47 protein-coding genes, 1 tRNA gene and 1 pseudogene (1 of these 49 cut by a window edge) are annotated in these 56,479 nt (G+C 61.9%); 22 read left to right on the top strand and 27 right to left on the bottom strand.

Translation table 11 applies throughout. The annotated features are described in order from the left end of the window. Positions 1 to 716, top strand: partial view of a GntR family transcriptional regulator gene (locus AAZU54_RS17030; protein WP_186556282.1) — the 3' portion only. The gene continues 43 nt to the left of window position 1, outside the view; the window shows 716 of its 759 coding nt (coding positions 44-759); its start codon lies off the left edge, out of view; the stop codon is at positions 714 to 716. Positions 717 to 864: 148 nt separating this feature from the next. After that, positions 865 to 1,563 (top strand): aquaporin Z, encoded by a 699-nt coding sequence (gene aqpZ / locus AAZU54_RS17025; protein ID WP_434727432.1) that lies wholly within the window; start codon positions 865 to 867, stop codon positions 1,561 to 1,563. Here aqpZ and guaD read toward each other — a convergent pair. The 5 genes from guaD to dacB form a co-directional block, all read right to left on the bottom strand. After that, positions 1,560 to 2,864, bottom strand: coding sequence for a guanine deaminase (gene guaD / locus AAZU54_RS17020; RefSeq protein ID WP_405128807.1), 1,305 nt, complete (start codon positions 2,862 to 2,864; stop codon positions 1,560 to 1,562). The genes aqpZ and guaD overlap by 4 nt on opposite strands. A 10-nt stretch (positions 2,865 to 2,874) precedes the next feature. Further along, positions 2,875 to 3,720 (bottom strand): xanthine dehydrogenase accessory protein XdhC, encoded by an 846-nt coding sequence (gene xdhC / locus AAZU54_RS17015; protein WP_405128806.1) that lies wholly within the window; start codon positions 3,718 to 3,720, stop codon positions 2,875 to 2,877. Positions 3,721 to 3,784: 64 nt separating this feature from the next. Next, positions 3,785 to 6,184 carry a xanthine dehydrogenase molybdopterin binding subunit gene (xdhB, locus tag AAZU54_RS17010; RefSeq protein WP_186556286.1) on the bottom strand — a complete coding sequence of 800 codons (2,400 nt, stop codon included), beginning with the start codon at positions 6,182 to 6,184 and terminating at the stop codon, positions 3,785 to 3,787. Further along, on the bottom strand, positions 6,177 to 7,631 hold the full coding sequence (xdhA, locus tag AAZU54_RS17005; RefSeq protein WP_186556287.1) for a xanthine dehydrogenase small subunit: 1,455 nt from the start codon (positions 7,629 to 7,631) through the stop codon (positions 6,177 to 6,179). The genes xdhB and xdhA overlap by 8 nt, the downstream gene beginning before the upstream one ends. Positions 7,632 to 8,006: 375 nt before the next feature. Next, positions 8,007 to 9,470 (bottom strand): D-alanyl-D-alanine carboxypeptidase/D-alanyl-D-alanine endopeptidase, encoded by a 1,464-nt coding sequence (dacB, locus tag AAZU54_RS17000; RefSeq protein ID WP_186556288.1) that lies wholly within the window; start codon positions 9,468 to 9,470, stop codon positions 8,007 to 8,009. A gap of 185 nt (positions 9,471 to 9,655) precedes the next feature. On the opposite strand from dacB, the gene AAZU54_RS16995 reads away from it, so the two are divergent. After that, positions 9,656 to 10,000 carry a YggL family protein gene (locus AAZU54_RS16995; protein WP_186556289.1) on the top strand — a complete coding sequence of 115 codons (345 nt, stop codon included), beginning with the start codon at positions 9,656 to 9,658 and terminating at the stop codon, positions 9,998 to 10,000. A gap of 52 nt (positions 10,001 to 10,052) precedes the next feature. Here AAZU54_RS16995 and AAZU54_RS16990 read toward each other — a convergent pair whose 3' ends face one another. The 6 genes from AAZU54_RS16990 to AAZU54_RS16965 all read right to left on the bottom strand — a co-directional run bounded on the left by AAZU54_RS16990 (position 10,053) and on the right by AAZU54_RS16965 (position 16,991). After that, positions 10,053 to 13,658, bottom strand: a complete 3,606-nt coding sequence (locus AAZU54_RS16990; RefSeq protein WP_434727431.1) for a transporter substrate-binding domain-containing protein — start codon at positions 13,656 to 13,658, stop codon at positions 10,053 to 10,055. Positions 13,659 to 13,666: 8 nt separating this feature from the next. Continuing rightward, positions 13,667 to 14,287 carry a response regulator transcription factor gene (locus AAZU54_RS16985; RefSeq protein ID WP_186556291.1) on the bottom strand — a complete coding sequence of 207 codons (621 nt, stop codon included), beginning with the start codon at positions 14,285 to 14,287 and terminating at the stop codon, positions 13,667 to 13,669. Between the two features lie 271 nt (positions 14,288 to 14,558). Then, positions 14,559 to 15,890 (bottom strand): deoxyguanosinetriphosphate triphosphohydrolase, encoded by a 1,332-nt coding sequence (locus AAZU54_RS16980; protein ID WP_186556292.1) that lies wholly within the window; start codon positions 15,888 to 15,890, stop codon positions 14,559 to 14,561. Between the two features lie 76 nt (positions 15,891 to 15,966). Further along, positions 15,967 to 16,296 (bottom strand): hypothetical protein, encoded by a 330-nt coding sequence (locus AAZU54_RS16975; protein WP_312152813.1) that lies wholly within the window; start codon positions 16,294 to 16,296, stop codon positions 15,967 to 15,969. After that, entirely contained in the window at positions 16,293 to 16,667 is a 375-nt protein-coding gene (locus AAZU54_RS16970; RefSeq protein WP_312152812.1) for a phage holin family protein, read from the bottom strand. The genes AAZU54_RS16975 and AAZU54_RS16970 overlap by 4 nt, the downstream gene beginning before the upstream one ends. A 9-nt stretch (positions 16,668 to 16,676) precedes the next feature. After that, a complete protein-coding gene (locus tag AAZU54_RS16965; protein WP_312152811.1) occupies positions 16,677 to 16,991 on the bottom strand; it encodes a DUF883 family protein in 315 nt (104 codons plus the stop codon). A 303-nt stretch (positions 16,992 to 17,294) separates the two neighbouring features. Here AAZU54_RS16965 and AAZU54_RS16960 point away from each other — a divergent pair, with 303 nt between their 5' ends. The 4 genes from AAZU54_RS16960 (at position 17,295) to AAZU54_RS16945 (ending at position 20,123) form a co-directional block, all read left to right on the top strand. Continuing rightward, positions 17,295 to 18,503, top strand: a complete 1,209-nt coding sequence (locus AAZU54_RS16960) for an ammonium transporter (RefSeq protein WP_186556296.1) — start codon at positions 17,295 to 17,297, stop codon at positions 18,501 to 18,503. A 72-nt stretch (positions 18,504 to 18,575) separates the two neighbouring features. Next, the gene (locus AAZU54_RS16955; protein ID WP_186556297.1) at positions 18,576 to 18,812 is read left to right on the top strand and encodes a glutaredoxin family protein; all 237 of its coding nucleotides are present in this window, start codon (positions 18,576 to 18,578) and stop codon (positions 18,810 to 18,812) included. A gap of 70 nt (positions 18,813 to 18,882) precedes the next feature. Beyond that, positions 18,883 to 19,188 carry a transcriptional regulator gene (locus AAZU54_RS16950; RefSeq protein ID WP_186556355.1) on the top strand — a complete coding sequence of 102 codons (306 nt, stop codon included), beginning with the start codon at positions 18,883 to 18,885 and terminating at the stop codon, positions 19,186 to 19,188. A gap of 50 nt (positions 19,189 to 19,238) precedes the next feature. Next, complete coding sequence (locus AAZU54_RS16945; protein ID WP_434727430.1) at positions 19,239 to 20,123, top strand: pseudouridine synthase; 885 nt, start codon at positions 19,239 to 19,241, stop codon at positions 20,121 to 20,123. Positions 20,124 to 20,247: 124 nt separating this feature from the next. Here the strand turns inward: AAZU54_RS16945 and AAZU54_RS16940 are convergent, their stop codons facing one another. Together AAZU54_RS16940 and acnA are read right to left on the bottom strand one after the other, a co-directional pair. Next, complete coding sequence (locus AAZU54_RS16940) at positions 20,248 to 21,813, bottom strand: methyl-accepting chemotaxis protein (RefSeq protein WP_186556299.1); 1,566 nt, start codon at positions 21,811 to 21,813, stop codon at positions 20,248 to 20,250. Positions 21,814 to 22,083: 270 nt separating this feature from the next. Continuing rightward, positions 22,084 to 24,825, bottom strand: coding sequence for an aconitate hydratase AcnA (acnA, locus tag AAZU54_RS16935; protein WP_186556300.1), 2,742 nt, complete (start codon positions 24,823 to 24,825; stop codon positions 22,084 to 22,086). A 243-nt stretch (positions 24,826 to 25,068) separates the two neighbouring features. On the opposite strand from acnA, the gene rlmM reads away from it, so the two are divergent. Beyond that, positions 25,069 to 26,145 (top strand): 23S rRNA (cytidine(2498)-2'-O)-methyltransferase RlmM, encoded by a 1,077-nt coding sequence (rlmM, locus tag AAZU54_RS16930; RefSeq protein ID WP_392463754.1) that lies wholly within the window; start codon positions 25,069 to 25,071, stop codon positions 26,143 to 26,145. Positions 26,146 to 26,157: 12 nt separating this feature from the next. Here the strand turns inward: rlmM and dsbG are convergent, their stop codons facing one another. The 3 genes from dsbG to dsbD are packed head-to-tail and all read right to left on the bottom strand — an operon-like array spanning position 26,158 to position 29,466. Continuing rightward, positions 26,158 to 26,916, bottom strand: coding sequence for a thiol:disulfide interchange protein DsbG (gene dsbG, locus AAZU54_RS16925; RefSeq protein ID WP_186556302.1), 759 nt, complete (start codon positions 26,914 to 26,916; stop codon positions 26,158 to 26,160). Position 26,917: 1 nt separating this feature from the next. Then, a complete protein-coding gene (locus AAZU54_RS16920; RefSeq protein WP_186556303.1) occupies positions 26,918 to 27,754 on the bottom strand; it encodes a TlpA family protein disulfide reductase in 837 nt (278 codons plus the stop codon). Beyond that, positions 27,754 to 29,466 carry a protein-disulfide reductase DsbD gene (gene dsbD, locus AAZU54_RS16915; RefSeq protein WP_434727438.1) on the bottom strand — a complete coding sequence of 571 codons (1,713 nt, stop codon included), beginning with the start codon at positions 29,464 to 29,466 and terminating at the stop codon, positions 27,754 to 27,756. The genes AAZU54_RS16920 and dsbD overlap by 1 nt, the downstream gene beginning before the upstream one ends. 218 nt (positions 29,467 to 29,684) lie before the next feature. On the opposite strand from dsbD, the gene AAZU54_RS16910 reads away from it, so the two are divergent. Further along, a complete protein-coding gene (locus tag AAZU54_RS16910; protein ID WP_186556305.1) occupies positions 29,685 to 30,368 on the top strand; it encodes a response regulator in 684 nt (227 codons plus the stop codon). Beyond that, positions 30,365 to 31,687, top strand: coding sequence for an ATP-binding protein (locus tag AAZU54_RS16905; RefSeq protein WP_186556306.1), 1,323 nt, complete (start codon positions 30,365 to 30,367; stop codon positions 31,685 to 31,687). Before AAZU54_RS16910 ends, AAZU54_RS16905 begins: the two co-directional genes overlap by 4 nt. A gap of 82 nt (positions 31,688 to 31,769) precedes the next feature. On the opposite strand, the gene AAZU54_RS16900 is transcribed toward AAZU54_RS16905, so the two are convergent. Continuing rightward, entirely contained in the window at positions 31,770 to 32,702 is a 933-nt protein-coding gene (locus AAZU54_RS16900; RefSeq protein ID WP_434727429.1) for a siderophore-interacting protein, read from the bottom strand. Between the two features lie 149 nt (positions 32,703 to 32,851). On the opposite strand from AAZU54_RS16900, the gene tusA reads away from it, so the two are divergent. Then, positions 32,852 to 33,094, top strand: coding sequence for a sulfurtransferase TusA (tusA, locus tag AAZU54_RS16895; protein ID WP_186556308.1), 243 nt, complete (start codon positions 32,852 to 32,854; stop codon positions 33,092 to 33,094). 60 nt (positions 33,095 to 33,154) lie between these two features. After that, positions 33,155 to 34,297 carry a 4-phosphoerythronate dehydrogenase PdxB gene (gene pdxB / locus AAZU54_RS16890; protein WP_186556309.1) on the top strand — a complete coding sequence of 381 codons (1,143 nt, stop codon included), beginning with the start codon at positions 33,155 to 33,157 and terminating at the stop codon, positions 34,295 to 34,297. 78 nt (positions 34,298 to 34,375) lie between these two features. Here pdxB and AAZU54_RS16885 read toward each other — a convergent pair whose 3' ends face one another. Further along, the gene (locus tag AAZU54_RS16885) at positions 34,376 to 34,549 is read right to left on the bottom strand and encodes a PA1571 family protein (protein ID WP_186556310.1); all 174 of its coding nucleotides are present in this window, start codon (positions 34,547 to 34,549) and stop codon (positions 34,376 to 34,378) included. A gap of 267 nt (positions 34,550 to 34,816) precedes the next feature. Here AAZU54_RS16885 and AAZU54_RS16880 point away from each other — a divergent pair, with 267 nt between their 5' ends. From AAZU54_RS16880 to mqo, 4 genes and pseudogenes are all read left to right on the top strand, one after another. Beyond that, positions 34,817 to 36,580: an ABC transporter transmembrane domain-containing protein gene (locus AAZU54_RS16880; RefSeq protein WP_186556311.1), complete on the top strand. Its 1,764-nt coding sequence runs from the start codon at positions 34,817 to 34,819 to the stop codon at positions 36,578 to 36,580. Positions 36,581 to 36,695: 115 nt separating this feature from the next. Beyond that, positions 36,696 to 37,526 (top strand): annotated as a pseudogene (locus AAZU54_RS16875) (HAMP domain-containing protein); the annotation flags it as partial. A gap of 117 nt (positions 37,527 to 37,643) precedes the next feature. Continuing rightward, complete coding sequence (locus AAZU54_RS16870; RefSeq protein WP_392463771.1) at positions 37,644 to 38,411, top strand: methyl-accepting chemotaxis protein; 768 nt, start codon at positions 37,644 to 37,646, stop codon at positions 38,409 to 38,411. Between the two features lie 291 nt (positions 38,412 to 38,702). Next, positions 38,703 to 40,298, top strand: coding sequence for a malate dehydrogenase (quinone) (gene mqo / locus AAZU54_RS16865; RefSeq protein WP_264235409.1), 1,596 nt, complete (start codon positions 38,703 to 38,705; stop codon positions 40,296 to 40,298). A gap of 224 nt (positions 40,299 to 40,522) precedes the next feature. On the opposite strand, the gene AAZU54_RS16860 is transcribed toward mqo, so the two are convergent. Beyond that, positions 40,523 to 40,599 (bottom strand) — tRNA-Pro (locus tag AAZU54_RS16860). Between the two features lie 81 nt (positions 40,600 to 40,680). Continuing rightward, positions 40,681 to 40,902 (bottom strand): YgdI/YgdR family lipoprotein, encoded by a 222-nt coding sequence (locus AAZU54_RS16855; RefSeq protein WP_023632528.1) that lies wholly within the window; start codon positions 40,900 to 40,902, stop codon positions 40,681 to 40,683. 182 nt (positions 40,903 to 41,084) lie between these two features. Between AAZU54_RS16855 and moaB the strand changes: the two genes are divergently transcribed. After that, on the top strand, positions 41,085 to 41,624 hold the full coding sequence (moaB, locus tag AAZU54_RS16850) for a molybdenum cofactor biosynthesis protein B (RefSeq protein ID WP_186556314.1): 540 nt from the start codon (positions 41,085 to 41,087) through the stop codon (positions 41,622 to 41,624). Continuing rightward, complete coding sequence (locus AAZU54_RS16845) at positions 41,608 to 42,834, top strand: molybdopterin molybdotransferase MoeA (protein ID WP_392463744.1); 1,227 nt, start codon at positions 41,608 to 41,610, stop codon at positions 42,832 to 42,834. Before moaB ends, AAZU54_RS16845 begins: the two co-directional genes overlap by 17 nt. Here the strand turns inward: AAZU54_RS16845 and AAZU54_RS16840 are convergent. Continuing rightward, positions 42,823 to 44,070, bottom strand: a complete 1,248-nt coding sequence (locus AAZU54_RS16840) for a glycosyltransferase family 4 protein (protein WP_434727428.1) — start codon at positions 44,068 to 44,070, stop codon at positions 42,823 to 42,825. The genes AAZU54_RS16845 and AAZU54_RS16840 overlap by 12 nt on opposite strands. A gap of 56 nt (positions 44,071 to 44,126) precedes the next feature. Continuing rightward, complete coding sequence (locus tag AAZU54_RS16835; RefSeq protein ID WP_186556316.1) at positions 44,127 to 45,581, bottom strand: mannose-1-phosphate guanylyltransferase/mannose-6-phosphate isomerase; 1,455 nt, start codon at positions 45,579 to 45,581, stop codon at positions 44,127 to 44,129. Positions 45,582 to 45,881: 300 nt separating this feature from the next. Between AAZU54_RS16835 and yegS the strand changes: the two genes are divergently transcribed. Continuing rightward, entirely contained in the window at positions 45,882 to 46,769 is an 888-nt protein-coding gene (gene yegS / locus AAZU54_RS16830) for a lipid kinase YegS (protein WP_434727427.1), read from the top strand. Here yegS and AAZU54_RS16825 read toward each other — a convergent pair. From AAZU54_RS16825 to AAZU54_RS16815, 3 genes are all read right to left on the bottom strand, one after another. Next, the gene (locus AAZU54_RS16825; protein ID WP_186556318.1) at positions 46,753 to 47,412 is read right to left on the bottom strand and encodes a response regulator; all 660 of its coding nucleotides are present in this window, start codon (positions 47,410 to 47,412) and stop codon (positions 46,753 to 46,755) included. The genes yegS and AAZU54_RS16825 overlap by 17 nt on opposite strands. Next, entirely contained in the window at positions 47,402 to 48,298 is an 897-nt protein-coding gene (locus AAZU54_RS16820; protein ID WP_186556319.1) for a sensor histidine kinase, read from the bottom strand. Before AAZU54_RS16820 ends, AAZU54_RS16825 begins: the two co-directional genes overlap by 11 nt. 390 nt (positions 48,299 to 48,688) lie before the next feature. Further along, the gene (locus AAZU54_RS16815; protein WP_186556320.1) at positions 48,689 to 49,180 is read right to left on the bottom strand and encodes a histidine kinase; all 492 of its coding nucleotides are present in this window, start codon (positions 49,178 to 49,180) and stop codon (positions 48,689 to 48,691) included. A gap of 353 nt (positions 49,181 to 49,533) precedes the next feature. On the opposite strand from AAZU54_RS16815, the gene AAZU54_RS16810 reads away from it, so the two are divergent. Together AAZU54_RS16810 and AAZU54_RS16805 are read left to right on the top strand one after the other, a co-directional pair. Next, positions 49,534 to 50,469 carry a chemotaxis protein CheV gene (locus AAZU54_RS16810; protein ID WP_186556321.1) on the top strand — a complete coding sequence of 312 codons (936 nt, stop codon included), beginning with the start codon at positions 49,534 to 49,536 and terminating at the stop codon, positions 50,467 to 50,469. Between the two features lie 64 nt (positions 50,470 to 50,533). Beyond that, positions 50,534 to 51,337: an MOSC domain-containing protein gene (locus tag AAZU54_RS16805; protein ID WP_434727426.1), complete on the top strand. Its 804-nt coding sequence runs from the start codon at positions 50,534 to 50,536 to the stop codon at positions 51,335 to 51,337. Positions 51,338 to 52,313: 976 nt separating this feature from the next. On the opposite strand, the gene AAZU54_RS16800 is transcribed toward AAZU54_RS16805, so the two are convergent. Beyond that, positions 52,314 to 54,242 carry a transglycosylase SLT domain-containing protein gene (locus tag AAZU54_RS16800; protein WP_434727425.1) on the bottom strand — a complete coding sequence of 643 codons (1,929 nt, stop codon included), beginning with the start codon at positions 54,240 to 54,242 and terminating at the stop codon, positions 52,314 to 52,316. After that, positions 54,203 to 54,460, bottom strand: a complete 258-nt coding sequence (locus AAZU54_RS16795; protein ID WP_186556324.1) for a hypothetical protein — start codon at positions 54,458 to 54,460, stop codon at positions 54,203 to 54,205. Before AAZU54_RS16795 ends, AAZU54_RS16800 begins: the two co-directional genes overlap by 40 nt. Between AAZU54_RS16795 and AAZU54_RS16790 the strand changes: the two genes are divergently transcribed. After that, positions 54,459 to 56,387 (top strand): ATP-binding cassette domain-containing protein, encoded by a 1,929-nt coding sequence (locus AAZU54_RS16790; RefSeq protein WP_312155135.1) that lies wholly within the window; start codon positions 54,459 to 54,461, stop codon positions 56,385 to 56,387. The genes AAZU54_RS16795 and AAZU54_RS16790 overlap by 2 nt on opposite strands. Positions 56,388 to 56,479 lie beyond the last annotated feature (92 nt).

Raw genomic sequence — 56,479 nt, 5'->3', positions numbered from 1 at the left:
GCAAGGCCGGCCGCAGTGGTACCCAGGATGACATCGTCTACGCGCATATTTTCGAGGCGATCCTCGAGCAGCGGCTGGCGCCGGGCACCAAGTTGAGCGAGGAAGCGCTGGGCGAGATCTTCGGTGTCAGCCGCACCATCATCCGTCGCGCTCTGTCGCGTCTGGCCCATGAAAGCGTGGTGCTGCTGCGGCCCAATCGTGGTGCGGTTGTCGCCAGCCCAACGGTTGAAGAAGCCCGCCAGGTGTTCTTCTCCCGGCGTATGGTCGAGCGTGCGATCACTGAGCTGGCGGTGCAGCATGCAACGCTCGAGCAACTCAACGAACTGCGCCAGATGGTTCGCGAAGAGCGCGACAGCTTCTCGCGTGGCGACCGTGGCGCGGGTATTCGCCTGTCCGGTGAATTCCACCTCAAGCTGGCTGAGGCTGCCGGTAATGCACCGCTGGTGAGTTTCCAGCGCAGCCTGGTATCGCAGACCTCGCTGATCATCGCCCAGTACGAAAGCGGCAACCGCTCGCATTGCTCGTACGATGAGCACATGCAACTGATCGACGCCATCGAAGCGCGCGATGCGCAGCAGGCGGTGAGCCTGATGATGCATCACATGGACCACATCGACAGCAAGCTGAACCTGGACGAGGAGAGCGCCTCGGACGACCTGCATGCAGTGTTCTCGCACTTGCTGCAGAAAAAGCCCAAGGCTTCTGCCAAAGGTTGATCGTTTGCCTGGATGATAATGGGGCCGTACAGCGGCCCCAGTCGTTACTGGCCATTAGCCAAAGCTCTGCTAGATTTCACTCCTGCAAACCTTCATCAAGCAGTTGGGCTTGCGCAACCGTTGCGTCCAACTACTTGAGGAAAGGTCCATGACTACGTCCCTGGGTGTGCGCATGGGTGCCGAGCTGGTCGGCACATTCTGGTTGGTCCTGGGGGGATGCGGCAGCGCGGTGCTGGCGGCCAGCTCTCCCATCGGCATCGGCGTTCTGGGTGTCGCGTTCGCGTTCGGTCTCACCGTCCTGACCATGGCCTTCGCCATCGGCCATATCTCTGGTTGTCATCTCAACCCTGCGGTTTCGCTAGGGCTGGTGGTCGGTGGCCGGTTTCCTGCCAAAGAGCTGTTGCCCTACGTCGTCGCCCAGGTGGTCGGGGCAATCCTGGCCGCTGCGATGATTTACTTCATTGCCAGTGGCAAGGCCGGCTTCGAGTTGTCGTCGGGGCTTGCCTCGAACGGCTATGCCGAGCACTCCCCCGGCGGCTATTCGCTACTGGCGGGGTTCACCAGTGAAGTGGTGATGACGGCGATGTTCCTGGTGATCATCATGGGCGCCACCGATGCTCGTGCGCCGGCGGGCTTTGCGCCAATTGCCATTGGCCTGGCCCTGACCCTTATCCACTTGATCTCCATCCCGGTCACCAACACTTCGGTGAACCCGGCGCGTAGCACCGGGCCGGCGTTGTTCGTGGGAGGCTGGGCGTTGCAGCAGTTGTGGCTGTTCTGGGTGGCGCCGCTGATCGGGGCTGTGATCGGCGGCGCGCTGTATCGAGGGCTGGCGCGCGAACCTTAGCGCTGGTGCACGCAGCGCCCGGCCGCGAAGGTTTCACGCACGGTACGGTCGTCGCCCAGGGTGGTGAGGACGAACAGAGTCTCCTCGATGCTGTTGGACTGCTGAATGCGGTAGTCCAGCAGCGGCGTGGCTTTGTAGTCGAGCACCACGAAGTCGGCGTCGTTGCCAGGCTCCAAGCTGCCGATGCGGTCGTCCAGGCGCAGCGCGCGGGCGCCGCCGAGAGTGGCCAGGTACAGCGACTTGTACGGGTGCAGGCGAGCGCCCTGCAACTGCATGACTTTGTACGCCTCGTTGAGGGTATTGAGCAGCGAGAAGCTGGTGCCGGCTCCCACGTCGGTGCCCAGGCCGACGTTGACCTTGAACTTCTCCGCTTGCGGCAGGTTGAACAGGCCGCTGCCCAGGAACAGGTTGGAGGTCGGGCAGAAGGCGATCGCCGAACCGGTCTCGGCCAGGCGCTGGCATTCTTCATCGCACAGGTGCACGCCGTGGGCGAACACCGAGCGCTCGCCGAGCAGCTCGAAGTGGTCGTAGACGTCCAGGTAGCCTGTGCGTTCAGGGAACAGCGCCTTGACCCAGTCGATTTCCTTGAGGTTCTCCGACAGGTGGGTGTGCATATACACGCCCGGATGCTCCTTGAGCAGTTGTCCGGCCAGGGCCAGTTGCTCTGGGGTGCTGGTCGGGGCGAAGCGAGGAGTAACTGCGTAGTGCAGGCGGCCCTTGCCGTGCCAGCGCTCGATCAGTGCCTTGCTTTCGCTGTAGGAAGATTCGGCGGTGTCGGTGAGGTAGTCCGGTGCGTTGCGGTCCATCATCACCTTGCCGGCGATCAGGCGCAGGTCCAGGCGTTGGGCTTCTTCGAACAGGGCGTTGACCGACTCGGGGTGCACGCTGCCGAACACCAGGGCGGTGGTGGTGCCATTGCGCAGCAGTTCCTGGAGGAAGATTTTCGCGACGTTGTCGGCATGGGCCTTGTCGGCGAACTGCTTTTCGCACGGGAAGGTGTAGGTGTTCAACCAGTCCAGCAGTTGCTCGCCATAGGAGCCGATCATGCCGGTCTGCGGGAAGTGGATATGGGTATCGATGAAGCCTGGGGTGATCAGGGCATCCTGGTAGTGCACCACTTCGATGTCGGCATCCAGCGTCGGCAGCAGCTCGCTGGCATGCCCCAAGGCACTGATGCGGCCGTTGTCGACTACCAGCAGGCCGTCTTCGTAATAGGCATGGGAGGCCTCCAGGCCGACCTCGGCTGGGTCAGCGATGCTGTGCAGGATGGCCGATCGGTAGGCTTTACGGGTTGCAGTCATATCACGCTCGTCAAATGGCTTGGCTGCGCCGAGAGGGCGGCAGCAGTTGGGCAATGGGGCCGGCGTTCACGCCAGCGTCGTGCTGGCCAAAGCAGGCGTTGTAGGTGGCAATGATTTCCGCGGCGATGGACACGGCGATCTCGATCGGCAGCTTGCCCTTGACCTCGGCCAGGCCCATCGGGCAACGCATCCGTGCCAGCAGGGCATCGTCGTAACCGCGTTCACGCAGGCGGTGCTCGAACTTGACGCGCTTGGTCTTCGAGCCGATCAGGCCGAACCAGGTGAAATCGTTGCGCTTGAGGATGGCCGCAGTCAGCTCCAGGTCGAGCTGGTGGTTGTGGGTCATGACGATGCAGTAACTGCCTGCTGGCAGTTCGGCGACTTCGTCGACCGGCTCCTCGCTGATGATCTTGCTCACCCCGGCTGGGATCAGATCGGGGAATTCCTGCTCGCGCGAATCGATCCAGCGCACTCGGCAGGGCAGGGCGGCGAGCAAGGGTACCAGAGCGCGACCGACATGGCCCGCGCCGAACACGGCGATCTGTGCCTGTACTGCGGCCATTGGTTCGAACAGCAGCACAGTGGCGCCGCCGCAGCATTGGCCGAGGCTGGCCCCGAGGCTGAAGCGCTCCAGGTGTGGGGTGCTGCGTTGTTCCTCGAGCATCTGCCGGGCGATGTGCAGGGCTTTGTATTCCAGGTGGCCGCCGCCGATGGTGTCGAACATCTGGCTGGCGCTGACGACCATTTTCGAGCCGGCGTTGCGCGGGGTCGAGCCGCGCTCCTCGATGATGGTCACCAGGACGCAGGCTTCGCCGCGGGCTTGCAGGTCGGCGAGGGCGTTGATCCATTGGTGCATGATGCAGATCCTCTCTCGATCACTGTTGGAGCGGACATGCCCGCTCCAACAGAGAGCCGCGGCGTTAATGCGTTACGGTTTCCACTTCAACTTCTGCAGGTTGCGCTGCGGCCAGCGCCTGGCGCATCTGCTCGCAGCCCCACAGTACCCGCTCGGGGGTTGCCGGGGCGTCGATGTTCGGCTGCACCTGGTAGCCGGCAATGCTCGCCACCGCATCCTTGATCGCGCACCAGGCAGCGATGCCGAGCATGAACGGCGGCTCGCCAACGGCCTTGGAATGGAACACGGTGTCCTCCGGATTCTTGCGGTTTTCCACCAGTTTCACCCGCAGGTCCAACGGCATGTCGGCGACGGCGGGAATCTTGTAGCTGGCCGGGCCGTTGGTCATCAGCTTGCCTTTGGCGTTCCACACCAGCTCTTCGGTGGTCAACCAGCCCATACCCTGGATAAAGCCGCCTTCCACCTGGCCGATGTCGATGGCCGGGTTCAGCGAGTCACCGACGTCGTGCAGGATGTCGGCACGCAGCATCTTGTACTCGCCGGTCAACGTATCGACGATCACTTCGACGCAGGCCGCCCCAAAGGCGAAGTAGTAGAACGGCCGACCACGCGCCTGAGTGCGGTCGTAGTAGATCTTCGGGGTGCGGTAGAAGCCGGTGCTCGACAGCGATACCTGGGCAAAGTACGCCTGCTGCACCAACTGCTCGAAACTGACGATCTCTTCGCGAATGCGCACATGGCCATTGCGAAACTCGACGTCTTCCTCGGTGACCTTCCAGTGCCGTGCAGCAAACTCAGTCAACCGTGCCTTGAGGATTTCGGCGGCGTTCTGAGCGGCCTTGCCGTTCAGGTCGGCGCCACTGGAGGCTGCGGTTGGCGAGGTGTTGGGCACCTTGTCGGTGTTGGTTGCGGTGATCTGGATGCGATCGAAATCGACCTGGAATACCTGCGCCACAACCTGCGCGACCTTGGTGTTCAAACCCTGGCCCATCTCGGTGCCGCCGTGGTTGAGGTGAATGCTGCCGTCGGTATAGATGTGGATCAGCGCACCGGCCTGGTTGAGGAAGGTGGCGGTAAAGGAAATACCGAACTTCACCGGCGTTAGCGCCAGGCCCTTTTTCAGGATTGGGCTGTGCTCGTTGAAACGGCGGATCGACTCGCGGCGCTCGGCGTAATCGCTGCTGGCCTCGAGCTCTGCGGTCATCTCCTCGAGCATGTTGTGCTCGACGGTCTGGTAGTAGTGGGTGACGTTGCGCTCGGTCTTGCCGTAGTAGTTGGCCTTGCGCACCGCCAGCGGGTCACGGCCCAGCTGACGGGCGATGTGGTCCATCACCTGCTCGATGGCGACCATCCCTTGCGGGCCGCCAAAGCCGCGGTAGGCGGTATTGGAGGCGGTGTTGGTCTTGCAGCGATGGCCATGCACGGTGGCATCGCCCAGGTAATAGGCGTTGTCGGAGTGGAACATGGCGCGGTCGACGATCGAGCCAGACAGGTCAGGTGAGTAGCCACAGTTGCCGGCCAGGTCGAACTGGATGCCATGCAGGCGGCCGTCATCATCGAAGCCCACGTCATATTCGACGTAGAACGGGTGACGCTTGCCAGTCATGGTCATGTCTTCGACCCGGGGCAGGCGCATCTTGGTCGGCTGTCCGGTCAGGCGTGCGATCACCGCGCACAGGCAGGCGGGGCTGGCCGCTTGGGTTTCCTTGCCGCCGAAACCACCACCCATGCGGCGCATGTCGAGGACGATCTTGTTCATCGGTACGTCGAGTACTTCGGCGACCAGCTTCTGCACTTCGGTGGGGTTCTGCGTGGAGCAGTAGACGATCATGCCGCCATCTTCGGTGGGCATCACCGAGGAGATCTGCGTCTCCAGGTAGAAGTGCTCCTGGCCGCCGATGTGCAGCGTGCCCTGCAAGCGGTGCGGGGCGCTGGCCAGTGCTGCTGCCGAGTCACCGCGCTGGTGGGTGTGGCTGTCGAGCACGAAGTGCTTTTTACGCAGCGCTTGGACCACATCGAGCACCGGCTCCAGGTCCTGGTACTCGACGATTGCCGCCATCGCCGCCTGGCGTGCGGTTTCCAGGTCGCGGGCAGCGACGGCGAGCACGGGCTGGCCGAAGAACTCGACCTTGTCGATCGCCAGCAGTGGGTCGCCGGCTACGACCGGGCCGATGTCCTTCAGGCCCGGAATGTCTTCGTGGGTGATGACGATGCGCACACCTTCGAAGGCGTAGCAGGGCGTGGTGTCGATGCGCAGGATGCGCGCGTGGGCGCGGTCCGAGGTGCGCGCATAGACGTGCAACTGGTTGGGGAATTCCAGGCGGTCATCGATGTAGATCGCCTCGCCGGACACATGTTTGTCGGCGCTGTCGTGCTTGACGCTGCGGCCGACCCCGGTGCTCAGGTCCTGGCGGAACAGTTCGGCCATCTCGGCCTGGCTCTTGACGGCGTGATGGTTAGACATAGGCGGTCACCCGGGTTTCGATGTGCGGCGATTGCAGTTCGATGAAGTACTTGCGCAGCAGGTTCTGCGCGGTGAGCAGGCGGTACTCTTTGCTCGCACGGAAGTCCGTGAGCGGGCTGAAGTCTTCAGCCAGCGCCTGGCAGGCGCGCTCCAGGGTGGCCTGGTTCCAAGGCTTGCCGCGCAGCGCCGCTTCACAGGCGCGGGCGCGTTTGGGGATCGCCGCCATGCCGCCGAAGGCGATGCGCACGCCGCTGACCACGCCATTCTCGATGCTCAGGTTGAACGCTGCGCACACCGCCGAGATATCGTCGTCCAGACGTTTGGAAACCTTGTAGGCGCGGAAGGTCCAGTCATTGCTGGCGCGCGGCACGATGATCTTCTCGATGAACTCGCTGTCCTGGCGGGCGGTGATGCGGTAGTCGATGAAGTAGTCTTCCAGGGCCAGGGTGCGCTGACGTTGACCCTGGCGCAGTACCACCTGGGCATCCAGGGCGATCAGCAGGGGCGGTGAGTCGCCAATCGGCGAGGCGTTGCCGATGTTGCCACCCAGGGTGCCCTGGTTGCGGATCTGCAGGGAGGCGAAGCGGTGCAGCAGGGCGCCGAAGTCCGGGTATTCTTCGCTCAGCGCGCCATAGCAGTCGGTCAGAGGGGTGGCTGCACCGATTTCCAGGTGCGTGGCGCTCTTGTCGATGCGCTTGAGTTCGGCCACGCCACCGACGTAGATCATCACCGGCAAGGTGCGGTGGAACTGGGTGACTTCCAGGGCCAGGTCGGTGCCGCCTGCGAGCAGGCGAGCTTCTGGGTGCGAGCTGTACAGGTCGGCCAGGTCGGCCACGGTAAGCGGTACCAGGCAGCGTTTGTCGCCGCTGTTGAGTTCGCCGGTTTCGCTCGGGGCGATGGCTTTGAGGCGAGCGATGGTTTGCGCCTGCTGGGCATCGAACTGATCGCGGCAGGGCATGGCGCAGCTCTGCTCGGCAGCGGCGAGAATCGGCCGGTAGCCGGTGCAGCGGCACAGGTTGCCGGCGAGGGCTTCCTGGGCTTGCTGCAGGTCATGGCCTTGGCTGTTTTTCTGCAGGGCGAACAGCGACATGACAAAGCCCGGGGTGCAGAAGCCGCATTGCGAACCATGGCAGTCAGCCATTGCCCGCTGCACACTGTGCAGCTCGCCTTGATGCTTGAGGCCCTCGACGCTGATCAGTTGCTTGCCGTGCAACGACGAGACGAAGGTCAGGCACGAGTTGAGGCTGCGGTAGCGCAGGGTCTCGTGACCTTGGTCGTCCTGGGTGAGCTCGCCCACGACCACGGTGCAGGCGCCGCAGTCGCCACTGGCGCAGCCTTCCTTGGTTCCGGGTTTGCCTAGGTGCTCACGCAGGTATTGCAGCACCGTCATGTTCGGGTCCAGGGCGTGCTCATTACGCAGCTCCTGGTTGACGAGAAACTGGATCACGGGGAAGGCCTCGCAATGGTTTTATTGTTGTTCGGGCGGACTCTAAGCAACCCTTGACCTCTTGGTCAATAATTTTCTGACTCAAAGGTCAAGAAATTATCTGTAATGAGTCTAGGCCGCGAACACTGCCTTTACCGTAAGCATAGATCGCGCCGGATTTATTGGGGGTGGAGTGACGAGTTGCGCAGGTATTTGGCGTTTGCAGCCAGCTTGCTTGGTAGTTTGCAGGCTTTGCTCCCAGGCAGGCGTTGCGCGTTTGCCTGGGGCCAGCTCCACTAAGGGCGGAGCTGGTGATCATGCACCGCCAGGCAAATCGCAAAGAGCTTCCCGTTGCCTGGCAGCGAATGTGTGGCGAGGGCTACAGTCCAGCCATGATCACAGCCCTGACGCGGCTGTACCGTTGTTCAACTTTGGCTGCCGGTAAAGCTCGAGCAACACCTGATCCAGCACCTGGGATGCCCCCCAAGGCTTGGGATCATTCAAGATCGCCGCCACCGCCCAGGTATGGCCGTTGCTGTCCCGGCTAAACCCGGCGATCGCCCGCACTGTGTTGAGCGTCCCGGTCTTGATGTGGCCCTCACCGGTCAAGGCGGTACGCTTGAGCCGCTTGCGCATGGTGCCATCCATGCCTACCAGCGGCATGGAACTGATGAACTCGGCAGAGTAGGGGCTCTTCCAGGCCGCTTGCAGCAACTGCGCCATCTCGCGGGTGCTAACGCGTTCAGCGCGAGACAAGCCGGAGCCGTTTTCCATCACCAGGTGCGGCGCGGTGATGCCCTTTTTCGCCATCCACTGACGCACCACGCGCTGGGCAGCACGCGCATCATCGCCGTCGGCATCGGTCCGGAATTGTGCTCCCAGGCTGAGGAACAGCTGCTGGGCCATGGTGTTGTTGCTGTATTTGTTGATGTCGCGAATCACTTCCACCAGGTCCGGCGAGAACGCCCGGGCCAGCAAGCGTGCGCTCTTGGGCACGTTCTCGATGCGGTCACGGCCCTGAATGCTGCCACCAAGCTCGTTCCAGATTGCCCGTACGGCCCCGGCGGCGTAGGCCGGGTGGTCGAGCAGGGCCAGGTAGGTCTGCGAGTTGCAGCCTTCACCTAACTGGCCGCTGACCACGACACTGACCCCATCAGGTTGAACCTGCGGGTTGTAGCGCACCTCGCCGGTGCACTGCTTGGAGGCTACGGCCTTGACTTGGTTGTCGATGCGGATCGTGGCGATGGGGGGCTCGACCGCCACCAGTACTTTGCCGCCATCGTTACGGGCAACGAAGCGCAACGCTTTGAGGTTGACCAGCAGCGAGTCCGGCTTGACCAGGAACGGCTTGTTCATGTCGCCGCCGTCATCGTCGAAGTGCGGCAGGTTGGGCTGGACGAAGTGGCTGCGATCAAGCACCAGATCACCCGTGACCGTGCGCACGCCGTTGGCACGCAGATCGCGCATCAGCAGCCACAGCTTTTCCATGTTCAGCTTGGGATCACCGCCGCCCTTGAGGTACAGGTTGCCGTTGAGCACGCCGTTGCTCAGGGTGCCATCGGTATAGAACTCGGTTTTCCACTGGAAGGTTGGGCCGAGCAGCTCGAGGGCTGCGTAGGTGGTCACCAGCTTCATGGTCGAAGCCGGGTTGACCGACACATCGGCGTTGAACACCGTTGCTGTGCCAGGGCCGTCCAGGGGCAGCATCACCAACGACAGGGCCGAATCTTGCAGTTTGTTGGTCTTGAGAGCCTGCTGCACCTTCGGTGGCAGGGTGGTGTTGACGGCGGCAGCCTGGCTGGGCATGGCCAAGGGCAGCATGAGGCCGGCGAGAAACAGTGGGCGGAGCGCTTTGATCATAAGAACTGAAACCCTGCGGGCGAGGGGAAAGATAACGGGGCTGTAAAAGATGATGGCCCCAGATCGAAATATAGTGCGCATTATGCCCCAAGCGCACCGAACATGGGCCCCGTTCGACACAAATGCGCCGCATGGCCGCGGAAACTGGTAAAGTGCCGCCGGTAATTACTCAAGAGGATTGTTTCATGGCTACCAACCGTTCCCGTCGTCTGCGCAAGAAACTCTGCGTGGATGAATTCCAGGAGCTGGGCTTCGAGCTGAACCTTGCTTTCAAGGAAGACCTGTCCGACGAAGCCATCGATGCCTTCCTCGACGCATTCCTTGCAGAAGCAATGGATGCCAACGGCCTGGACTATGTAGGCGGTGATGATTTCGGCCTGGTTTGCCTGGCTAACCGTGGCTCGGTCAGTGAAGAGCAGCGCGCTGCTGTTGAAGCCTGGCTCAAAGGCCGTAACGAGCTGACCAAGATCGAAGTCAGCCCGCTGCTGGATGCCTGGTATCCGGAAAAGCCGATCAACTCGGCTTCCTGATCCACGCCTGAGCGGGTGCTTCAAGCACACCGCTCTGCCAAGCCCTGGTGGGTCAGCCCAGCTGATCAGCCAGGGCTTTTTCTATGCGGCGCATTTGTCGTGCCAGAACCTGTCGGCGCAGTTTGAGCTGCTGTAAAGACAGATTCGCCTGCTCCAGCCGCTCACACGCCTCCATCAACTTCCTTGCCTCCAGCATCCGCGCGGCGCTGAGGATCTTGTGTGCCTGTTCGGCAATGGCTTGCGCTTGCTGCTGCGGATCGAGCGCCATGAGCGCGGCAAAGTCATCGTGCAAACTCTGCTGCAGGATAGTCAGTAGGCGCCTGCGGTCCTGCGGCTTATCACCCACCACTGAGGCCAGCCCAGACAAGCAGAAGTGGCGGTTCAGCGGTGCCGGTGCTGCTGTGCCAATTGCAGGCGTAACGCTGGCCAGGCGCTGGCTCAAGGAACGTAGGCTGATAGGTTTGAGCAGGCAGTCATCCATGCCCGCATCCAGGCATTTTTGCCGCACCTCAGGCTGGGCATTGGCGGTATAGCCAAGGATGATGCAACGCGACCTTGCGCCCGCCTGCTCCTCGGCACGTATAGCCCGGGCGACTTGGTAGCCGCTCAAGTGCGGCATATTGCAATCGAGGATCAACACGTCGAAATCTCGTTCACGCCATCGGTCAAGGCCTTCACGGCCATCGCTTGCGGTGGTGTGGCCAAGACCCAGGAAGTTCAATTGCTGCGCCATCAGCAGCAAGTTCGCCGGATGGTCGTCAATGACCAGAATGCTCAGGCGCGCATCAGGCACCTCGACCTCAGGTTCCTCCGAGCCTACTGGCAGCGCGGCCTCGACCTGTTGTAAGGGCATCAGCAGGCGCACTTGGGTGCCGACATCTTGTAGGCTCTTGAGCGTCAGGCTGCCGCCCATCATTTCACAGAGGTTGCGGCTGATTGCCAGCCCCAGCCCCGTGCCTGCGCGAGCGCCTTCGCTGTGGGCGTTGGCCTGGACGAATGGATTGAACAGCCGCTGCACCTCGTCATCGGCGATACCGATGCCGCTGTCGCGCACTTCCAGATCCAGCGTTGGCCCGCTCATCGCATCCTGATGCGTTAAGGCAACGCTGATGCGCACCTGGCCGTGCTCAGTGAACTTGATGGCATTGCTCACCAGGTTGGACAGCACTTGTTTGAAACGCAGGGGGTCGAGCAACACATGGCAGCGAGCACTCGAATCGATCATCAACTGCAACGCCAGGCCTTTCTGCCGCGCCTGGCCCTCGAACACCCGCGCCACTGATTCGATCACACTGGTCAGGTTTACCGGCTCCGGCAGCAGTGACAAGTGGCCCGATTCGATCCTGACGATGTCGAGGATATCGCCAATCAGCCCCAGTAAGTCCTTCGCCGACTGATAGGCGACTTCGATCGCCGGTTTGTCCAGGCGGCCTTGCTCGGCATGCTCGACCGCCAACTCAAGCATGCCGATCACTGCGTTCATAGGGGTGCGGATTTCATGGCTGATGGTCGCCAGAAACGTGCTCTTGGCGCGGTTGGCGTCGTCGGCCTGTTTCTTCGCCAGGCGCAGTTCCTCGATCAGCTTGCGTCGATCACTGATATCGATCCAGCCACCGATGATGCCTTGCAGCTCACCCAACGAATCTCTGAAGGGGAGCACCCAGTGATAGATCGTCAGCTCGCGATCGTTGATGCAAATCTGTCGATCAACGATCAATGGCACGCCGGCTTGCATCACGTGCTGATAGTCGGCCTGGATCTGCTGGGTATGCTCATGATTACTACACAGGCTATCTTCCAGGCGCTTGCCGATGACGTCTGTGGCGCAAGCCTGCACTGCCTCCAGATAACTGTCGTTGCACGATTGCAGACGGCCTTCACGGTCACGTACGAACAGTGGGTGCGGCGTTCCATTGAGCAGCGCACTCATGAATTCGAGTTGATCATTGAGGGCCTTTTCGGCGTGTTGGCGCTGTTTAATCTGGCGGCGCAGTCGCGCATTCCAGAGCAACGCCAGTAGCAGCAGTAGGCAGAAGCCTATGACGATTTGAATCGCCAACTGCCGGTATTTTCGCCAATAGACATCGTCGTGGTTGGTGTAGCCTCGCCAGCGGTTATTGATCACACCGAGCTCTTCGGGCGAAATGCTCATCAGCGCCTTGTCGAGGATCGATGCCAGCAGTTGAGCCTGCAGGGTCGTGGCCATGGAGAAGCTGGCGGGCTCTGTACCGACTGTGCTGCGGATGATCAGCTCGGAACTGTTGGCCAGCGCGTGATTGGCATCGATCATTGTGGTGATTGCGGCGTCGACAGCGCCACTACTGAGCAGCGCCATGGAGAAATACGGGCTTTCGGTTTCGATCGCCATGACCTGGGGGTGCTGCTCGGAAAGCAGTTCGGCGACTGTGCTGTCACGGGTTACCGCAACGCGTTTTCCCGCCAACTGCTCCAAAGCAGGGGGCGTATCGCTGTCGGCCCGGGTGAGCAGCACGAAGGCGCTCTCCAGGTAGGGGCGGCTGATGCGCAGCTTGCTGTCGCGTTCTTGCTGTTTGGAGATGGCTGCAATGACGTCGGCGCGACCGTCTTCGAGCCGGGTGATCATGTCGCTAAGGCTACTGGACTTCTGAATTTCAAAACGCAAACCGGTACGTAGGCGCAGCAGCTCCAAGAGGTCAGCGGTGATGCCACGAAACTGGCCATTGCTGTCAACGTACGACATGGGCGCGGCAGTTTCATCGATCACCACGCGCATTACAGGATGTTGTGACAGCCATCGCTCTTCGCGCCGCGTAAGTTGCAGTTTACGTTCGCTCAACAGTGTGTCGCTGCCTGCGCTCCAGCGTTTGAGGATGTTGGTGCGCACGGTGCTGGGCTGGCTATCGAGTACGGCATCGATCAGCGTCTTGAGCATGGTGTCGTCGCTGCGCATGGCAAAACTGAAACCAACGGCCTCATGTTTGCCGAAGGCCGCCATGCGCAGGCGCGGCAGGTGTCCCCGATTGAGCTGGTAATGGGTGGAAATGGTATCGCCGATGAACACGTCGGCCTGACCAAAGGCCACGGCGTTGAGTGCTTGGGTAGAGGATCCGAAAGTCTGCAAGGTCGACTTGGGATAGGCTTGATTCACGCCTTTAGCTGGCAGGTAGTGATAGAGCATGCTCAGGCGCATGCCTTCGAGCCCAGCGTCCAGCGAGCGTTGTTCGTTTTCGCGGGTCACCAGCACCGGCTGGTCTATTGCGTAGGGCCGCGAGAGGGCCAGGCCAGCGGTGGCGGCTTCATAGCCATTGGCACTGCCGAGCATATCGATTTGCCCTTGTTTAAGGGCCTCAACCGCTGCATGGCGGCTAGGGAAGCCCAGCACCCGCACAGGGACTTGCAGGGCGCTACCGATCAACCCGGCGTATTCGGCAGTGAGCCCTTGGTAGTCACGGCCGCCGCTGGTGATGTCGAACGGGGCGTAATCTGGAAAGGATGTGCCGAGGTTCAAGGTCTGCTTGTTCTTGAGCCATTCTCTTTGTTCGTTCGACAGGGCCGGGTGCATAGCATTGGCGGTCGACCGTGTGAGCAGGGTATAGGATACGACGTCACGCTGGACGACCTGTGCCTGCCCGGTGCTGAAGACCAAGCTAAGCATCAGTAAGGCTAAGTACCGCGCCATTGCCAACCTCAGACCAGCGCGTTGCGTTTTGCCACGTCGATCAGGTCCACCAGGCTGGCGACCTGGAGTTTCTGCATGAGGCGTTTTTTATAGGTGCTAACGGTCTTGTTGCTGAGAAACATGCCTTTGGCTATGTCTTTGTTGCTCTTTCCTTGGGCAAAAAGTTGCAGCACCATCAGTTCTCTATCATTAACTTGTCGGAAAAGGTGTATATCGGAACTGGTTTTTTCCAAGTCGCCGTGGAGCGCCTGGCTGGGAAAGTAGTTGTAACCGGAAAGTACCGCTTTGATTGCACTGACCAGCTCAGTCAGGTCTTCTTGTTTGCACACATAGCCTGAAGCGCCCGAATGCATGCAGCGCAGGGCGAACAAGGCGGGCGCTTGCGCGGTAAGGATCAGCACTTTGCTGGGCAACGCCATCGACTGGAAGCGTGACAGTACTTCCAGCCCATCTAGTTTGGGGATGGCGATGTCGAGAATCACCAGGTCAGGCCGTGCTTCACGAATCAGTTGCATGGCGTCGACGCCATTGTCCGATTCACCCACGATCCTGTAACTCTGATTTTCCAGCAGCATACGCACTGCTAACCGTATAACGGGATGATCGTCGACAATAAATATGGATTGCATATTCAACTTTCCATGGGCAGGTGTCTGAAACAGTGAGCACCTTATCGCAGATGGAGGAGGTCGGACATGCAGGAAACGGCGTTGAGCCGTATATGGGAAATGGCCTACAGCAAAAGACTATTTGTCCTGCGAGAGCACCATCAAGATGTTTTGTTTTAACGACAGTCTGGTCATTTGCCAGGGAGATAACTTGGGTTGTTTATTTTGGTGATAGCAAGGTCGGACGTTTCCTTCAATGCGATTCGGCCAGCGTGCGCTGGCCGTGGTCGTCTCAAGTTGGGCTGGAGCGCCCGGTCATTTCGCAGGCCATCTCGCTGGCATAGCTGTCAGTCATTCCGGCGATGAAGTCGATCATGCGCAGGAATGCGTTGTGCAATGAGCCGTGAGGGTCGGGGGCATGATTGCCGATCAGGTCGAGGACGCGGCGGCTCTTGAACGACGGCGTACGTCCGCCGTGCTGTTCCAGTGCGGCGCCACAGAAGGCGTTGAGGAGGATTTCCAGGGTGGTGTAGGCGCCAATCTCATGCAGCGTCTTGCGCTTGTCCTGGAAGATCTTCTTGCGCGCCATGTCCTTGGCCTGCAGCACGCAACGTTTGGCCGGGCCGTGCATGTGCTCGACCAGATCGCCCGCCAGCCGGCCGCTTAGCAGGGCGGCCTGCTGTTCGACAAACGCCTGCGCGGCAGCGTTGGTCAGGTGCTCGATGGCTTTGCCGCGCAGAATGGCCAATTTGCGCCGACGAGAATCATTGGCGCCGAGTTGACGATAGGTCTCTGGCAGGTCGTCACCGACCAGGTCGAGCAGCAGCGCCTCAACTTCGGCGTACTCCAGCAGCTCCATTTCCAGGCCGTCTTCCAGGTCAATCAGCGCATAGCAGATGTCGTCTGCCGCCTCCATCAGGTACACCAGCGGATGACGCGCCCAGCGCTGCTCTTCGAGTTGGGGCAGGCCAAGCTTGCGGGCGATTTGATCCATCAGCGCCAGCTCACTCTGGTAGCAGCCAAACTTGTGCTTCTTGTAGCCCAGGGCGTCGGCATGGCGCGAACTCCACGGGTACTTGAGGTAGGTGCCGAGCGTGGCATAGGTCAGGCGAGTGCCGCCGTCGAACTGGTGGTATTCCAGTTGCGTCAACACGCGAAACCCTTGGGCATTACCCTCGAAATTGAGGAAGTCGGCGCGCTGGTCGTCGCTCATATCATCCAGCCAGCCGCGTCCTGCGGCCTGTTGGAACCAGTAACGGATGGCGTCTTCGCCAGAGTGGCCGAACGGCGGGTTGCCGATATCGTGGGCCAGGCAGGCGGACTGCACGATCATGCCCAGGTCGCTCGGTTCGCACCAGTCGGGCAGATTCTGGCGCAAGGTTTCGCCCACGCGCATGCCTAGCGAGCGGCCGACGCAGCTGACTTCCAGCGAGTGGGTCAGGCGGGTGTGGATGTGGTCGTTGCTGGACACCGGGTGCACCTGGGTCTTACGCCCCAGGCGGCGGAAGGCGCCGGAGAAGATGATGCGGTCGTGGTCCTTGTGGAAGGGGCTGCGCCCCAGTTCTTCCGGGCTGTAAAGGGCTTTGCCCAGGCGTTCGCGGGTCAGCAGGGTATGCCAGTCCAAGGCTCATTTCTCCCGTCGGATAATCGCCATAGCTTCCTGTTTCAGCGGCGCCCGCGCAAGCGGCGGGCGCAACTGATCAATGTCGCCGACCGTTTTGCAGGAATAGGCGTACCAGTGGGATCAGGCTACTGCCCAAACGCACCAAGCGAGAAAGGTTGCCGCTGCGCGCACCCTTGCCCGTCAAGAAACCAAGCGCTACCACTGCGCCAAGGCCCCACAACGGCGCGTGCTTGATACCCAGGCCATCCTGCAACGAGCCGCCCATGCCGCGCAGGCGTCTGACCGGTTCGAGCAGTTGCGCCGACTCATGGCGAATTTCCTGGCGGTGCATTTCCAGGCGCAGGCGCAGCAACGCTTTGCGCAGCTCGCGCGGATTACGGGTGTTGGGGAGTTCGGGCAGGCTCATGGCAACAGGCGCTCCCTGTCCTTGGCGAGCTCCTCGAGGGTGGAGCTGAAAGGGGATGATTCATCGAACACGGCAGCCTTCAAGCGCAAGCCGCAGTAGACCGTTGCTGCGCCATAGAACACACACAGCCCGATGATGCCCGCCAGGCGATAGCTGTCCCACAACAGTACCAGCAGCAAGCCGGACAGCGCCGTCAGCAGCAACAAGGCAAACACCAGCGCCAACCCTGCAAACAGCAGCAGCTTGAGGGTGCGACCTTTCTGCTCTTGTAGTTCGATGCCGAACAGTTCGATATGGCTGTGCAGCAACCCAAGCAGGGCCGCGCCCAGGCGTTTGCCAGAGGCGCCAGCCGTGATGGCCTCGTTATCCATGGGCACTCCTCAGCGCCGATTGGCCAGCAGGCCGATCAGCAAGCCGACGCCTGCGGCAATGCCAATGGCCTGCCACGGGTTTTCCTGGACGTACTCTTCGGCACTGGCCAGTGCCGCCTGGCCACGCACGCGCACCGAATCCTGGGTCAGTTGCAGGCTTTCGCGGGCCTGCTCGAGGCGCTCGTGGATCTGCTCGCGCAGCTCATCAGCCTGGTCACCGGCCAGGTTGGCGGTGTCAGCGAGCAGTTTTTCGGTGTCGCGCACCAGTGCCTGGAAGTCAGCCATCAATATCTCTTGAGCAGTCTTTGCCGATTTGCTGGCCATTGGATCTCTCCCTGTTGATGTGTGTGGTTAATTCGAGTGACGCGGTGCAATGAAGGTTCAGTGCCAGTTGCTGGTATGGCGCTTGCTACGTCTGGGGGCGCAGCCGAGCGCCTGTGCGCCCAATTCGTGCGCCACGCCCGCGGATACCGCTAAACCTTAACCCAATCCACGACAAACCCAAGAAAAAACCACGCACGCTCTGCTCGCCTCACCGAAACGGGGCAGGGGAGTGGGCACCGATTCGGTGCAGGGATGCAGGTTCTTGAACTGTCCTGGTGCTTTTTCAGCAGGTCTGCCTACCTCATGGAAAACATGCACAGCGCGATGGACTCCCTGGTCCATGGCTCCAACACCCTGTTCCTTCTGCTGGGGGCCATCCTGGTCCTGGCGATGCATGCCGGCTTTGCGTTTCTTGAAGTCGGCACGGTGCGCCATAAGAACCAGGTCAATGCCTTGTCGAAGATCCTCAGCGACTTCGCCGTGTCGGCCCTGGTGTACTTCTTCGTCGGCTACTGGATCGCCTATGGCGTGAGCTTCCTGCAGCCAGCTGCGCAGCTCGCCAGCGATCACGGCTATGGCCTGGTCAAATGCTTCTTCCTGATTACCTTTGCCGCAGCCATACCGGCAATCATTTCCGGGGGCATTGCTGAACGTGCCCGCTTTGCCCCGCAGTTGTGTGCCACGGCGTTGATCGTGGCGTTGGTTTATCCGTTCTTCGAAGGCATCGTGTGGAATGGCAATCTGGGCATCCAGGCCTGGCTGCAGGCGCGCTTTGGGGCACCGTTTCATGACTTCGCCGGGTCGGTTGTGGTGCACGCGATGGGCGGGTGGCTGGCGCTGGCGGCGGTGCTGTTGCTGGGGGCGCGCCGCGGGCGCTATCGCGATGGCCGCCTGGTGGCGTTTGCGCCGTCGAGTATCCCCTTCCTGGCGCTGGGCTCGTGGATTCTGATCATTGGCTGGTTTGGCTTCAACGTGATGAGTGCGCAAAGCCTGCAGGGCATCAGCGGCCTGGTGGCGATCAATTCGCTGATGGCCATGGTCGGCGGCACGCTGGCCGCGTTGTGGGCAGGTCGCAACGACCCAGGTTTTTTGCACAACGGGCCGCTGGCCGGCTTGGTAGCGATTTGCGCTGGGTCCGACCTGATGCATCCGCTAGGCGCTTTGGCCACTGGCCTGGTAGCGGGGGTGCTGTTCGTCTGGTGCTTCACCGCTGCGCAGAATCGCTGGAAGATCGACGATGTGCTTGGGGTCTGGCCGTTGCATGGGCTGTGCGGGGTATGGGGTGGCATCGCCTGTGGCATCTTTGGCCAGGCTAGTCTGGGTGGCTTGGGTGGCGTCAGTCTGGTCAGCCAGCTGCTGGGCAGCCTGGCAGGTGTGCTGGTGGCATTGCTCGGGGGCTTTGCCGTGTATGGCCTGATCAAGGCGGTGCATGGCTTGCGCTTGAGCCATGAAGAGGAGTTCCAGGGGGCTGACCTGTCGCTGCATCGGATTGGCGCAACCAGCCAGGATTGATCGTGGTCAGGTGCACTTCGCGCGCTGTGGACCTAAAATAAGCATCCCTCCACAGCTTGCGCGGGACTTGCCATGCTGCCTGAATGCCAACTGTTCAGCACCCTCGGTTGCCACTTGTGTGAAGTGGCCGAAGCGGTGCTGATGCCCTTTGTCGAACACGGCTTGTTGGTGGAGCTTATCGACATCGCCGACGATGAATCGTTATTCGAACGCTATGGTCTGATCATTCCGGTGCTGCGTCGTTGTGATAACGGTGGCGAGCTGCGCTGGCCATTCGATGCTGAACAGGTAGTGGCCTTCCTGCAGTAGCGATGGCTTGATTTGACGCAACCGTAGGTAACTCCGTATGCTGTATATAAATACAGTATTGGGGTGGCCGATGCTCAACGTCGAGCAATTGAAGTACAGCGTCAATCGGATGTCCCCGCAGAAGGTGGGTGACGCCGTGCTGGAGCTGCGCCTCGAAGGCTTGGTGACTGATGACCGAACGCCTTTCGGCAAAGTCCATTTCAACACCTGCTTCGCTGAAATCGAGGCCTTGTTCCAGCGTGCCGGTTTTCACCGGCCACTGGATGTGGTGGGCTATCAGGGCCAGGTTTATGCGCTCTATGATTCCGGCCGCTGGGAGGCCGTGCAGGTACTGCGCTGGCTCAAGGCGCGCTGTGAAACCGCCGAGGCTGGTTGAGGGCCGGGGCTTGGGGGATAATGCCAACCCCTCGATTGCACGAGCCTGTCATGACCGCACCGTTCGACCCCGCCCATCAGCAAGCCAGTACCGTCTGCCTTCCTCCGGGAAATTGGCCAACCGTACTCGACTGTTTGTGTGATCACTTCAAGGGCATCGCTCGTGAGCAGTGGCTTGATCGCTTTGCCAGGGGACGGGTGCTCGATGCTCAGGGCAAGGCCATCCCGGCAGACCTGGCCTATCGGCGCGGCATGCGCCTGCATTATTTTCGCGAAGTGCCCAATGAGAAGCCGATCCCGGTAGAAGAAACCATCCTGCATGTGGACGAGCATCTGGTGGTGGCCGACAAACCGCATTTTCTCCCGGTGACCCCCACCGGCGAGTACGTCGAGCAAACGCTGCTGCGCCGGCTGATCCGCCGTTTGGATAACCCGCACCTGGTGCCACTGCACCGCATCGATCGGCATACCGCAGGTTTGGTGCTGTTTTCGGCGAACCCGCAGACTCGCGGTGCCTACCAGCGGCTGTTCCCCGAGCGGCGCATCGACAAACGTTATCAGGCCATTGCTGCGGCGTTGCCGGCGCTTGAGTTTCCCTTGGTGCACCGCAGCCGCCTGGTGCATGGCGAACCGTTCTTTCGCATGCATGAAGTAGAGGGGGCGCCCAACAGTGAAACACTGGCGCAGGTGTTGGAGAAAAACGGTGAGCTGTGGCGCTATGGCTTGTCGCCGGTGACGGGTAAGACCCACCAGTTGCGGGTGCACATGGCAGCGCTGGGGGCGGGGATCTGTAACGATCCGTTCTACCCGCGGTTGCTGGAAGTGGAGGATGACTATCAGCAGCCGCTCAAGCTGCTGGCGCAGAGCCTGCGCTTTGAGGATCCCTTGAGCGGGGAAGAGCGGTATTTTGAGAGCCGGTTGGCGTTGGACTGGTAGATGGGGGGGTGCGGCGCTGATTCTGGGGGCCGCTTCGCGGCCCATCGCAGGCAAGCCAGCGCCTACATAATTCGCAGGTGGGCCAGCTTATACGCTGCGATGGGCCGCCTAGAGGCCCACAAGCTCAGCGGTTGAAGCGCTCTACCAGCGAGTATTGCGTACCTGCGGTACTGGTCAGCTCTTCGCTGAGTAGCGCCGAATGCTGCGCCTGCTCGGCGGTTTGGTCGGCCAGCTCGGCAATGGTGCTGATGTTGCGGCTGATCTCGTCGGCCACGGCGGTCTGCTCTTCGGTGGCAGCAGCGATCTGGGTCGCCATGTCGGTAATGTTGGCCACCGCTTCGCTGATACCCAGCAGCGCCTGGTCGGCCTGCATTACCCGCTCCACACCTTCCTGAGCCTGGCGATGGCCGTTCTCCATGGTCAGCACGGCGCTGCTCGCAGTCTGCTGCAGCTTGGCGATCAGGCTGTGAATCTGCCCAGTGGATTCGGCGGTGCGTTGCGCAAGTTGGCGTACTTCATCGGCGACTACGGCAAAGCCGCGGCCCATCTCGCCGGCCCGGGCGGCTTCGATCGCAGCGTTGAGGGCCAGCAGGTTGGTCTGGTCGGCAATGCCTTTGATCACGTCAACCACGCCACCGATCTCGTCACTGTCCTTGGCCAGTTGGGTCACGGTCAGGCCGGTCTCGCCCACGGCGCTCGACAGCCGCTCGATGGCATCGCGGGTTTCCCCGGCAATCTGCCGACCTTGGCTGGTCAGGCGATTGGCTTCCTGGGTGGCATCGGCCGTGCGCTGCACGTGGTTGGCCACTTCCTGGGTGGTGGCGGCCATCTGGTTGACGGCGGCGGCGACCTGTTCGGTCTCCACCCGTTGACGTTCCAGGCCCGAGGAGCTCTTGTGCGCCAACGCATCGGACTGACGGGCCTGATCGCTGAGGTGTTCGGCACTGTCTTGCAGGCGTGTCAGGCAGGTCTTCATCCGCGCGTCCTGGCTGAGCATGGCCATTTCCAGGCGGGCTTGGACGCCCCGGCTGTCGGTGAACATCTGCGCGATCAACGGATCGGAGGTGGTTTGTTCGGCCAGGCGCAGCAGCCGCTTGAGGCCGCGCTGCTGCCAGCTCAGACCGAGCAGGCCGAGCGGTACCGAGAGGCCCGCAGCCAGGGCGAAGCCCCAGGAATGCCCCAGCCAGTTTCCTATCAGGAAGCCGACCTGGCTGACCAGGATGAACGGCAGCCAGTCTTGCAGTACCGGCAGCCACTTATCGCGGCGCGGTATCGCCGACTTGCCCTGGTTGATGCGCTGGTACAACGCTTCGGCGCGGCGGATCTGTTCGGCAGTAGGCTTGACCCGCACCGATTCGTAGCCGACCACCTGATTGTTATCGAAGATCGGCGTGACGTAGGCGTTGACCCAGTAGTGATCGCCAGACTTGCAGCGGTTCTTGACGATGCCCATCCACGGCAGGCCCTGCTTGAGGGTCTGCCACATGTGGGCAAACACCGCAGGCGGCACGTCAGGGTGACGCACCAGGTTGTGCGCAGCACCGGTCAGCTCCTCGCGAGAGAAACCGCTGATCTCGATGAACGCATCGTTGCAGTAGGTGATCACACCCTTGGCGTTGGTGGTGGAGATCAACCGCTGTTGTGCAGGGAAAGTCCGTTCTCTCTGGGTAATCGGCTGGTTGTTACGCATGGGTCGTCAGGTCCGCAAGGCTTTCGATGGGTATCGGCAAGCCTCTGGTTTTATTGAATGAATATTTAACTTAGTTGATCTGGCGCAAGGGCTCGGTTGCTCACGTAAAGTAGCAAACACGCGCTTTTTGCAGCAGTTGGCGGCAATGTTACTGAATTATTCCAGATTTCTGACGCTCTGGTCGGATCATGACGCATTGCCCAGGCAAGGGCCAGCGCCGAGGCGCCGATTTGGGGCGGGGACAGGGGGCGCAGCGCGCCCCCTTAAGGCTCAGCTTGCGATCAGTTGGCGCAGTACGTAGTGCAAAATCCCGCCTGATTTGAAGTATTCAACTTCGTTAAGTGTATCGATCCGGCACAACACCTCGATCTGCTCCTGCTGGCCGTCTTCACGGGTGATGCGCAGCGTCAGGCTCATGCCCGGGCGAATTGTCGCGCCAGTGAGGCCCAGCAGGTCAATTTGCTCCTTGCCAGTCAGACCCAGGCTCTTGCGGGTTTGCCCGGCCTTGAACTGCAGGGCCAACACGCCCATGCCGATCAAATTGGAGCGGTGGATGCGTTCGAAGCTCTCCGCCAGCACGGCTTTGACCCCGAGCAAGTTGGTACCTTTTGCCGCCCAGTCGCGGCTGGAGCCGGTGCCGTATTCCTGGCCGGCAATCACCACCAGCGGCGTGCCTTCGGCCTGATAGCGCATGGCAGCATCGTAGATCGAGAGCTTCTCGCCGCTGGGCACATGCAGGGTGTTGCCGCCTTCCTCGCCGCCAAGCATTTCGTTGCGGATGCGGATGTTGGCGAAGGTGCCGCGCATCATCACTTCATGGTTGCCGCGGCGTGAGCCGTAGGAGTTGAAGTCACGAGGCTCCACGCCTTTGTCGCGTAGGTAGCGGCCAGCGGGGCTGTCGGCCTTGATGTTGCCGGCCGGGGAGATGTGGTCGGTGGTCACCGAGTCGCCGAGCAGGGCCAGCACGCGCGCGCCGTGGATATCGGCGATGGTCGGCAAAGGGCCGCCGATATCATCGAAGAATGGCGGATGCTGGATGTAGGTGGAGTCATCCTGCCAGACGTAGGTGGCCGCCTGCGGCACTTCGATGGCTTGCCACTGCGCATCGCCTGCGAAAACTTCGGCGTATTCCTTGTGGAACATGGCCGTATCGACTTTGGCCACAGCGTCGGCGATCTCCTGTTGGCTGGGCCAGATGTCGCGCAGGTACACCGGTTGGCCGTCTTTGCCGGTACCCAGCGGATCGCGGGTCAAGTCCAGGCGTACGCTGCCGGCCAGGGCATAGGCTACAACCAGGGGCGGGGAGGCTAGCCAGTTGGTCTTCACCAGCGGGTGCACCCGGCCTTCGAAGTTGCGGTTGCCCGACAGTACCGAGGCGACGGTGAGGTCGGCGCTGCCGATGGCTTTTTCGATGGCTTCATCCAAGGGGCCGGAGTTGCCGATACAGGTGGTGCAGCCATAACCCACCAGATCGAAGCCCAGTTGGTCCAGGTACGGAGTAAGACCAGCAGCCTTGTAGTAATCGGTGACGACCTTGGAGCCGGGAGCCAGCGAACTCTTGACCCAGGGCTTGCGCGTCAGGCCCTTTTCCACGGCCTTTTTCGCCACCAGCCCTGCCGCCATCATCACGCTGGGGTTGGAGGTATTGGTACAAGAGGTGATCGCCGCGATTACTACCGCGCCATCACGCAGGGTGTAGGTTTGCCCGCCATGGCTGAAATCGATCTCGCCGGCCTGATCGGCGTTGCCTACCGCCACGCCGCCGCCACCTTCGCTCTCCAGGCGGCCGACTTCTTTGGCCTGGGGTCTGGGTTGCAGATCGATGAAGCCGTTGAAGGCCTGGGCGACCTGCGACAGGGCAACCCGGTCCTGCGGGCGTTTAGGGCCAGCCAGGCTGGCCTCGACCTCGTGCATGTCCAGGGACAGGCTGTCACTGAACACCGGCTCCTGGCCAGGCAGGCGCCACAGACCTTGTTCTTTGCAATAGGCCTCTACCAGTTGCACGGTCTGTTCGGGACGCCCCGTGAGGCGCAGGTAATCCAGCGTGACTTGGTCGACCGGGAAGAAACCACAGGTTGCGCCGTACTCCGGGGCCATGTTGGCCAGGGTAGCGCGGTCGGCCAGCGGCAGCTGGGCCAGGCCATCGCCGTAGAATTCGACGAATTTGCCGACCACACCCTTCTTGCGCAGCATCTGGGTCACGGTGAGCACCAAATCGGTGGCGGTAATGCCCTCGCGCAGTTTGCCGGTCAGCTTGAAGCCGATCACTTCCGGGATCAGCATCGATACGGGTTGGCCGAGCATGGCCGCTTCCGCCTCGATCCCGCCGACGCCCCAGCCGAGTACGCCCAGGCCGTTGATCATGGTGGTATGCGAGTCGGTGCCGACCAGGGTGTCGGGGAAGGCATAGGTGCGACCGTCTTCTTCGCCAGTCCACACGGTGCGGCCGAGGTATTCGAGGTTGACCTGGTGGCAGATGCCGGTGCCCGGCGGCACTACACTGAAGTTGTCGAAGGCGCTCTGCCCCCAGCGCAGAAACGCATAACGTTCACCGTTGCGCTGCATCTCGATGTCGACGTTCTCGGCAAAAGCGTTTTGACTGGCATAGCGGTCGACCATCACCGAGTGGTCGATCACCAGGTCGACCGGTGATAGGGGATTGATCCGCTGCGGGTCGCCACCGGCCTTGGCCATGGCCGCACGCATAGCCGCCAGGTCGACCACCGCAGGTACGCCGGTGAAGTCCTGCATCAGCACCCGGGCAGGGCGGTATTGGATCTCGCGATCGGAGCGACGATCCTTGAGCCACTGCGCCAGGGCTTGCAGGTCAGCGCCGGTAACGGTCTTGCCGTCTTCCCAGCGCAACAGGTTTTCCAACAGCACCTTGAGCGACATGGGCAGGCGCTGCAGATCACCCAACTGGCGGGCTGCGTCAGTCAGGCTGTAATAGTGGTAGACGCGGTCGCCTACGTGCAGGGTTTTGAGGGTCTTCAGGCTATCGAGCGAGGGCATTGCCAACTCCTTCTGCGCCGGTGCCCGGCCCCTCGTGAAGGCCGGTGTCACCGCTCTGTACCGGTCCGCACGGTACGGACCTGGCTGAATGGTCAGGTTAGACCGATTTCCCGGTCCCGACCCTGTACTGGACAGGCGGGGCATGTCGCAGGTTCCGATCTTCCTTTATCATCGCCGCCCTGCCGGTGCGTGACGTGCGCTGGATCAAGGCTGGCGGTACCCGCCAGCGATGTGGAGTGAGAAATGAATACCCTGTTCATGCATTGCCGGCCCGGTTTCGAGGGCGAGGTTTGCGCCGAGATCAGCGAACACGCCGCCCGCCTGGGCGTTGCTGGCTACGCCAAGGGCAAGCCGCAGAGCGCTTGCGCCGAGTTTGTCTGCACCGAGCCGGACGGTGCCGAGCGCCTGATGCGTGAACTGCGCTTCACGCAGTTGATTTTCCCGCGCCAGTGGGCGCGCGGCAGTTTTGTCGAGTTGCCAGAAACCGACCGCATCAGCGTGCTGCTCGAACACCTGGCGGATGCGCCGGTTGCCGGTAGCCTGTGGCTGGAAGTGGTCGACAGCAACGACGGCAAGGAGCTGTCGACCTTCTGCCGCAAGTTTGAAGTGCCACTGCGCAAAGCCCTGGAAAAGGCTGGACGCTTGGTCGACGATGCCAACCGTCCGCGCTTGCTGCTGACCTTCATCAGTGGTCGCCGGGTGTTTGTCGGTGTATCGGAGGCGAACAATTGCGCGCTGTGGCCGATGGGTATCCCGCGCTTGAAGTTCCCCCGGGAAGCGCCGAGCCGTTCGACGCTCAAGCTGGAAGAGGCATGGCATCAGTTCATCCCGCGGGATCAGTGGGAGCTGCGCCTGCACGATGACATGACCGGGGTCGACCTTGGCGCATCGCCAGGTGGCTGGACCTACCAGCTGGTCAAGCGCGGCATGCTGGTGACCGCCATCGACAATGGCCCGATGGCTGAAAGCTTGATGGACACTGGCCTGGTGCAGCATTTGATGGCTGATGGCTTTACCTGGCAGCCCAAGCAGATGGTCGACTGGATGGTCTGCGATATCGTCGAGAAGCCTGCGCGCAGTGCGGCGCTGATCGAGACATGGCTGGGTGAGGGGTTGTGTCGTGAGGCGGTGGTCAACCTCAAGCTGCCGATGAAGCAGCGCTACGCCGAGGTGCGGCGCTTGCTCGATCGTATCGAGGAGGGCTTCAAGGCGCGCAAGATCAAGGTTTCGATCGCCTGCAAACAGCTGTATCACGACCGCGAGGAAGTTACCTGCCATTTGCGCAGGCTCGATCTCAAGCCGCGTAATGGCGCGGCTTGATCACGCGCTGACTCAGCGCTTGCCGAGGATCTTGCCGAGCGTTTCCGGGCGTGGGGCGCCTTGCTGGCTTTGCAGGCGTCCCTGTTCGTCCAGGTAGAAGATGGCCGGGGTGGCTGCCAGCCCCAGTTCTTCCATCAATGCCAGGTTGCTGTCGAGCTGTTTCTGCACGTTCTCGGGGATTTTATCCAAGGCTTTGAGGCTGCTCGCTTTGCCGGCTTTCTCATGCTGTTGCAGCGCCTTGGCCGGGTCTTTGGCGGCCAGTAGCGCAGCCGATTTGCCAGGGCTGTCCTCGCGAATGATGCCGACCATGATGTGACGTAACTGCACCTTGCCGGACTCGACCCAAGGGCGTGCCTGCTGCCAGAACATGTTGCAGTAAGGGCAGTTGGGGTCGCTGAACAGATACACAGTGCGCGGTGCGTCGGGCTTGCCGTCGGCGATCCAGGCGGTCTTCTCCATTTTCGCCCAGATGGCCTTGCTCATCGGCGCATACACCAGCTTTTCCAGCGGCTCGGCGCTGAGGTCCTGGCCCTGCTCGTCGAACAGACTGCCGACCAGTACATGCTTGCCGTCGGGTGTCAGGTACAGGGCAATGCCGTTGTTCTGGTATTCAGCGGCATAGCCGCGCAGGCCGTTGGGCGCGTCGAAGCTACCCTTGATCACTGCGCCCTTGGCTTGTAGTTGCTTGATTGCCTGGGGCAGTTCCTCGGCGTGCAGCAGCGGGGCTGCCAGCAGGGCGAGGGTCAGTGGCAGGAGCGCATTCAATCGCATGTCAATTTCCTTTTACGGCAGAGGCGGGCGGGTTGGCCCGCTCGAAGGGTTCCAGGGCGTGGTGCAGGCTGGCGCGGGACAGTTCACCCAGGTGGCTGCCGACCAGTCGCCCTTCGGCGTTGTAGAACAAAGTGGTGGGCAGGGCCATGGAGCCGACCCGCTGGGCAAGTAGGCCGCTGCCATCGAACAGGACGTGGGTCAGGCTCAGGCCAGTGGTTGCCAAAAAGGTGCTGACGTTCTCTGGCGTCTCGCCCTGGTTGACGAACAAGAAGGTCACATGCGGATAGTCGTGCTGGGCTTGCTGGAGCACCGGCATTTCACGTCGGCACGGCGGGCACCAGGTCGCCCAGATATTGATCACCAGTGGCTTGCCGCGGTAGTCGTGCAGGGCCATGGATTTGCCAGCGGCGGTGCGCAAGGTCAGGTCAGGCAGCTCGGTACCCTTGCTGTACAGGTGGCTACCCAGGCTCGCTAGCACCCAGAACAGTGCGCCACTGGCCAGCGCCCAGCCTAGTGGCTGGCGCAAGCCGGGCTGGCGCCAGCCCTGCCAGAGGGTGCCAAGGACGATCCCGACCAGGCCGCCCCAGAACAGAAAACCGCCATCGCGAATATCGATGATCTGCAGCGGTTCGTCGCGGTACATCGGCCAGTAGAGCAGAACGAAGCCTAGGCGCGCGCCGAGCAACCCCAAAAGGAACAGGTTGAACAGCGCCGACTCCGGACTTTGCCCGCCGCGCCGGGCGACCCACCAACCGACCACGCAGGCAATGCCGAGCGCTGCGAGCAGCAACAGGTGGTTCAGGGCCATGGTCAGCGGCCCAAGGGTTACGGTCAGCATCAGCCTTGGCTCCTGGTCTGTGCCCAATGTTGCAGAAAACCGCTCGCATCCACTTCACCGGTGATGCGCCGCGCACGGCGCTCGTTCCCTTCTGGGCCGATCCAGATCAGGCTTGGCGGACCGGGCACCTGATAGCGTTGCAGCAGTGCCCGGCTAGCTGGGCTGTCGGCGGTTACGTCCAGGCGCAGCAGGTGCACACCGGCCAGGCTGTTGAGCACATCGGCCCGGGCGAAGACCTGTTTCTCCATGACCTTGCACGACACGCACCAGTCGGCATAGTAGTCGACCAGCACCCATTGGCCACGGCCCTTGGCGGCATCCAGTTCGCGTTGCAGGTCTTCGGGTCGGCTGACAGTGATGAAGGCATCCTCGGCCTTAGCCGCAGCCGGCGTATTGCTGCCGGCGAACGGCTGCAAGGGTTGCCACAGGTCGCTACTGCCAGCAGCGGCGCCAACCAGCAATAGTCCGCCCCACAGTGCGCCGAGCAAGGGAATCGCACGCAGCGCAGGCAGACGCTGCAGGGCGGGCCAAGTCGCCCAGCCCAGGGCGATCAACCAGCTGCCGCTAAGGCCCAGCAGCAGTGGAGCGGGCAGCAGGGTGCGCACGGTGTACAGCGCCATGGCCAGGAACACGAAGCCGAACAGACCTTTGACCAGATTCATCCAGGCGCCTGGGCGTGGCAGATAGCGGTTGCCCAAGGTCACCAGCAACAGCAGTGGCACACCCATGCCCAAGCCCAGGCTGAACAGTACCAGCGCGCCATGCAGCACATCGCCACTCTGCGCGATGTAGAGCAGCGCACCGGCCAGCGGCGCGGTCATGCATGGCCCCATCAGCAAGCCGGACAGCGCACCGAGCAGCGCCGCGCCGTACAGGTTGCCGCCACGCGTGCCTTGCCCTGCGCGATCGAGGCGGTCGCGCAGGGCCGTGGGCAATTGCAGCTCGAAAGCGCCAAACATGGGCAACGCGAGCAGCACGAACAGCCCGGCCAGGCTGCCCAACAGCCAGGGTTGTTGCAGCCACGCTTGCAGGCTGGCGCCCAGCAGTGCGGCGACTACGCCCAGGCCTGCGTAGACCAGCGCCATGCTCAGCACATAGACCCCCGCCAGCAGCCAGCCACGCCGGGCGCTGGCGCCGTTGCCCAGGACCAGCCCCGCCAGGATCGGCAGCATTGGCAGCGAGCAGGGGGTGAACGCCAGCAGCAGGCCCAGGCCGAAGAAGGCCAGCAGACCCCAGAGCAGATTGTCCTGCTGCAGGTTGCTGGCTAGGGCCTGGTCGCTGGCTTGGTCGGCGACTGTTGCGCTGCTGCTGTTGCCTAGATCGATGGCGGTCGTTTGCGGCGGGTAGCACAGGCCGGCATCAGCGCAGCCCTGCCAGCCCAGGCGCAGCTGGCCGCTGGCTTCGGCCGGCAACAGCAGTTCAAGCTCGCTGCGGTAGATCGCGCTGTCGCCGAAGAACTCGTCGTGATGGTTCAGCGCGGCTGGCAGTTGCGGGTGTTGGGCGGGAGGCAGGCCGTCGAACTTCAGCCGTTTCTGATAGAGGTAGTAGCCTTCCTTGATCTGGAAATGTAAGCGCATCTGGCCTGATGGCAGGCGGTCGTGGGTGAGGACGAACGCTTGGTTGACGGGCAGGAAGTCAGGTTTGACGTCGAACGGATTGGCCTGCAGAGGCCCCGCCAGCAGAAAGGTCAGGATGATCAGGAAAACGCGCATGTCTTGGCCTTGGTAATGCAGATAAGCGGCCATGCTGGCCTGGGTCGATTAACCGAGAGTTAACCCGGAATTACTCACCTATTGATTCGGGGGAGTTACTCATGCGCCCTGAGCGGCAATGGCGGATGCCCAGCCGCGACGAACCGCGTACCAGCGGTCATAATCCTCACTTAATCACCTTGTGGCGCAATACTCACCCCCCTATTGGAGACCACCCCATGCACGTACTGCTCTGCGAGGACGACGACCTGATCGCCAGTGGCATCTGCGCGGGCCTCACCGCCCAGGGTCTGACCGTGGATCGGGTGGCCAATGCTTCTTCGGCGCAGGCGTTGCTCAAGGCCGCGCAGTTCGATGTGATGATCCTCGACTTGGGGCTGCCTGACGAAGATGGCCTGAAGCTTCTGCGCCGCTTGCGTCAGCAAGGCGAGACGCTGCCGGTCTTGGTGCTGACCGCCCGCGATGCCGTGACCGACCGGGTCGACGGGCTGCAGGCCGGTGCCGACGATTACCTGCTCAAGCCGTTCGACCTGCGCGAATTGGCCGCCCGCTTGCACACTCTGATGCGGCGCATGGCTGGGCGTGCGGTCAACATCATCGAGCACGGTCCTCTGCACTATGACCCCAGCAGTTGCGAAGCGACCCTGGCCGGCCAACCGGTAGACCTGTCGCGGCGCGAGCAGGCCTTGCTCCAGGCGCTGCTGCAGAATCCGGGGCGAGTGCTCTCCAGCGAACAACTCAAGGATTGCGTCTACGGCTTCAGCGATGAGGTAGAGAGCAATGCGCTGAACGTTCACATCCATCACCTGCGGCGCAAGCTTGGCAACAGCATCGTCGAGACCGTTCGCGGCCTCGGCTATCGCCTGGGCCCGGCGCAGGCACCTGAAGAGATTGCCCCATGAGCTTGCGTGTGCGTCTGTCGCTGATCCTGGGCAGCGCTTTCATCCTGATCTGGGCGCTGGCGGCGGCGTGGATGTTGCGCGACCTGCGCCAGCAGATGATGTTTTCCCTCGACCAGCGCCTGGTGGCCTCGGCGCGCATGGTCGCCGGGCTGATCGACCAGCTGCCGCAACCGCTGGCGGCCAAGGGCGAGGATGCGCACTTTTCCGCCGATCAGCTCAGCGTACCGGATGGCATGGCCTGCCAGGTCAGCTCGCTGCGCGGCGAGATCCTCGCCAGCAATCACAAGCACGACGGCGCCATGGATGACCAGCGCAGCGGCTTTCGCGATCAGACCATCGATGACGCCCGCTGGCGCACCTTCACCTACAACCATGGCGATGTGCGCATCACCACCGCTGACCGTCACCAGGAGCGAGAGGCACTGAACCAGTCGATCCTGCTGGCCGCCTCGGCACCGGTGCTGATGGCGCTGCTCGGTAGTCTCGGTTTGCTCTGGATCGGCCTGGGCAAGGGCCTGGAGCCGCTCAATCGAATGCGCGATGCCTTGCGCAAGCGACGTGCCGATAGTGTCGAGCCGTTGCAGGTGGCGGGTATGCCCAGCGAGCTGCAGCCCTTGCTCGAAACCCAGAACCAGTTGTTCTTGCGGATCGCTCAGACGCTTGAGCGTGAGCGGCGCCTGACGGACGACGCCGCCCACGAGCTGCGCAGCCCGCTGACCGCGATCAAGACCCACCTGCAAGTGGCGCAGATGACCGACGGCGTCGTGCGTGATCAGGCCCTGGCGCATGCCGAGCAGGGCGCAGATCGCATGCATCGCACCTTGGAGCAGTTGCTGCTGCTGGCCCGGGTAGAGGGCAGCCTGTCCTTCGACGATGGCGTGCAGTGCAGTGCCGAGCAGGTCGCACGCCAAGCCGTGCAGGATGCCGGTGGGGGGGATAACCGGCGGATCATTGTGCGCTTGCCGGAAGACGCCACCCGGATCTACCTCGGTATGCCGGCACCGCTGGCGGTGGCGGCGCTGCGCAATCTGCTCGACAACGCCCTGCGTCATGGCGGGGATGCGCCCGTGGAGCTGGAGTTGCAGATGGCCGATGGGCAGGTCGGCTTCATGGTTCGCGACCATGGCCCAGGGATCAAGGACGGTGATCTTGAGCACCTGACTGAACGCTTCTGGCGCAACAGCCAGAGCGGTGGCTGTGGCTTGGGCTTGGCGATCGTTCAGGCGATTGTCCAGCGCTGCGCCGGTAGTTTGCGCTTTGACAGCCGCAGCGATGGCTTGCGGGTCTGGCTGCAGGTGCCCGCACGTTCGGGACACTGATCGTCAGCAGGCCTCTTCACCGCGCAAAAGCATGAAGGGGCCAAGACCTGCTGTCAGGCGCCAATGGCTCGTCAGCCCAGCGCTATTCAAAACTGCGCCCGGCACGCCAATAGCCCATCAATGTCAGGCTATTGCGATCCAGCCCGCGCTCCTTGATCAGATAGCGGCGAATGTCCATGACCGTGGCCGATTCGCCAGCGACCCAGGCATAGAACTCGTTGCTCTCGCCGCTGGCCAGTTCCCACAAGATGCGCTGTTCGATGTCCACCTCTTCCAGCTTTACCGCTGCTGGGGCGACCGTGCTTGGCAGTGTGGCCAACTCGCGAACAGCATGGCTCATGGCATGCCCGTGATCGCAGCGCAGCAAGTCGCGCGGCAACCAGTGCAGGTGAGTGGCGGGGCTGTGCGAAAGCGCTAGGCAGTCGGCTTGCAACGGCACCTCGATAAAGGCCTCGACAGGCAGTTCAGGTTGGGTTTCGGCCAATTGTTCGAGAATGCCCCCAATCGCCGGTAGCGCGGTTTCATCCCCCACCAGCAGTACCCGCTTGACCGCCCGTGGTAGCTTCCACTCATAACCTCCCGGGTCTCCCCGGTAGACCAGGTTGGGTGCAACCATCTGTAGGCAATCACCGATGCGCGCCTGGGTGGCCCAGGCCGAGGCGGGGCCATTGACGCCATGCAGGACGAAATCTATCGCGACTTCGCCTGTCTCACGGTCCAGGCTGCGGATGGTGTAGGTGCGCATCGGCGGCGTGTGTGCGGCGGCCAGGTTGCGCCGGGCCTGTTGCCATTGGCCGTCCTTGGGCAGCTTCGGCGGTTGGCCAGAGGGCGAGGGGAAGAACACCTTGACCCGTTGATCAGGTGCCAGGGTGCTCATCAGGCGCACGTCTTCTCCGCTAAACACATAACGGCACAGCGAAGGGCTTAGCGGTTGGATGGCTTTGAGCTGGATGTCGAAAATGCGATAGGCCGTTGCCTTGCTCCGGCGGATCAGGCCGGACAGGAAGGAGGTCATCAGTTGTACCTCGTGCGTAGAGGAAGGTACTAAAGGGACGACCGGGCACTGCAACGAATTAGCGCAGACCTGCGCGGGTGACCTGGCTGATGAGGATGGCCCTTGGTTCGCGCTTGAGCGACAATGGGCACCCATCCGCGGAGTAGCCCATGACCGATTTCACCCCTGACGCCGTCCTCGACGCCTCCGGCCTGAACTGCCCGGAGCCGGTAATGATGTTGCATCAGCACGTACGCAACCTGGCCGCTGGCGGCCTGCTCAAGGTGATCGCCACCGACCCGTCGACCCGCCGCGACATCCCTAAGTTCTGTACCTTCCTGGGGCACGAGCTGCTCGAACAGCAAGAGCAGGCCGGCACCTACCTGTACTGGATCCGCAAGAAGGCCGACTGAACCGCGCTGGATCGAGCCCGCCGTAGCGCCTACACTGCGTTCCCCTGACAGGAGAGCGCCATGCTGATAGTTGCCGACGAGAATATCCCGCTGCTCGATGCCTTTTTTGCCGGATTTGGCGAGATCCGCCGTTATCCCGGACGCAGCATCGACGCGCAGTGCGTCAAGGACGCTGACGTGCTGCTGGTACGCTCGGTGACTCGCGTCGACCGGCAACTGCTGCAGGGCAGCAAGGTGCGCTTCGTCGGCACCTGCACCATCGGCACCGATCATCTGGACCTGGATTACTTCGCCCAAGCTGGCATCCACTGGAGCAGTGCACCGGGCTGCAACGCCCGCGGCGTGGTCGATTACGTGCTGGGCAGTCTGCTGACGCTGGCTGAGCTCGATGGCGAAAACCTCGCCGAGCGGGTCTATGGCGTGGTCGGCGCAGGGCAGGTCGGTGAGCGCCTGGTGCGCGTTCTTCATGGCCTGGGCTGGAAGGTGCTGGTCTGCGATCCGCCGCGCCAGGCCGCTGAAGGGGGTGACTTCGTCGACCTGCAAACGCTGCTTGAACAGTGTGATGTGATCAGCCTGCACACGCCGCTACAGCGCGACGCTGAGCACAGCACCTGGCACTTGCTGGGGCGCGAGCAACTGGCGCAGTTGCGTCCGGGCGCCTGGCTGATCAACGCCAGCCGCGGACCGGTAGTGGATAACCAGGCCCTGCGCGATCTGCTGCTGGAGCGTGACGACGTGCATGCGGTGCTGGACGTCTGGGAGCGCGAGCCTGAGGTCGATCTCGACCTGGCTGACCTGTGCACCTTGGCCACGCCGCATATCGCCGGCTACAGCCTGGATGGCAAACAGCGTGGCACTGCGCAGATCTACCAGGCGTTGTGCAAGGTGCGTGGTGAGGCTGAGCAGGTGCAGTTGGCGGACTTGTTACCCGAACCTGCCCTTGCGCAGATCGAACTCAATGCCAGCAGTGACCCCGCCTGGGCCCTGGCGACCTTGTGCCGGGCGGTGTATGACCCACGCCGAGACGACGCTGATTTTCGTCGCAGCCTCAGTGAAGATCCGGTCGAGCAGCGGGCGACGTTCGACTTGCTGCGCAAGCATTACCCACAGCGGCGCGAGATCGAGGGGCTGGCAGTGAAGTTGCGGGGCGAGTCGCCGCAGTTGGCGCAGATGGTCAATGCGTTGGGGGCTGTGCTGGTCTGATTGGGCCTTGTCCCGCGAGGCTTATGTATCGCCCAATAAAAACCCGGCGCATGCGCCGGGTTGAGTCAATTCTGTGTATCAGGCCTTGTTCGAGCGTTCGACGCGGCTTTTTTCCAGGTCTTCGCAAGCCTTTTTGATCATCTCATCGGTGATCGGCACCTCGCGGCCCTGGGCATCGATAATCGAGCCGCAATCCAGGTCGTGCTGTGGCTTGGTGGTCTTGGGCGTTTCGCTGCTATGTTGCAAGCTCATTTCCTGTCTCCTCATCAGGTTCAAGCTCAGGGTATCCCCTTGCCGTGACTGGCCTGTGACAGCTCCTTGGGCGTCACGACATGGACAGTCCATCAGAAACCGCGGCAAAGCTCCAGAAGCACTTTAGAACGATAAGCTATAGCCACTGGCGCAAGCTTGCCATCGGACATGCCCCGGTCATTAATGCGATCCACTGCAAGAGGCCTGAGTTCCGCCCGTGTAGATGAATGGTAGGCTGAGCGCTTCCTTGGCTAGATGATCTGCGTCATGCCCGATTCTGTTACTTCACGTCAGCGCCGCGCCTTGCGCCTGGGCTGGCAGTTCCTGCAACCGTACCGCAAGCAGATGCTCCTGGCTTTGCTGGCGCTAGTGGTCACTGCGGGGATTACTTTGTCGATGGGGCAGGGCATTCGCCTGCTGGTGGACCAGGGCTTCATGACCGGTTCGGCCCACCAGCTCAACCAGACCCTGGGCCTGTTCATGCTGCTGGTGGTCGCCTTGGCAGTGGGCACCTTCAGCCGTTTCTACCTGGTGTCGTGGATTGGTGAGCGCTGCGTGGCTGATATCCGCCGGGCCGTGTTCGATCACCTGATCGGCTTGCACCCCGGGTTTTTCGAAGACAACCGCAGCTCGGAGATTCAGTCGCGCTTGACCGCTGATACAACGCTCCTGCAATCGGTGATCGGCTCGTCGCTGTCGATGTTCCTGCGTAATGCTCTGATGGTGCTGGGTGGCGTGGTGCTGCTGTTCATCACCAACCCCAAGCTCACCAGTATCGTGGTGCTGGCTTTGCCGTTGGTGTTGGCGCCGATTCTGTTGTTCGGTCGGCGGGTACGCAGCCTGTCGCGCCAGAGCCAGGATCGGGTGGCCGATGTCGGCAGCTACGTGGCCGAGACGCTCGGCCAGATCAAGACGGTGCAGGCCTACAACCATCAGCCGTTGGATCGCGAGCGCTTCGCTGAGACGGTAGAGGCTGCGTTCACTGTCGCGCGGCGACGCATTGCCCAACGCGCGTGGTTGATCACCTTGGTGATCGTGCTGGTGCTGGGCGCGGTGGGGGTGATGCTCTGGGTGGGCGGCATGGATGTGATCGCCGGACGTATCTCAGCGGGTGAGTTGGCAGCTTTCGTGTTTTATAGCCTGATCGTCGGCAGTGCCTTCGGCACCCTTAGTGAGGTGATCGGTGAGCTACAGCGTGCGGCGGGTGCGGCAGAACGTATTGCCGAGTTGCTGGCGGCGCAGAGTGCGATCCTCGCTCCGGTCGGCGCAGTTGCCCAACCCGGTGAGCGAGCTAGCGGCCGTATCGAGCTGCGTGAGGTGGTTTTTGCCTATCCATCACGGCCGACGGTAGCGGCTTTGGATGGCTTGGACCTGCTTGTCGAGCCGGGGCAGACACTGGCATTGGTCGGTCCCTCAGGGGCGGGCAAATCGACCTTGTTCGACCTGCTGCTGCGTTTCTACGACCCGCAACAGGGGGCGATTCTGCTCGATGGCCAGCCGCTGACGGCACTTGAGCCATCTGCCTTGCGCCGCCAGTTTGCCTTGGTGGCGCAAAACCCAGCGCTATTTCGCGGCACGGTGGAGGCCAACATCCGCTACGGTCGCCCTGATGCAAGCTTTGCCGAAGTCGAGGCGGCAGCGCGTGGCGCGCATGCTCATGAATTCATCCAGCAACTGCCCCAAGGCTATCAAACGTTGCTCGGGGAGGGTGGCATCGGCCTGTCTGGCGGCCAGCGGCAACGCCTGGCGATTGCCCGGGCGCTTCTGGTCGATGCGCCGATACTGCTGCTCGACGAGGCCACCAGTGCCTTGGATGCGCAAAGCGAACACCTGATCCAGCAGGCCTTGCCGAGCCTCATGGCGGGGCGCACAACGCTGGTGATCGCTCATCGGCTCGCCACCGTGCAGCACGCCGAGCGGATTGCGGTGATCGACAAAGGCCGGATCGTCGCGGTGGGCAGCCACCGGCAATTGGTCGAGGAAAACCCGCTCTACGCCAGGCTTGCCCAGCTGCAGTTCACCTCGATCTAAGATTTGTCGCTGCTTGGCGGGCGGATGTAGTTGATTTGTAACATTTCTGTAGCAATTGCCTGAGACTATCTGGCTCAGCTGTGACGTAAGTGCTCGACCTGGCTGCTATCGAACGATGGCAGCTTTTTTTTGGCCTGCGAACGAGGACAAGGATGTCTGTCGCGGCGCTGTTTCGGCACGCCGTTTTCTTCCCTCCTTGTTCCCGAGATCCGCGATGTTGCGTAAATCCCTCCGCGTACAAATCCTCTCTTTGCTCGGCGGCAGCCTGGCGGCGATGCTGCTGATTGCCCTGGTGTGCTTCCAGTTCCTGTCGTCCAGCGTGCGTGGCTATGCCGAGCTGGTCGATGGCCCGCTACGCGCTTCGCAATTGATCGATGAGGCCAACCTGCAGTTCAAGATCCAGGTGCAGGAGTGGAAGAACGTGCTGCTGCGCGGTCGTCAGCCGGCCGAGCTGGATAAGTACTGGCAGCAGTTCCAGGCGCGCGAGCAACAGGTCCAGCAGTTGCTTGGGCAACTGATCCAGAGCAGCGATGACCAGCTCAAGGCGCCACTTGAGCAACTGCGTGACAGTCATCGGCAGTTAGGCCAGGCCTATGCGCAAGGGCGCCAGGCGTTTCTGGCGGCTGGAGGCGATCCGGTCGCAGGTGATCTGGCAGTCAAGGGCGTGGACCGCGCGGCCAGTGAGCAGATGAGTGTGCTGGTCGAGCAGTTGCGCGCTGATGCCCGCGAGCGCGCCGCTGCCATCAATGCCAGCGCGCAGCGAACTGTGTGGATCGGCTTGCTGGTGATGCTCGGCTCGGCGCTGCTGGTCGGCGTGCTCAGCCTGTGGCTGGTCAATCGCAGCCTGATCGAGCCGATTCGCCAACTGATCGACTATGTCGCACAACTGAGCCAAGGGCGCTTCGCTGCGCGCGTGGATGACCGCCGTGAAGACGAACTGGGCCGACTGGCCCGGGCGGCCAATACCTTGCGTGACTTCTTGGCCGAGACCATAGGCCGCCTCAAGGACAACGCCGATGAACTTGAAGGCGCCAGCGGCCAGTTGCGCAACCTGGCCGGCGACATGGCGCGCGGCACGCACGATCAGTTCCAGCGTACCGATCAAGTGGCCACGGCCATGCATGAGATGTCCGCCACCGCTCAAGAAGTAGCGCGTCATGCGGCTGAAGCGGCGCGCGCTGCAGACGATGCCGATCACAGTGCTCAGGCCGGCGAGCAGGTCATGCAGGCCACCATCGACACCATTGCCAACGTCAACCGCGAGATCGCTGGCACCGCTGCGGTTATTCGCGATCTGGAACACGACAGCACGCGCATCGGCAAGGTCCTGGAGGTGATCCGGGGTATCGCCGAGCAGACCAATCTGCTGGCGCTCAATGCCGCGATCGAGGCCGCTCGTGCTGGTGAGGCCGGGCGCGGCTTTGCGGTGGTCGCTGATGAGGTACGCAGCCTGGCCCAACGCACTGCGGCATCGATTGCCGAGATTAATCAGATCATCGAGGCGGTGCAGTCGGGCGCAGTAGAGGCGGTCAAGGCTATCGAGAGTGGCCAGCGGCGCAGCGAAGAGGGTGGCGAGCAGGTGCAGCAGGCGGGGCAGATGCTGCAGCGCATCACTGCGGCGGTGGAGGCGATCCGCGACATGAACCGGCAGATCGCCACGGCGGCTGAGGAGCAGACCAGCGTCGCCGAAGATATCTCGCGCAATCTGATCGAGATCACCCGCATCGCTACGGCCAACCAACAGGCCGTGCAGCATACCGAGCAGGCTGGGCAGCGGCTGCATGGTTTGTCGGGGCAGTTGGGTGAAGTGACATCGCGCTTGAGCGCCTGAAAAAACCAGGGGGAAATCCGCCAGATGGCGCTGATAGAGGCCAAGCATGTGGCGGATTGTCGCCATAAAAGGCACATCAATCAGGGTGCGACGACAGGCCTCAGCCATTAGACATTGGTCTTGGTAAAACTGGCACGGAGTCTGCTTAAGGGCGCAACGGCGGTCGTACCCGATTCATCGAAACCCCAGGCGCCGGTTGACACCAGGATCAGCCAAGCCAGAACAACAATCCGGGCGTGCATATGCGCAGGGAGCGGTCAGCCAGACACTTCACTTCAATTGGATTGAGCTATGAAAAAAATCCTGCTGACGCTCCTGTGCCTGAGCGTCGTCGGCTGCTCCAAGCCTGCGCAACCGGAAAAAACCGTCGACGTCCTGCTGATCGGCGGCGGCATCATGAGTGCAAGCCTGGGGACTTACCTCACTGAGCTGCAACCGGACTGGAAAGTCGACGTCTACGAGCGCATGGACCAGGTCGCCGAAGAGAGCTCCAACGCCTGGAACAACGCCGGTACCGGCCACTCGGCCTTCTGCGAGCTGAACTACACCAGCGAAGGCAAGGACGGCAAGATCGACATCAGCAAGGCAGTTGGGGTCAACGAGCAGTTCGAGATCTCCAAGCAGTTCTGGGCCTATCAGGTCGAGCAGGGCGTGCTGAGCAATCCCAAGTCGTTCATCAACAACGTGCCGCACATGAGCTTTGTCTGGGGCGATGAGAACATTGCCTTCCTGCACAAGCGTGTCGCTGCCCTGCAGCACAGCTCGCTGTTCCGTGGCATGGAAATCTCCGAAGACCACGAGCAGATCCGTCAGTGGGTGCCACTGGTGATGGAAGGCCGCTCACCTGAGCAGAAGGTTGCGGCAACCCGCATGGCCATCGGCACCGACGTCAACTTCGGCGAGATCACCCGCCAGCTGTTCGCCTCGATGAGCCGCAACCCGAACGTCAAGCTGCACCTGCGTCATGAAGTACGCGACATCGTGCGCAACGACAATGGTTCGTGGAATGTAGTGGTGGCGGACCTGGCCGACGGCGGCAAGCAAACCACCGTCAATGCCAAGTTCGTCTTCATCGGCGCCGGTGGTGGCGCGCTCAAGCTGCTGCAGAAGTCCGGTATCCCCGAGGCTGAAGGCTACGCCGGCTTCCCGGTGGGTGGCCAGTTCCTGATGACCGACAACCCTGACGTGGTTGCCCGGCATAAGGCCAAGCTGTATGGCAAGGCCTCGGTCGGTGCGCCGCCGATGTCGGTGCCGCACCTGGATACCCGGGTCATCGATGGCAAGGAGGTGCTGCTGTTCGGCCCGTTCGCGACCTTCTCCACCAAGTACCTGAAAAATGGCTCGCTGCTGGACATGTTCGCTTCGCTGACCAGCCACAACATCAGCCCGATGGTGCATGCCGGGATCGACAACATCGACCTGAGCACCTACCTGATGGGCCAGTTGATGCTCAGCTTCGACGACCGCATGAACAACCTGCGCGAGTACTTCCCGAACGCCAAGAATGAAGACTGGAAATTGCTCCAGGCTGGCCAGCGCGTTCAGGTGATCAAGAAGGACCCGCAGCTGGGCGGTATCTTGCAGTTCGGCACTGAAGTGGTGGCCTCCCAGGACGGCAGCATCGCTGCATTGCTCGGCGCCTCGCCTGGCGCCTCGACCGCAGCGCCGATCATGCTGACGGTGCTGGAGAAGACCTTCAAGGATCAGGTCAAGAGCCCTGAGTGGCAGGCCAAGCTCAAGCAGATCGTGCCGACTTATGGCCAGAAGCTGAATAACAACCTTGAGTTGACCAACAAGACCCGTGAGTGGAGCAGCTCGCGTCTGCAACTGCTGTACGTGCCGGTGCAGGCGGAGCAAGCGTTGGCTCAAGCGACTGCGGCGCAATAAGTCTGGTTGTGAATAGCGCCTCCCTCGGGAGGCGTTGTTTTGTCTGGGATCCGCGTCGGCCTTTTCGCGGGCAAGCCCGCTCCCACAGGCAACTCACCGTTGTTGATGCCGGCGGGATGTTTGTGGGAGCGGGCTTGCCCGCGAAAAGGCCGACGCGTATTCAGCAGACGTTCACGCAGACAACAAAAAGCCCGCGCAAGGCGGGCTTTTCGAGAAGCAGGATTTGGTCGGAGAGACAGGATTCGAACCTGCGGCCTTCTCGTCCCGAACGAGACGCGCTACCTGGCTGCGCTACACTCCGATGAACAAAATCCTACTGCAAGCCATTTTTCGACGCAAGCCCTTGTTGTGAAAAGACTGTTTGCCAAAAAACAGGGTCAGATCACAGCTCTTTTACCGTGCGGATCTGGTCTTTGTTGATGCGTGTGCGCTTGCCATCGAGCTGCTCGAATTCGTAGAAGCCAGAGTCGTCGTCATAGGAAGGGGTGTCCACCGCCTGAATTTCGCGACCGTCATTCAGGGTGATGACGGTAGGCGATGCACAGCCGGCGAGGGCGCCGAGGCCCAGGGCAAGCAGGAAGGCGGGAAGGGTCCGTTGGATCATCGTGTTTCTCCAGTTCGATGGTGCTTGATGACTGTAAGACGCAGCGCGTCCTCGCAAGTTCCTTGCACAGTGCAGCATAGCGCCAATGCGCAAGGGTTGATGTAGAACAACCCTCGCGGCGATGGCGGGCCGGCCTGTGATATAACAAGCGCCATCGACTTCCCTCCCTGCGACGGATCCCCATGAAAGCCAAGGCAGATACTCCCTTCGTGGCGCTGAACATCGCCGTGCTCACGGTCAGCGACACCCGCACTTTTGACACCGATACCTCTGGCCAGCTGTTCGTTGACCGTTTGACCGCCGCTGGCCATCAGCTGGCGCAGCGCGTGCTGCTCAAGGATGACCTGTACAAGATCCGCGCCCAAGTCGCGACCTGGATTGCCGACGAGCACGTACAGGTGGTGCTGATTACCGGCGGCACCGGCTTCACTGGTCGCGACAGCACCCCTGAGGCGGTCGGGTGCCTGCTGGACAAACAAGTGGACGGCTTTGGTGAGCTGTTCCGCCAGATCTCCGTGGCCGATATCGGCACCTCTACCGTACAGTCGCGCGCGCTGGCGGGGCTGGCCAATGGCACCCTGGTCTGCTGCCTGCCAGGCTCAACCAACGCGGTGCGCACCGGTTGGGACGGCATCCTCGCCGAGCAGCTCGACTCGCGGCATCGACCATGCAATTTCGTGCCTCACCTGAAACAGGCAGCGGCCTGTGAAAGCCGTGGTTGAGGGCGTGCAGAACCGGCCGTTGATGCCGGTGGAAGAGGCCCTTGAGCAACTGCTGAAACTGGCTGAGCAGGCGCCCATCGCCGAAACCGAAGTGGTCACCTTGGCCGAGGCCGAGGGGCGCGTGTTGGCTGAAGATCTGCTGGCCGAGCTGGACCTGCCGCCGTGGCCGAACAGTGCCATGGACGGCTACGCCCTGCGACTGAGCGATTGGCAGGGCGAGCCGCTGCCGGTGAGCCAGCGCATTTTCGCCGGCCACGCACCGCAGCCATTACAGCCCGGCAGCTGTGCTCGGATATTTACCGGCGCACCGCTGCCCGAGGGCGCCGACTGCGTCGAAATGCAAGAAAACGTCGAGCTGCTGGAAGATGGCCGAGTAAGTTTTCTCGAGCCGTTGCGGGTCGACCAGAACGTTCGCCCACAAGGTCAGGAGACTCGGGCTGGCGAACAGGTGATGAACAAAGGCACCCGGTTGGGCCCAATCGAACTGGGCCTGGCCGCGACCCTGGGGCGCGCCCGCCTCAAGGTCGTGCGCAGGGTGCGCGTGGCGGTGTTGTCGACCGGTGACGAACTGGTCGAGCCTGGCCTGCCGTTGGGCCCCGGCCAGATCTACAACAGCAACCGCCGCCTGCTCGCCAGTTGGTTGCAGCGCTTGGGCTGCGAAGTGGTGGATGTCGGCATTGTTGCCGATGACCTGCAGATCACTCGCGATTGCCTGGCCGGCCTGGCTGATGTCGATCTGATCCTGTCTACCGGTGGGGTATCGGTGGGCGAGGCGGATTATCTGGGCATCGCCCTGCGTGAAGCCGGTGAGTTGGCATTATGGAAGCTGGCCATCAAGCCGGGCAAGCCGCTAACCTTCGGCCACTACCGCGGGGTGCCGGTGATTGGTTTGCCAGGCAACCCGGCCTCGACCCTGGTCACCTTTGGCTTGTTGACCCGGCCTTACCTGCTGCGCCGCCAAGGCGTCACCGAGGTGACACCGCTGCGCTTCAGTGTCCCGGCAGGTTTCGACTGGACCAAGGCAGGCACCCGGCGCGAATACCTGCGGGCACGGATCGAGCAGGGCAGGGTGCGCATCTACAAGAACCAGAGTTCGGGCGTGCTGCGCAGTGCGGCCTGGGCGGAGGGGCTGGTCGAGGTGCTTGAAGGCAGCACGCCGCGCCAAGGCGACAGCGTGTCGTTCATTCCCCTAAGCGAGCTACTTGGCTGAGCGGCCGATCAATACGCCGCCGACGGCTGTGGAACTAGCCGGTGCCTGCTGGGTCAGGCGCATGTGCACGCTCTCCAGTTGTTGCGCGGCAACGCTCCAGTCGTGACGCTGCCGGGCAAACTGGCGGCCCGACTCGCCCAGTTGGCACATCCGCCAAGGCTGATTGAGCAGTTGATTGATTTGCAGGGCCAACTGGCCGCCCTCGTCGCTGCCCAGGTAATGCTCGCCGTTATTCACCGCAAGGCCCGATACGCCCTTGCTGGTGGTAATCACCGGCAGGCCGGCGGCCATGGCTTCGAGAATCTTCACCTTGGAGCCACCGGCATAGCGTAGCGGGGCGAAGAACAGCGCCGAGCGCCGCTGCAGTTCGCGTAAATCTGGGCGATAGCCAATCCATTCGATGCGCGGGTCGTTCCAGTGCAGCTTCCAGCTCGACGGCAGGGCATGGCCGGCGATCGCCAGGCGCACAGCCGGGTTGCTCATCCACACCTGGGGCAGGATTTCTTCAAGCGCCCATTCGATCGCCTCAAGGTTTGCCCCGTATTCGAAGTTGCCGACAAACAGCAGGCGCTGGCTGTGCAGGGCGGGGCGCACGTCCTGGTAGTAATCGCAGTCCACACCATTGACCACCACATTCACCGGCCTGCCGCTGATCTGGCCGATCAGTTCGGCGTCATGAGCGCTGACGGCCACCACTTCATTGGGTTGGCGCAATACCCTTTGCTCCCAGCGCCGGTAGCGCCAACGATCAAACGCATTGAGCGGTCTTAGCCACAGTGGCAGGCGATCCTGGCAGGCTGCGCCCATCACCGACTCGATGGTGTGTTCGCTGAGCATGTAGGGCAGGCCGCGTGCTTGCAGGGCTTTTTCGAACGGCTGGAAGCTGTAGCTGTGCTCGATCTGGATGACGTCCCAGGGCTCATCCAACAACTGCTCGAATTGGTGGCGCAGGCACGGCGCCAGGCCGTGGATAATCGCCCGCATGGGGTAGTCGATGATCGGCGAGGCCAACAAGTTCAGTGGGCTGTGCAGCGGGCGCCTGGGCAGAACGATCAGGCGCTCGAGCAGCGGCTCCAGGGCGGCGCGGGCGGCATCGCCCAGGGGGACTTTGGACTGCACCAGCAAGGTGATCCGGTGACCATGCTCGGCCAACTGGCGCAGCAGGTGATATTGCCGGGTCTTGCTGCCACTGGTGGTTGGCCAGGGCAGGTAGGGCAAGGTCCAAAGTATACGCATCTCCCCAATCCTCGCTGAGCGTCGGCTGTTGGATGGCAAGGCGCGCCCGCAGGCAATCAGCTGACCGCTGCTGCCGGGGCGCGTCCATAGATATCAGTAAAGCGTACGATGTCGTCTTCGCCCAGGTACTCACCGCTTTGCACTTCGATCATCACCAGGTCGATCACCCCAGGGTTGGTCAGGCGGTGGGTGCGGCCGGGCTTGATGAAGGTCGACTCGTTGGTGTCGAGCAGGAACTCCTCTTCACCATTGGTCACGCAGGCGATACCGCTGACCACGATCCAGTGCTCGCTGCGATGGTGATGCATCTGCAACGACAGCGATTCACCCGGGCGCACCATGATCCGCTTGATCTTGAAGCGCGGGCCTTCTTCGAGCACGGTGTAGGTGCCCCAGGGGCGGGTGACGGTGCGGTGCAGGCGGTAGGCTTCATGGCCCTGGCGCTTGAGTTGCTGGGCGATCACCTTGACCTCTTGGCTGCGCGCGGCATCGGCGATCAGCAAGGCATCCGGGGTGTCGATGACAATCAGGTTGTCCAGGCCGACTGCCCCCACCAGGCGCCGAGGTGCGTCGATGTAGCAGTTGCTGACGTCGTGCAGCACGGTCTCGCCATTGCAATGGTTGCCTTGGGGGTCGGTCTCGCGCAACTCGCGAACCGCTTCCCAGCTGCCGATATCGCTCCAGCCCAGCTCGCAAGGGACGACGGCGACCTGGGTCGATTGCTCCATCAGTGCATAGTCGATGGAGATATCGGGGGCCTGGGCGAAGCTGTCTGGGTCGAGCTCCACTTGCAGGGCGCGATCACCTTGCTTGACCGAACTGACCTGCATGCACTGAGCTACGCTTTCCAGCACTTCTGGCGCATGCGCTTGCAGCTCGCGCAGCAGGGTGTCGACGCGTAGGCAGAACATGCCGGCGTTCCACAGGTGGCGACCGCCGTCGAGGTAGGCTTGCGCGGTTTGCGCATCGGGTTTTTCGACGAAGCGCGCGACTTTATGGCCAAGCTGCTCCAGCGCCTGGCCCTGCTCGATGTAGCCAAAGCCGGTTTCTGCACGGCTGGGGCGCAAGCCAAAGGTACACAGCCAATCTTGATGGGCCAGTTGCGCGGCCTGGGCGACCGCTTGCTCGAAGGCGGGCAGATCCTGGATCAGGTGGTCGGCCGGCAGAATCAGCAGCACGCTATCCTCGCCATAGTGGCGCGCGCAGTGCAGCGCCGCGGCGGCGATGGCGGGCGCGGTGTTGCGCCCACAGGGTTCAAGGATGTAGTCCAGGGCGACGTTGAACGCGTTGACCTGGCGATATTCATCTTGAGTGCGGAAGAACACATCGCGGTTGGTCACCGTCAATACCCGTTCCACGCCCGCGAGGGCACTGGCGCGGGCAAAGGTCTTCTGCAGCAGGCTCTCGCCGTCTGGCAGACGCATGAACGGCTTGGGCATGGCCTCGCGGGAAACCGGCCAAAGACGTGTGCCGGCACCGCCAGCGATGATACAGGGGATCAGAACGCTCATTTCACAGCCTCGAAGCAAGGCGCTTGGGACAGCGCGATCAAAGGGACTTTCGACCAAAGAAGCAGCGACCTGTCAGGCGTCTGGCGAGGCAAAAAGTCAATTAAATGACTTTTTGGTCCGTCATCGTCCGTGATGGCCAAATATTTGTCGATAATGCACCTCTGGTCCCTGGGTTTCAATGTCATTTGTGTTAATACGGCTATTTTCTGACGCAATTGCCCTCTGGGTGCAGCAATTCGCCCTCGGCCATGGTCGAGATTGAGGTAGCAACCTTTTTTGGTTTTCTTGGGGGCAGAGGTCATGGGCGAGCGCAAGGCAATGTTGGTCCTGCACGGCAAGCAGGCCTTGAATGAGCAAGTGCGCGAGGCGGTCGGCGCCATGCGTGAACGGGGCTGGTCCCTGGATGTGCGCTTGACTTGGGAAGGCGGCGATGCACAGCGTCTGGTCAGCGAAGCGCTGCAGGCCGGTTACAGCCATATCGTCGCCGGTGGCGGCGACGGTACGCTGCGGGACGTCGCCGAGGCCATGGCGCAGGCCAGTAGCCACGCCAGCCTGGTGCTGTTACCGCTGGGTACCGCCAACGATTTTGCCAAGGCTGCCGGCATACCTCTGGAGCCCGCCGAGGCGTTGGCTTTGCTCGAACAGCCAGCGCATTCGATCGACCTGGGCAGGGTTGGCGATCAACTGTTCCTGAACATGGCCACCGCAGGCTTTGGTAGCCAAGTCACGGCCAATACCTCTGAGGATCTGAAAAAGGTCTTGGGCGCTGCCGCCTACCTGTTCACCGGACTGTCGCGTTTCAGCGAGCTGCAAGCGGCCTCGGTCGAACTGCAAGGGCCGGATTTCCAATGGCAGGGGGATTTATTGGCATTAGGGATTGGCAACGGTCGTCAGGCCGGCGGCGGGCATGTGCTGTGCCCGGACGCACTGGCCGATGACGGCCTGCTCGATATTGGCATCCTGCCCGCCCCGCAGGAAATGGTCGGCGCCTTGCGAGACCTGTTGGCCGGAGAGGGGCTATTCGTTCGTGCGCGCTTGCCTTGGGTGGAGATCAAAAGCTCGCAGGGCCTGGACATCAATCTCGATGGCGAGCCGCTGCAGGCGGACAGCTTGCGTTTCGAGGTGCTGCCCTCGGCCTTGCGGGTGCATTTGCCAGCAGGCTCGCCGGTGCTTAGTCGTCCAGACTGATGATCTTCTCGCGCACGGCAAACAGTACCAGGCCGGCGACATCGTAGATCTGCAGGCGCTTCATGATCTGCGAGCGGTGGGTTTCCACGGTTTTGATCGAAAGGCCCAGGCCGTTGGCGATTTCCCGGGTCGACTTGCCACGCACGATCAACCGCAGGATCTCCAATTGGCGTGCGGTGAGGTTGTGGCGGTCGGCGCCAAGCGGCTTGCCATTTTGCGCGTGTAGCAGGGCCTGATTGATTACCGTGTGCGCAATCGCCGGGCTCAGATAGCGCTCATCGGCGCGCAATGCAGTGAGCGCCTGCTCCAGTTCAGTAGCAGTGGTGTCCTTGAGCAGGTAGCCATGAGCGCCGCTTTCCAGCGCGCGCATGATCAGCTCTGGATCGGTGTGCATTGACAGAATCAGCACTTTGCAGGTGTGGCCGTTGGCGCGCAGGTAGGTCAGTGCATCCAGGCCACTGGTCGAGCGCATGGAAATGTCCAGCAGCACGATGTCTGGATTCAAGCGCTTAACCAGGTCGAGCAATTGATCGCCATCATCGGCTTCGCCGACCACCAGATAGCCCGGGATGTCGGAAACCAAGGCGCGAACGCCCGCGCGGATGAGCGAGTGGTCATCCACCAGCAATAATCTACAGGTCATGGGTGGCGGGGGTCCTGGCGCGTTCATGGGTGCGCGGTGGCCATGGGAACAGGGCCTCGATTCGGGTGCCCTGATCGGGCTGGCTGATGACGGTCAGGCTACCTTGCAGCGCGGTCGCCCGCTCGTGCATGCCAGCCATCCCACGCTGCCCGGCCTCGGCCGGGTTGTGGGCCGGTATGAAGCCACGGCCGTCATCCTGGATGGTCAGGGCCAAGCCTTCTGGAGTGCGCCGCAGATGGATCTTCAGATTGCGCGCTTGAGCATGGCGCAGCATGTTGGTCACCGCCTCTTGGGTAATCCGGAAGGCCGCCATGGTTGCCGCTTCGCAAATGCCGCCCAGGCGCTGCTGGCACTCCAGGCTCCAATTAACCCCGCTGTTGGCCAGGGTGCGCACCAGGTGCGCGCGCAGGCTCGCTTCAAGGCCCAGGCTGGCCAGTTGGCGCGGGTTGAGCAAGGCAGAAACATCGCGCACGTTGGTCAAGGTGTCGTCGAGGGTCGCGCGCAGGGTGGCGCATTGCGCTTGCAGCTCACCGGGGATGCGCCGTTGCAGCCAGTCGAGCTGCAGCTTGGCGGCTGTCAACAGCTGGCCAATGTCATCGTGCAGTTCACGGCTCAAGCGCTGGCGTTCGCTTTCCTGGACCTTGAGCATTCGATCGGCAAGCTCGGCCGGGCGCAGGCTGATCGAGCGAGCCCAATGACGCAGTTGCCAGCCGACCCCGGCCATGGCGATTGCCTGCAGCAGAAGCAAGCCCAGGGACATGGGTAAGGCTTGGCAATACAACACCAGGTTGGCCGCCAGCGATGCCACGCACAGCACAGTGGTCGTCCAGCGCAACACGGCGATGCGGGAGCAGCGACGCTGTGGGATCTTCAAGCGTAGGAGCATAGATAGGAAAGCCACTGAATTATTGCTGTTGGAGGCCGTGCACGTGTCTGACCAGAGGCTTGGGCATCCTGCGTTCAATCAATCGCCGAGTGCGTATTCAATTGATGGCTATCTGCGATGCCTGCATTCGTTTGCGCGCATGGTATCACTTCAAGTTCATTTGGTCGCGGCTGGCTAACAGTCTGAAACCTCAGGATTTACGGGGCACTGGGGAGGTGTGGCGTCGTATCCTAAACTAGCAAAATGCCATTATCCGGTGGATTGTCTGTGTTCAACATTCAACTAAGGTGTTGCGCCGTGCATTACTGCGGTCTGAACTTTCTCTATATTTTTAAGTTTGAGCCTGTAAAGGTAGTTACTTGCAATCTAGTTGCCGGCCTGGCGCTGGCTTTATTTACCCTGGTGATGGTGATGGAGCGCCGGGTGCGGGTGGTTGCAGAGGTGATCGTTTGCCTGGCAAGGCGCACACGTTTGCGTAAACGGCTGGCCTAGAGCATTGGCCAGTTCACCGAGTAGCTGGGTCTGTTCGCAGGTGTCCAGGTTCAACCGCCCAGTGCGTGCATCGACCAGCTCCAGTTGCCAGGCAAGCAGGGTCAGGCAGGCGCCCACTGCTGGCAGGGCTTGCGCTTCGAGCTGTGGGTGCTGGCACGCGGGTGCGAGCAGCTGTCCCAGTTCGTTGGCATAGTGAGCCACTTCCTGCAGGCCCAGGTCATTCGCCCGCTGCGCCAGCATGCCCAGGGTGTCATCCAGGCAATGGCAGGCATCAGGGTCGTTGTCGATCAGCTCAAGGTGTTGCAGGCACTCTTGGGCCTTGGTCAGCAAGATCTGCGCATCCAGCAGAAACTCCTGCAGCGCGCTGCTGTTCAGCGGGGTGCTATCCATCATGAGGCTCCAGCGTGCGAGGCTGAAGCAGGGCTGGGCCACACCAAGTCGATCGCGTGCAAAAGCCTGACTCCGTTCATGCAATGAGAATGGCGTCACATTAATGGCTAATGGATATCGCGAACATCAGGTTGCACCCGATTGCTACCTAGGGGAAACCCTGATAGGTGGTCGGGTTGGGACACAAGTCCCAGATGTGTTCGGGCAGGAGATGTGGCAGCAGTAAAGCATGATGGTAAAGTGATATCAATCATCCCGGCGGCTTTTTCCGTGAGGGGTCAAGCTGCGCTCAAAGTCGCCGATACAGGACAGATGATTTCACTTTTCCCGACTCAAGCCTGGGGGTTTTTCCAATGGCCGGCATTCTCGATACGGTAGACCAACGCACCCAACTGGTAGGTGAGAACCGCCTGGAAATCCTGATGTTCCGCCTGGCCGGTCGCCAGTTGTTCGCGATTAACGTATTCAAGGTCCAGGAAGTCCTGCAGCTGCCCAAGCTGACCCTGATGCCGCAGCGTCATGCCTTTGTCTGTGGGGTGGTCAACCTGCGCGGGCAGACCTTGCCGGTGATCGACCTGTCCCAGGCCATCGGCATGCGTCCTCTGCAGCCGGGGCCTGATAGCACCATTATCGTCACCGAGTACAACCGTTCGGTGCAAGCCTTCCTGGTGGGCGGTGTCGATCGCATCGTCAACATGAACTGGGAGGCGATCATGCCACCGCCGACCAGCGCTGGGCGTCAGCACTACCTGACCGCTATCACCAAGGTCGAGGAGAAGCTGGTGGAGATCATTGACGTCGAGAAAGTGCTCGCCGAGATCGTTCCGTACAGCGCCAAGGTCTCCAATGACAAGCTCGCCGACCCGATCCTGGCGCGCGCTCGCGGGCGCGAGGTGCTGTTGGTCGATGACTCCACCGTGGCTCTCGCGCAGTTGCGTGACACGCTGTCGCAGCTGGGGGTCAAGCTGCACGTGGCCAGCGATGGCCTCAAGGCTTTACGCATGCTCAAAGGCTGGGCCGATGCGGGCGAGGATGTCTGCGAAAAGCTGTTGATGATCTTTACCGACGCGGAAATGCCAGAGATGGATGGCTATCGGCTGACCACCGAAATTCGCTCCGATGCGCGCCTGCGCGGGCTTTACGTGGTGCTGCACACCTCGTTGTCGGGTAGCTTCAACGAATCGATGGTGAAGAAGGTAGGGTGCGACAACTTCCTCTCCAAGTTCCAGCCGGATCGTCTGGTGGATGTGGTGCGCCAGCGCTTGTTGCTTGATCACGCCCCCGCTTGAGCACTGCGCGCGCCGCCCGCCGGGTATAAGCTAGGCGTTTTCGACTGGCATGAGGCGGGCAGGGATGTTTCTGAGTGCGTTGTATCGGTATCCGGTGAAGTCGAGTCAGGCGCAAAGCCTGGTGACCAGCGCAGTAGATCTGCTGGGGTTGCAGGGTGATCGGCGTTGGCTGGTGGTGGAAGAGTCCAATGGCCGCTTTCTTACCCAGCGGGCCTGGCCGCGGCTGACGCAGCTTGAAGCCAGCCTTGGCCCGACGGGGCAGTTGCTGCTTCAAACGCCTGGGCAGATGCCGCTGGAAGTGGCTGTGCCGGGCGTGGATGACGACCTGCGCGGGGTGACTATCTGGCGTGACACCTTGCGCGTGCCGGATGCCGGCGATGCGGCAGCGGCTTGGCTCAGTGAGTTGCTCGGCAAGCCGGTACGCCTGGTGTACTGCCCGCAGCAGCGTGCACGCTACCTGCCTAGCGGATATGGCCTGAACAGTGATCGGGCGGCGTTTCCGGATGGCTTTCCGTTGTTGCTGATTGGGCAGGGCTCGCTCGATGAGCTGAATCGGCGGATTGGCCGTGACATGGAAATGCTGCGGTTTCGGCCGAACCTGGTGGTGCAGGGGGCTGAGCCTTTTGCCGAGGATGGCTGGAAGCGGATTCGTATTGGTGATCTGACCTTTCGGGTGCTCAAGCCTAGTGTGCGGTGCATTCTGACTACGCTTGATCCTGGGACGGGGGAGCGTAGTGCCGATCGGGAGCCTTTGGCGACGCTGAAGACGTTTCGGGAGCGGGAGGGGGATGTGCTGTTTGGGCAGAATCTGGCTGCGGATGGGGCGGGGGAGATTGCGGTTGGGATGGGGGTTGAGGTGCTTGAGTAGGATTCGGCTTTCTCGCGTTATGAGATATCCAGGCTGATTTGCTGATTTCCTGTGTTTTGTATTTTGTGTACATATCCATTCACGATGGCGACATTTAGGCACCTTTCCGCCCTTACGGCGGGTCACTTTTTGGCAAACGCCCGGTGTGCCGGCCCAGCCAAAAGTAACCAAAAAAGGCTGCGCTCCACCATCCGGCCCTACGCTACGCTTCGGGTCCCCTCGCTTCGGTGCCTTCCGGGCCCGCGCGGCCTACGATTTGCTACGCAAATCTACATCTCGCGCCTTCGGCTACGCCGAAGGGTGCTGCGCACCTGGCCCTACAGACACCTCTGCTCGGCCTCCTGAAGTCGCGAAGTTTGTGGCGGCGCCTGGGCTGGCGTTATCTGGCGATAGTGGCAGGTGTGGTGGATGCTCTGGCCTCTTCGCGGGCAAGCCCGCTCCCACAGGCTTCGTGGGGTTCGCAGTATCTGCGTGGTGTCAGTGCTGGCTCAACGCTGGACTGAAATCTGCGCGGTACCTGTGGGAGCGGGCTTGCCCGCGAAGAGGCCGGAACAAACCACACAAAAGAAAAATTCAAACCTTGGCTTTGGCTTTGGCTTTGGCTTTGGCTTTGGCTTCTGCGAGAGCGTAGCAATTCGCTGCTCTTGATCTACATGCGCGCAATTCCAGGCGACGCAGATTCGCGACTTCAGGAGGCTGAGCAGAGGCGTCTGGAGGGCCAGGTGCGCTAGCACCCTTCGGCGTAGCCGAAGGCGCGAGATGTAGATTTGCGCAGCAAATCGTAGGCCGCGCGGGCCTGGAAGGCGCCGGCGCGAAGGGACCCCGGAGCGCAGCGTAGGGGCCGTATGCAGGAGCGAGCGGCTTTGCCTACTTTGGCCAAGACCAAAGTAGGCCGCCGTAAGGGCGGAAGGGGCCAGTAGCGCCGCTACATCAAACGGATAAGCTCAACTCTCTAAAAGCCCAAGCCCAAGCCCCCTCACATATCGTCAAAATACCGCTCATGCCAATCCACCAAAGGCTGCGGCGAATTCAGCTTCTGCCCATAAATCACCGAATAAGACAGCACGTTCTGCACATATTGGCGCGTCTCATCGAATGGAATCGACTCAACCCAAACATCGAAACTCAAATGCTTGGCCCCCTTGAGCCACTGCCGCACCCGCCCAGGCCCAGCGTTGTAGGCCGCCGAGGCCAACACCCGGTTGCCATTGAACTGCCCATGCACCTGGCTCAAATAAGCCGCACCCAGCTGAATGTTCTTGTCCGGATTAAGCACCTGCGAGGGTGAGGCCAGTGGAATACTGAACTTGCGCGCAGTTTCCTTGGCCGTGGCCGGCATCAACTGCATCAGGCCGCTGGCACCCACCGGAGATCGAGCATCTTCCATGAAGGCACTTTCCTGCCGGGTAATGGCAAACACCCAGCTGGAGTGCAGGCCACGGACCTTGGCCTCACGCACCAGGGTATCGCGGTGTGCCATCGGGAAGCGGATGTCCAGGTCGTCCCAGTACTGCGCCTGGCTAATGGTGCGAATGGCCGGGAAGTACCAGCGCAAGTCGTACGCCAGGCGCGCCTGGGCGACCATCTCGTCACGGTTGAAGTGCCGACTGACGTGGTACCACTCACGGCGCCCCTCAACGATCTGGCCGCGCGCATGGAATTCCAGCGCGCGACGGATACCTGGGGTATTACGCACCTTGTTGACCAGCTGCGGGCTCAGCACCAGCGGCCTGTTGTTCAGCTGATAAGGCGTCTGCGCCCGATCGGCTGCAAGGAAGCCATAGAAGTCGCGCTCACGAGCCACGGTCTTGTACAGCAGCGGGATCTGCGGGTTGTTCGGCTGGGCGAGCTCCAGGCTACGGGCCTGCCAGTAGCGCCAGCGGCTGCTGCTGGCCAGGTCTTGGGGCAGGCGTTTGGTCAGTTCGTAAGCTTCTTCCCAACGACCCAGACGCAGCAGTAGGCGCAGGCGCCATTCGCTGACGGTGTTATCGCGCAGCTCAGGATCGTAGCGGGTCATCAAGTCCAGTGCGCGTGGGTCGTAGCGGCGCGCCAGGGTCAAGCCGATTTCGCGAGCGATGGCGACCTTTTCGTCGCGCGAGAAGTGCATGCGCTGGGCGTAGTCATCGAGCAAGGCCATGGCCCGTTCAGGGTTTTGGCGAGCGAGCCGGCGCAGTCCCAGGCTGACCACGTCGGACATCGCTTCATTGACCGGGGTAAAGCGCGAAGGCTGGTTGAGCAGCTCGGGCTTTTGCGCCACATCGATCAGCAGTTTGCCTTGCGGGGCGAGGGAGGTCAGGGTCTTTACCAAGCTGTTGGCCAGGGCGTAGTTACGCGTTTGGGCAGCAAGCTTGGCGCGTTCCCAGCGCTTGGCCTCGGTCAGTTGGCCTTCGGCTGCCCACATCGCGAACAGAGTATCGCAGGCCGCCGGTTGCGACTTGCCGACGTTCCACAGTTTTTCGGCGCTGGCAAAGCCTTCGGCGCGTTTGCCATGGCTGAGCTGATACTGGCCATTGATGCAGTCCAGTTCGGTGAAGTTGAGCTTGGGGTCGTAATACTTGGCGAACGTGTTCCATTCGCCGCGCTCGGACAGCCAGCGCAGCCAACGTAACTTCATCCAGTTGGCTTGAGGCAGATCGCCGTGCTTGGCGAGGAAACCTTCGATTTCTTCGTTGCTGGCGCTTTTCAGGCGGGCGGTCAGTTCGTCATAGGCCAGGTAGGGCGTCAGTGGATAGTCACGCAAGGCCTGCGAGTAACGCAGGTAGGGGCCTTTGTCACCTTTGGCCAGCGCACGTTTGGCTTCGTCGTAGTACTGACGTTGCTGGGTAAGGTCGACGGCCTGCGCCGCACTGGCAGTGGCGGCGGTGATCAGCAGGCAAGAAGCAATCTGTAACAGGCGGCTGCGCATGATACGTCCGGGCAGTTGAACCATGGGAAAGTGACGGCGAGGCCAGCACTGTTGTATTGCGTAAGCTTAGCCGTTTGCGCGCTGGCGGTGAAAGCACTGCGCTTGTATCCAACTGTTAAGTTCGACCAGATGTCGCAAAGCGTTTCCACTGGCGTTGACTTGATGCCGGCAAGGGTCAAGTCAGGTAGAATGCGCGCCCAGTTTTTGGAGATGATCATGACCCTACTCAAATTAAGCGATGTGTCCCTTGCGTTCGGCGCCATGCCGCTGCTGGACAAGGTTTCCTGGCAGATCGCCCGTGGTGAGAGGGTGTGCATCATCGGTCGCAACGGCACGGGCAAGTCGAGCATGCTGCGCCTGGTCAAGGGCGAGCAGAAGCCCGACGATGGTGCCATCTGGCGCGCCCCGGCGCTGAAGATCGGCGAACTGCCGCAGGAACTGCCGGTGGCCGACGAGCGCACCGTGTTCGATGTGGTCGCTGCCGGCCTGGATGGCGTCGGTGAGCTGCTCGCGCAGTACCATCACCTGAGCCAGAACATCCACAACGATGAAGACCTGGACAAGCTCATGCATGTCCAGCACGAGCTCGAAGCGCGTGACGGCTGGCGCCTGCAGCAAGTGGTCGACAGTACCCTGAGCCGCCTGCAACTGCCGGCCGACAAGACCCTGGCCGAGCTCTCCGGTGGCTGGCGTCGCCGGGTACTGCTGGCCCAGGCGCTGGTGTCCGAGCCGGACCTGCTGCTGCTCGACGAGCCAACCAACCACCTGGACATCGGTGCCATCGCCTGGCTTGAAGAAGCCCTGAGCGGTTTCAACGGCGCTGTGCTGTTCATTACCCACGACCGTTCCTTCCTGCAGAACCTGGCTACACGCATCCTGGAATTGGACCGTGGTGGGTTGATCGACTGGAACGGCGACTACGCCAGCTTCCTGGTGCACAAGGAAGCCGCACTGGCCGCTGAAGAAACCGCCAACGCGCTGTTCGACAAACGCCTGGCCCAGGAAGAGGTATGGATCCGCCAGGGCATCAAGGCCCGGCGGACCCGTAACGAAGGTCGCGTGCGCGCCCTCAAGGCCTTGCGTGTCGAGCGTGGTGAGCGCCGCGAGCGCCAGGGCAAAGCCAATATCCAGATCGAGTCGGCGGAAAAATCCGGCAAGCAGGTGATGGTCCTGGAAAACGTCAGCTTCGCTCACCCGCAAGGGCCGATGCTGGTCAAGGACTTCTCCATGGTGCTGCAGCGCGAGGACCGTATCGGCCTGCTGGGCGCCAACGGTACCGGCAAGACCACCCTGCTCAAGCTGATGCTCGGCGATTTGCAGCCCACCGGCGGCAAGGTCGAGAGCGGCACCAAGCTGGAAGTGGCTTACTTCGACCAGATGCGTCACCAGCTCGACCTGGAAAAAACCGTTATCGAAAACTTGGCAGAAGGCCGCGATTTCATCGAGATCGATGGGCAGAACCGCCATGTCCTGAGCTACCTGGGCGACTTCCTGTTCAGCCCGCAGCGTGCTCGTACGCCGGTCAAGGCGCTGTCGGGTGGTGAGCGTGCGCGTTTACTGCTGGCCAAGCTGTTCAGCAAGCCGGCCAACCTGCTGGTGCTGGACGAACCGACCAACGACCTGGACGTGGAAACCCTCGAGCTGCTCGAGGAGGTGCTGTGCAACTACAAGGGTACGGTACTGATGGTCAGTCACGACCGGGCCTTCCTCGACAACGTGGTCACCAGCACCCTGGTGTTCGAGGGCGAGGGCAAGGTGCGTGAGTATGTCGGCGGCTATGAAGACTGGATCCGTCAGGGCGGCTCGCCGAAGCTGCTGGGCGTGACCGAGAGCAAGGGCGGCAAGTCCGAGCTCAACAGCGCTGTGGTGGAGAAATCTGTTGAAGCGCCGGCGCCGGTTAGTGCAGCACCGGTGGCGGATGCCAGCAAGAAGAAGCTCAGCTACAAGCTTCAGCGTGAGCTGGAAGCCTTGCCGGGGCAGATTGATGTGATCGAGCAGGCCATGGCCAAGCTACAGGAAGAAGTCGGTTCGCCGAGCTTCTACCAGCGACCGATCGGGGAGACCTCGGCGGTGCTGGCCAAGCTTGAGAAGCTGCAGGCCGAGCTGGACGTGCTGGTTGAGCGCTGGGCTGAGCTGGAGGGCTAAGGTTCGGCACTTGCGGTGATTGGGCGGGCCTCATCGCGGGGCAAGCCCGCTCCCACGCCCCTGGCACTGAAAGCGCTGGCGTGGGAGCGGGC

This window comes from Pseudomonas sp. Je.1.5.c (assembly GCF_051129895.1).
GTDB lineage: Bacteria > Pseudomonadota > Gammaproteobacteria > Pseudomonadales > Pseudomonadaceae > Aquipseudomonas > Aquipseudomonas urmiensis.
This window is presented reverse-complemented; position numbering and strand designations above follow the sequence as displayed.

What these genes read in the sequence shown, in the direction of transcription:
- aqpZ (WP_434727432.1), top strand. Translation starts at nt 865, where the DNA reads ATGACTACGTCCCTGGGTGTGCGCATGGGTGCCGAGCTGGTCGGCACA.
- guaD (WP_405128807.1), bottom strand. Translation starts at nt 2,864, where the DNA reads ATGACTGCAACCCGTAAAGCCTACCGATCGGCCATCCTGCACAGCATC.
- xdhC (WP_405128806.1), bottom strand. Translation starts at nt 3,720, where the DNA reads ATGCACCAATGGATCAACGCCCTCGCCGACCTGCAAGCCCGCGGCGAA.
- xdhB (WP_186556286.1), bottom strand. Translation starts at nt 6,184, where the DNA reads ATGTCTAACCATCACGCCGTCAAGAGCCAGGCCGAGATGGCCGAACTG.
- dacB (WP_186556288.1), bottom strand. Translation starts at nt 9,470, where the DNA reads ATGATCAAAGCGCTCCGCCCACTGTTTCTCGCCGGCCTCATGCTGCCC.
- AAZU54_RS16995 (WP_186556289.1), top strand. Translation starts at nt 9,656, where the DNA reads ATGGCTACCAACCGTTCCCGTCGTCTGCGCAAGAAACTCTGCGTGGAT.
- AAZU54_RS16990 (WP_434727431.1), bottom strand. Translation starts at nt 13,658, where the DNA reads ATGGCGCGGTACTTAGCCTTACTGATGCTTAGCTTGGTCTTCAGCACC.
- AAZU54_RS16985 (WP_186556291.1), bottom strand. Translation starts at nt 14,287, where the DNA reads ATGCAATCCATATTTATTGTCGACGATCATCCCGTTATACGGTTAGCA.
- AAZU54_RS16975 (WP_312152813.1), bottom strand. Translation starts at nt 16,296, where the DNA reads ATGAGCCTGCCCGAACTCCCCAACACCCGTAATCCGCGCGAGCTGCGC.
- AAZU54_RS16970 (WP_312152812.1), bottom strand. Translation starts at nt 16,667, where the DNA reads ATGGATAACGAGGCCATCACGGCTGGCGCCTCTGGCAAACGCCTGGGC.
- AAZU54_RS16965 (WP_312152811.1), bottom strand. Translation starts at nt 16,991, where the DNA reads ATGGCCAGCAAATCGGCAAAGACTGCTCAAGAGATATTGATGGCTGAC.
- AAZU54_RS16960 (WP_186556296.1), top strand. Translation starts at nt 17,295, where the DNA reads ATGGAAAACATGCACAGCGCGATGGACTCCCTGGTCCATGGCTCCAAC.
- AAZU54_RS16955 (WP_186556297.1), top strand. Translation starts at nt 18,576, where the DNA reads ATGCTGCCTGAATGCCAACTGTTCAGCACCCTCGGTTGCCACTTGTGT.
- AAZU54_RS16950 (WP_186556355.1), top strand. Translation starts at nt 18,883, where the DNA reads ATGCTCAACGTCGAGCAATTGAAGTACAGCGTCAATCGGATGTCCCCG.
- AAZU54_RS16945 (WP_434727430.1), top strand. Translation starts at nt 19,239, where the DNA reads ATGACCGCACCGTTCGACCCCGCCCATCAGCAAGCCAGTACCGTCTGC.
- AAZU54_RS16940 (WP_186556299.1), bottom strand. Translation starts at nt 21,813, where the DNA reads ATGCGTAACAACCAGCCGATTACCCAGAGAGAACGGACTTTCCCTGCA.
- acnA (WP_186556300.1), bottom strand. Translation starts at nt 24,825, where the DNA reads ATGCCCTCGCTCGATAGCCTGAAGACCCTCAAAACCCTGCACGTAGGC.
- rlmM (WP_392463754.1), top strand. Translation starts at nt 25,069, where the DNA reads ATGAATACCCTGTTCATGCATTGCCGGCCCGGTTTCGAGGGCGAGGTT.
- dsbG (WP_186556302.1), bottom strand. Translation starts at nt 26,916, where the DNA reads ATGCGATTGAATGCGCTCCTGCCACTGACCCTCGCCCTGCTGGCAGCC.
- AAZU54_RS16920 (WP_186556303.1), bottom strand. Translation starts at nt 27,754, where the DNA reads ATGCTGACCGTAACCCTTGGGCCGCTGACCATGGCCCTGAACCACCTG.
- dsbD (WP_434727438.1), bottom strand. Translation starts at nt 29,466, where the DNA reads ATGCGCGTTTTCCTGATCATCCTGACCTTTCTGCTGGCGGGGCCTCTG.
- AAZU54_RS16910 (WP_186556305.1), top strand. Translation starts at nt 29,685, where the DNA reads ATGCACGTACTGCTCTGCGAGGACGACGACCTGATCGCCAGTGGCATC.
- AAZU54_RS16905 (WP_186556306.1), top strand. Translation starts at nt 30,365, where the DNA reads ATGAGCTTGCGTGTGCGTCTGTCGCTGATCCTGGGCAGCGCTTTCATC.
- AAZU54_RS16900 (WP_434727429.1), bottom strand. Translation starts at nt 32,702, where the DNA reads ATGACCTCCTTCCTGTCCGGCCTGATCCGCCGGAGCAAGGCAACGGCC.
- tusA (WP_186556308.1), top strand. Translation starts at nt 32,852, where the DNA reads ATGACCGATTTCACCCCTGACGCCGTCCTCGACGCCTCCGGCCTGAAC.
- pdxB (WP_186556309.1), top strand. Translation starts at nt 33,155, where the DNA reads ATGCTGATAGTTGCCGACGAGAATATCCCGCTGCTCGATGCCTTTTTT.
- AAZU54_RS16885 (WP_186556310.1), bottom strand. Translation starts at nt 34,549, where the DNA reads ATGAGCTTGCAACATAGCAGCGAAACGCCCAAGACCACCAAGCCACAG.
- AAZU54_RS16880 (WP_186556311.1), top strand. Translation starts at nt 34,817, where the DNA reads ATGCCCGATTCTGTTACTTCACGTCAGCGCCGCGCCTTGCGCCTGGGC.
- AAZU54_RS16870 (WP_392463771.1), top strand. Translation starts at nt 37,644, where the DNA reads ATGGCGCGCGGCACGCACGATCAGTTCCAGCGTACCGATCAAGTGGCC.
- mqo (WP_264235409.1), top strand. Translation starts at nt 38,703, where the DNA reads ATGAAAAAAATCCTGCTGACGCTCCTGTGCCTGAGCGTCGTCGGCTGC.
- AAZU54_RS16855 (WP_023632528.1), bottom strand. Translation starts at nt 40,902, where the DNA reads ATGATCCAACGGACCCTTCCCGCCTTCCTGCTTGCCCTGGGCCTCGGC.
- moaB (WP_186556314.1), top strand. Translation starts at nt 41,085, where the DNA reads ATGAAAGCCAAGGCAGATACTCCCTTCGTGGCGCTGAACATCGCCGTG.
- AAZU54_RS16840 (WP_434727428.1), bottom strand. Translation starts at nt 44,070, where the DNA reads ATGCGTATACTTTGGACCTTGCCCTACCTGCCCTGGCCAACCACCAGT.
- AAZU54_RS16835 (WP_186556316.1), bottom strand. Translation starts at nt 45,581, where the DNA reads ATGAGCGTTCTGATCCCCTGTATCATCGCTGGCGGTGCCGGCACACGT.
- yegS (WP_434727427.1), top strand. Translation starts at nt 45,882, where the DNA reads ATGGGCGAGCGCAAGGCAATGTTGGTCCTGCACGGCAAGCAGGCCTTG.
- AAZU54_RS16825 (WP_186556318.1), bottom strand. Translation starts at nt 47,412, where the DNA reads ATGACCTGTAGATTATTGCTGGTGGATGACCACTCGCTCATCCGCGCG.
- AAZU54_RS16820 (WP_186556319.1), bottom strand. Translation starts at nt 48,298, where the DNA reads ATGCTCCTACGCTTGAAGATCCCACAGCGTCGCTGCTCCCGCATCGCC.
- AAZU54_RS16815 (WP_186556320.1), bottom strand. Translation starts at nt 49,180, where the DNA reads ATGGATAGCACCCCGCTGAACAGCAGCGCGCTGCAGGAGTTTCTGCTG.
- AAZU54_RS16810 (WP_186556321.1), top strand. Translation starts at nt 49,534, where the DNA reads ATGGCCGGCATTCTCGATACGGTAGACCAACGCACCCAACTGGTAGGT.
- AAZU54_RS16805 (WP_434727426.1), top strand. Translation starts at nt 50,534, where the DNA reads ATGTTTCTGAGTGCGTTGTATCGGTATCCGGTGAAGTCGAGTCAGGCG.
- AAZU54_RS16800 (WP_434727425.1), bottom strand. Translation starts at nt 54,242, where the DNA reads ATGCGCAGCCGCCTGTTACAGATTGCTTCTTGCCTGCTGATCACCGCC.
- AAZU54_RS16790 (WP_312155135.1), top strand. Translation starts at nt 54,459, where the DNA reads ATGACCCTACTCAAATTAAGCGATGTGTCCCTTGCGTTCGGCGCCATG.
- AAZU54_RS16795 (WP_186556324.1), bottom strand. Translation starts at nt 54,460, where the DNA reads ATGATCATCTCCAAAAACTGGGCGCGCATTCTACCTGACTTGACCCTT.